At 52.2% G+C, this 57,671-nt stretch carries 54 protein-coding genes, 1 tRNA gene and 1 pseudogene (2 of these 56 cut by a window edge); 41 read left to right on the top strand and 15 right to left on the bottom strand.

From position 1 onward, the window contains the following. Window positions 1-54 carry the 3' end of an aminomethyl-transferring glycine dehydrogenase gene (gene gcvP / locus ACLJRE_RS01720; RefSeq protein ID WP_023212712.1) on the top strand. Its footprint begins 2,820 nt before the window's first position, so 54 of the gene's 2,874 nt are visible here — the last part of the coding sequence; its start codon lies beyond the left edge, outside the window; it ends in the stop codon at window positions 52-54. A gap of 455 nt (window positions 55-509) precedes the next feature. Beyond that, a complete protein-coding gene (locus tag ACLJRE_RS01715; protein ID WP_000819373.1) occupies window positions 510-1,403 on the top strand; it encodes a transporter in 894 nt (297 codons plus the stop codon). A 47-nt stretch (window positions 1,404-1,450) separates the two neighbouring features. On the opposite strand, the gene bglA is transcribed toward ACLJRE_RS01715, so the two are convergent. Then, the gene (gene bglA, locus ACLJRE_RS01710; protein WP_001230152.1) at window positions 1,451-2,884 is read right to left on the bottom strand and encodes a 6-phospho-beta-glucosidase BglA; all 1,434 of its coding nucleotides are present in this window, start codon (window positions 2,882-2,884) and stop codon (window positions 1,451-1,453) included. 157 nt (window positions 2,885-3,041) lie between these two features. On the opposite strand from bglA, the gene yqfB reads away from it, so the two are divergent. Both yqfB and trhA read left to right on the top strand, forming a co-directional pair. Continuing rightward, window positions 3,042-3,353: a N(4)-acetylcytidine aminohydrolase gene (gene yqfB, locus ACLJRE_RS01705; RefSeq protein ID WP_001182972.1), complete on the top strand. Its 312-nt coding sequence runs from the start codon at window positions 3,042-3,044 to the stop codon at window positions 3,351-3,353. 163 nt (window positions 3,354-3,516) lie between these two features. Then, on the top strand, window positions 3,517-4,176 hold the full coding sequence (trhA, locus tag ACLJRE_RS01700) for a PAQR family membrane homeostasis protein TrhA (protein WP_000250289.1): 660 nt from the start codon (window positions 3,517-3,519) through the stop codon (window positions 4,174-4,176). Between the two features lie 115 nt (window positions 4,177-4,291). Here the strand turns inward: trhA and ygfZ are convergent, their stop codons facing one another. Further along, on the bottom strand, window positions 4,292-5,272 hold the full coding sequence (gene ygfZ, locus ACLJRE_RS01695) for a tRNA-modifying protein YgfZ (protein ID WP_000874169.1): 981 nt from the start codon (window positions 5,270-5,272) through the stop codon (window positions 4,292-4,294). 249 nt (window positions 5,273-5,521) lie between these two features. Between ygfZ and sdhE the strand changes: the two genes are divergently transcribed. Together sdhE and ACLJRE_RS01685 are read left to right on the top strand one after the other, a co-directional pair. After that, entirely contained in the window at window positions 5,522-5,788 is a 267-nt protein-coding gene (gene sdhE, locus ACLJRE_RS01690; RefSeq protein ID WP_000351186.1) for an FAD assembly factor SdhE, read from the top strand. Then, complete coding sequence (locus ACLJRE_RS01685) at window positions 5,769-6,182, top strand: protein YgfX (protein WP_000244756.1); 414 nt, start codon at window positions 5,769-5,771, stop codon at window positions 6,180-6,182. Before sdhE ends, ACLJRE_RS01685 begins: the two co-directional genes overlap by 20 nt. Before the next feature lie 52 nt (window positions 6,183-6,234). On the opposite strand, the gene fldB is transcribed toward ACLJRE_RS01685, so the two are convergent. Next, window positions 6,235-6,756: a flavodoxin FldB gene (gene fldB / locus ACLJRE_RS01680; protein WP_023212713.1), complete on the bottom strand. Its 522-nt coding sequence runs from the start codon at window positions 6,754-6,756 to the stop codon at window positions 6,235-6,237. A 112-nt stretch (window positions 6,757-6,868) separates the two neighbouring features. Here fldB and xerD point away from each other — a divergent pair, with 112 nt between their 5' ends. From xerD to lysS, 5 genes are all read left to right on the top strand, one after another. Next, a complete protein-coding gene (gene xerD, locus ACLJRE_RS01675; RefSeq protein ID WP_000434302.1) occupies window positions 6,869-7,765 on the top strand; it encodes a site-specific tyrosine recombinase XerD in 897 nt (298 codons plus the stop codon). 23 nt (window positions 7,766-7,788) lie between these two features. Beyond that, a complete protein-coding gene (gene dsbC, locus ACLJRE_RS01670; RefSeq protein ID WP_000745614.1) occupies window positions 7,789-8,502 on the top strand; it encodes a bifunctional protein-disulfide isomerase/oxidoreductase DsbC in 714 nt (237 codons plus the stop codon). A gap of 5 nt (window positions 8,503-8,507) precedes the next feature. Further along, window positions 8,508-10,241: a single-stranded-DNA-specific exonuclease RecJ gene (recJ, locus tag ACLJRE_RS01665; RefSeq protein ID WP_000813394.1), complete on the top strand. Its 1,734-nt coding sequence runs from the start codon at window positions 8,508-8,510 to the stop codon at window positions 10,239-10,241. A gap of 104 nt (window positions 10,242-10,345) precedes the next feature. Beyond that, window positions 10,346-11,444 (top strand): peptide chain release factor 2 gene (gene prfB, locus ACLJRE_RS01660; protein WP_010989230.1). Its coding sequence is split into 2 segments (ribosomal slippage): window positions 10,346-10,420 and window positions 10,422-11,444, totalling 1,098 coding nucleotides; the frame shifts between segments, so codons are not numbered across the junction. Between the two features lie 9 nt (window positions 11,445-11,453). Then, window positions 11,454-12,971, top strand: coding sequence for a lysine--tRNA ligase (lysS, locus tag ACLJRE_RS01655; protein WP_000003339.1), 1,518 nt, complete (start codon window positions 11,454-11,456; stop codon window positions 12,969-12,971). A gap of 75 nt (window positions 12,972-13,046) precedes the next feature. Here the strand turns inward: lysS and idi are convergent, their stop codons facing one another. Further along, window positions 13,047-13,592: an isopentenyl-diphosphate Delta-isomerase gene (idi, locus tag ACLJRE_RS01650; RefSeq protein ID WP_000133994.1), complete on the bottom strand. Its 546-nt coding sequence runs from the start codon at window positions 13,590-13,592 to the stop codon at window positions 13,047-13,049. Between the two features lie 264 nt (window positions 13,593-13,856). On the opposite strand from idi, the gene actS reads away from it, so the two are divergent. Further along, window positions 13,857-14,615 (top strand): amidase activator ActS, encoded by a 759-nt coding sequence (gene actS / locus ACLJRE_RS01645; RefSeq protein ID WP_000244328.1) that lies wholly within the window; start codon window positions 13,857-13,859, stop codon window positions 14,613-14,615. Window positions 14,616-14,694: 79 nt separating this feature from the next. Continuing rightward, window positions 14,695-14,768, top strand: a tRNA-Gly gene (locus ACLJRE_RS01640). 124 nt (window positions 14,769-14,892) lie between these two features. Here the strand turns inward: ACLJRE_RS01640 and ACLJRE_RS01635 are convergent. Continuing rightward, the gene (locus ACLJRE_RS01635; protein ID WP_001635492.1) at window positions 14,893-15,699 is read right to left on the bottom strand and encodes a DUF1460 domain-containing protein; all 807 of its coding nucleotides are present in this window, start codon (window positions 15,697-15,699) and stop codon (window positions 14,893-14,895) included. A gap of 183 nt (window positions 15,700-15,882) precedes the next feature. On the opposite strand from ACLJRE_RS01635, the pseudogene vapC reads away from it, so the two are divergent. The 9 genes and pseudogenes from vapC to ACLJRE_RS01590 form a co-directional block, all read left to right on the top strand. Beyond that, a pseudogene (gene vapC / locus ACLJRE_RS01630) lies at window positions 15,883-16,059 on the top strand (tRNA(fMet)-specific endonuclease VapC); the annotation flags it as partial. A gap of 803 nt (window positions 16,060-16,862) precedes the next feature. Beyond that, a complete protein-coding gene (locus ACLJRE_RS01625; protein ID WP_001038499.1) occupies window positions 16,863-17,399 on the top strand; it encodes an STM3031 family outer membrane protein in 537 nt (178 codons plus the stop codon). 46 nt (window positions 17,400-17,445) lie between these two features. Continuing rightward, entirely contained in the window at window positions 17,446-18,078 is a 633-nt protein-coding gene (locus tag ACLJRE_RS01620) for a YfdX family protein (RefSeq protein ID WP_000835269.1), read from the top strand. Between the two features lie 718 nt (window positions 18,079-18,796). Continuing rightward, window positions 18,797-19,384 carry a fimbrial protein gene (locus tag ACLJRE_RS01615; protein ID WP_410957298.1) on the top strand — a complete coding sequence of 196 codons (588 nt, stop codon included), beginning with the start codon at window positions 18,797-18,799 and terminating at the stop codon, window positions 19,382-19,384. Between the two features lie 119 nt (window positions 19,385-19,503). Further along, the gene (gene stdB / locus ACLJRE_RS01610; protein ID WP_023212714.1) at window positions 19,504-21,993 is read left to right on the top strand and encodes a fimbrial outer membrane usher protein StdB; all 2,490 of its coding nucleotides are present in this window, start codon (window positions 19,504-19,506) and stop codon (window positions 21,991-21,993) included. Between the two features lie 40 nt (window positions 21,994-22,033). Continuing rightward, on the top strand, window positions 22,034-22,777 hold the full coding sequence (gene stdC / locus ACLJRE_RS01605; RefSeq protein ID WP_000798491.1) for a fimbrial biogenesis chaperone StdC: 744 nt from the start codon (window positions 22,034-22,036) through the stop codon (window positions 22,775-22,777). Next, complete coding sequence (locus ACLJRE_RS01600) at window positions 22,774-23,856, top strand: adhesion protein (RefSeq protein ID WP_410957297.1); 1,083 nt, start codon at window positions 22,774-22,776, stop codon at window positions 23,854-23,856. The genes stdC and ACLJRE_RS01600 overlap by 4 nt, the downstream gene beginning before the upstream one ends. 108 nt (window positions 23,857-23,964) lie before the next feature. Continuing rightward, window positions 23,965-24,471: a CaiF/GrlA family transcriptional regulator gene (locus ACLJRE_RS01595; RefSeq protein ID WP_000093333.1), complete on the top strand. Its 507-nt coding sequence runs from the start codon at window positions 23,965-23,967 to the stop codon at window positions 24,469-24,471. Beyond that, window positions 24,458-25,216 (top strand): hypothetical protein, encoded by a 759-nt coding sequence (locus ACLJRE_RS01590; RefSeq protein WP_023212715.1) that lies wholly within the window; start codon window positions 24,458-24,460, stop codon window positions 25,214-25,216. The genes ACLJRE_RS01595 and ACLJRE_RS01590 overlap by 14 nt, the downstream gene beginning before the upstream one ends. A gap of 209 nt (window positions 25,217-25,425) precedes the next feature. On the opposite strand, the gene ACLJRE_RS01585 is transcribed toward ACLJRE_RS01590, so the two are convergent. Continuing rightward, window positions 25,426-26,268, bottom strand: a complete 843-nt coding sequence (locus ACLJRE_RS01585) for a nickel/cobalt efflux protein RcnA (protein WP_143550158.1) — start codon at window positions 26,266-26,268, stop codon at window positions 25,426-25,428. A gap of 121 nt (window positions 26,269-26,389) precedes the next feature. On the opposite strand from ACLJRE_RS01585, the gene rcnR reads away from it, so the two are divergent. Next, window positions 26,390-26,662, top strand: a complete 273-nt coding sequence (gene rcnR, locus ACLJRE_RS01580; RefSeq protein ID WP_000019954.1) for a Ni(II)/Co(II)-binding transcriptional repressor RcnR — start codon at window positions 26,390-26,392, stop codon at window positions 26,660-26,662. A 30-nt stretch (window positions 26,663-26,692) separates the two neighbouring features. On the opposite strand, the gene ACLJRE_RS01575 is transcribed toward rcnR, so the two are convergent. Both ACLJRE_RS01575 and ACLJRE_RS01570 read right to left on the bottom strand, forming a co-directional pair. Continuing rightward, a complete protein-coding gene (locus ACLJRE_RS01575) occupies window positions 26,693-27,922 on the bottom strand; it encodes an amino acid permease (RefSeq protein ID WP_000036837.1) in 1,230 nt (409 codons plus the stop codon). Window positions 27,923-28,063: 141 nt separating this feature from the next. Further along, entirely contained in the window at window positions 28,064-28,519 is a 456-nt protein-coding gene (locus ACLJRE_RS01570; RefSeq protein WP_001519547.1) for a multidrug/biocide efflux PACE transporter, read from the bottom strand. 103 nt (window positions 28,520-28,622) lie between these two features. On the opposite strand from ACLJRE_RS01570, the gene ACLJRE_RS01565 reads away from it, so the two are divergent. The 6 genes from ACLJRE_RS01565 to ACLJRE_RS01540 all read left to right on the top strand — a co-directional run bounded on the left by ACLJRE_RS01565 (window position 28,623) and on the right by ACLJRE_RS01540 (window position 35,459). Further along, window positions 28,623-29,486: a LysR family transcriptional regulator gene (locus ACLJRE_RS01565; protein ID WP_023212717.1), complete on the top strand. Its 864-nt coding sequence runs from the start codon at window positions 28,623-28,625 to the stop codon at window positions 29,484-29,486. A 122-nt stretch (window positions 29,487-29,608) separates the two neighbouring features. Next, window positions 29,609-30,787, top strand: a complete 1,179-nt coding sequence (locus ACLJRE_RS01560) for an acetyl-CoA C-acetyltransferase (RefSeq protein WP_023212718.1) — start codon at window positions 29,609-29,611, stop codon at window positions 30,785-30,787. A 429-nt stretch (window positions 30,788-31,216) separates the two neighbouring features. Next, entirely contained in the window at window positions 31,217-32,053 is an 837-nt protein-coding gene (kduI, locus tag ACLJRE_RS01555; protein WP_000383273.1) for a 5-dehydro-4-deoxy-D-glucuronate isomerase, read from the top strand. Window positions 32,054-32,109: 56 nt separating this feature from the next. Further along, on the top strand, window positions 32,110-32,871 hold the full coding sequence (gene kduD, locus ACLJRE_RS01550) for a 2-dehydro-3-deoxy-D-gluconate 5-dehydrogenase KduD (RefSeq protein WP_000602495.1): 762 nt from the start codon (window positions 32,110-32,112) through the stop codon (window positions 32,869-32,871). A 352-nt stretch (window positions 32,872-33,223) separates the two neighbouring features. Continuing rightward, entirely contained in the window at window positions 33,224-34,639 is a 1,416-nt protein-coding gene (araE, locus tag ACLJRE_RS01545; protein WP_000253635.1) for an arabinose-proton symporter AraE, read from the top strand. 112 nt (window positions 34,640-34,751) lie between these two features. Further along, complete coding sequence (locus tag ACLJRE_RS01540; protein WP_023212719.1) at window positions 34,752-35,459, top strand: aspartate/glutamate racemase; 708 nt, start codon at window positions 34,752-34,754, stop codon at window positions 35,457-35,459. Here ACLJRE_RS01540 and ACLJRE_RS01535 read toward each other — a convergent pair. Then, complete coding sequence (locus ACLJRE_RS01535) at window positions 35,431-36,366, bottom strand: LysR family transcriptional regulator (protein ID WP_000741798.1); 936 nt, start codon at window positions 36,364-36,366, stop codon at window positions 35,431-35,433. The genes ACLJRE_RS01540 and ACLJRE_RS01535 overlap by 29 nt on opposite strands. 117 nt (window positions 36,367-36,483) lie before the next feature. Between ACLJRE_RS01535 and lysA the strand changes: the two genes are divergently transcribed. Then, window positions 36,484-37,746 (top strand): diaminopimelate decarboxylase, encoded by a 1,263-nt coding sequence (lysA, locus tag ACLJRE_RS01530; RefSeq protein WP_001657232.1) that lies wholly within the window; start codon window positions 36,484-36,486, stop codon window positions 37,744-37,746. A 9-nt stretch (window positions 37,747-37,755) separates the two neighbouring features. Here the strand turns inward: lysA and ACLJRE_RS01525 are convergent, their stop codons facing one another. After that, window positions 37,756-38,778 (bottom strand): LacI family DNA-binding transcriptional regulator, encoded by a 1,023-nt coding sequence (locus ACLJRE_RS01525; RefSeq protein WP_000968338.1) that lies wholly within the window; start codon window positions 38,776-38,778, stop codon window positions 37,756-37,758. 10 nt (window positions 38,779-38,788) lie between these two features. Continuing rightward, window positions 38,789-39,817, bottom strand: a complete 1,029-nt coding sequence (gene galR / locus ACLJRE_RS01520; protein ID WP_000201030.1) for an HTH-type transcriptional regulator GalR — start codon at window positions 39,815-39,817, stop codon at window positions 38,789-38,791. 592 nt (window positions 39,818-40,409) lie between these two features. Between galR and aas the strand changes: the two genes are divergently transcribed. Beyond that, window positions 40,410-42,569 carry a bifunctional acyl-ACP--phospholipid O-acyltransferase/long-chain-fatty-acid--ACP ligase gene (gene aas / locus ACLJRE_RS01515; protein WP_023212720.1) on the top strand — a complete coding sequence of 720 codons (2,160 nt, stop codon included), beginning with the start codon at window positions 40,410-40,412 and terminating at the stop codon, window positions 42,567-42,569. Further along, window positions 42,562-43,764 carry a lysophospholipid transporter LplT gene (gene lplT, locus ACLJRE_RS01510; protein WP_023212721.1) on the top strand — a complete coding sequence of 401 codons (1,203 nt, stop codon included), beginning with the start codon at window positions 42,562-42,564 and terminating at the stop codon, window positions 43,762-43,764. The genes aas and lplT overlap by 8 nt, the downstream gene beginning before the upstream one ends. Window positions 43,765-43,850: 86 nt before the next feature. On the opposite strand, the gene ACLJRE_RS01505 is transcribed toward lplT, so the two are convergent. From ACLJRE_RS01505 to mutH, 4 genes are all read right to left on the bottom strand, one after another. After that, a complete protein-coding gene (locus tag ACLJRE_RS01505; protein ID WP_023212722.1) occupies window positions 43,851-44,891 on the bottom strand; it encodes an NADP(H)-dependent aldo-keto reductase in 1,041 nt (346 codons plus the stop codon). Between the two features lie 190 nt (window positions 44,892-45,081). Further along, window positions 45,082-45,300, bottom strand: a complete 219-nt coding sequence (locus ACLJRE_RS01500; protein WP_000758662.1) for a YgdI/YgdR family lipoprotein — start codon at window positions 45,298-45,300, stop codon at window positions 45,082-45,084. Between the two features lie 170 nt (window positions 45,301-45,470). Then, window positions 45,471-46,184 (bottom strand): TerC family protein, encoded by a 714-nt coding sequence (locus ACLJRE_RS01495; protein WP_000895635.1) that lies wholly within the window; start codon window positions 46,182-46,184, stop codon window positions 45,471-45,473. Window positions 46,185-46,365: 181 nt separating this feature from the next. Continuing rightward, window positions 46,366-47,061 carry a DNA mismatch repair endonuclease MutH gene (mutH, locus tag ACLJRE_RS01490; RefSeq protein WP_001726905.1) on the bottom strand — a complete coding sequence of 232 codons (696 nt, stop codon included), beginning with the start codon at window positions 47,059-47,061 and terminating at the stop codon, window positions 46,366-46,368. Between the two features lie 682 nt (window positions 47,062-47,743). Here mutH and rppH point away from each other — a divergent pair. The 9 genes from rppH to recC form a co-directional block, all read left to right on the top strand. Further along, on the top strand, window positions 47,744-48,274 hold the full coding sequence (gene rppH / locus ACLJRE_RS01485) for an RNA pyrophosphohydrolase (protein WP_000564481.1): 531 nt from the start codon (window positions 47,744-47,746) through the stop codon (window positions 48,272-48,274). A gap of 12 nt (window positions 48,275-48,286) precedes the next feature. Then, window positions 48,287-50,533 (top strand): phosphoenolpyruvate--protein phosphotransferase, encoded by a 2,247-nt coding sequence (gene ptsP, locus ACLJRE_RS01480; RefSeq protein ID WP_000957888.1) that lies wholly within the window; start codon window positions 48,287-48,289, stop codon window positions 50,531-50,533. A gap of 215 nt (window positions 50,534-50,748) precedes the next feature. After that, the gene (gene lgt / locus ACLJRE_RS01475) at window positions 50,749-51,624 is read left to right on the top strand and encodes a prolipoprotein diacylglyceryl transferase (RefSeq protein ID WP_000204645.1); all 876 of its coding nucleotides are present in this window, start codon (window positions 50,749-50,751) and stop codon (window positions 51,622-51,624) included. Window positions 51,625-51,630: 6 nt separating this feature from the next. Further along, on the top strand, window positions 51,631-52,425 hold the full coding sequence (gene thyA / locus ACLJRE_RS01470; RefSeq protein WP_000816247.1) for a thymidylate synthase: 795 nt from the start codon (window positions 51,631-51,633) through the stop codon (window positions 52,423-52,425). A 184-nt stretch (window positions 52,426-52,609) separates the two neighbouring features. Further along, the gene (locus ACLJRE_RS01465) at window positions 52,610-53,080 is read left to right on the top strand and encodes a prepilin peptidase-dependent protein (RefSeq protein WP_000744668.1); all 471 of its coding nucleotides are present in this window, start codon (window positions 52,610-52,612) and stop codon (window positions 53,078-53,080) included. Next, complete coding sequence (locus ACLJRE_RS01460) at window positions 53,071-53,634, top strand: prepilin peptidase-dependent protein (RefSeq protein WP_023212724.1); 564 nt, start codon at window positions 53,071-53,073, stop codon at window positions 53,632-53,634. The genes ACLJRE_RS01465 and ACLJRE_RS01460 overlap by 10 nt, the downstream gene beginning before the upstream one ends. Continuing rightward, complete coding sequence (locus ACLJRE_RS01455) at window positions 53,631-54,038, top strand: DUF2509 family protein (RefSeq protein WP_001078532.1); 408 nt, start codon at window positions 53,631-53,633, stop codon at window positions 54,036-54,038. Before ACLJRE_RS01460 ends, ACLJRE_RS01455 begins: the two co-directional genes overlap by 4 nt. Then, window positions 54,023-54,343, top strand: coding sequence for a prepilin-type N-terminal cleavage/methylation domain-containing protein (locus ACLJRE_RS01450; RefSeq protein ID WP_000019294.1), 321 nt, complete (start codon window positions 54,023-54,025; stop codon window positions 54,341-54,343). Before ACLJRE_RS01455 ends, ACLJRE_RS01450 begins: the two co-directional genes overlap by 16 nt. Window positions 54,344-54,358: 15 nt before the next feature. After that, window positions 54,359-57,671, top strand: partial view of an exodeoxyribonuclease V subunit gamma gene (gene recC / locus ACLJRE_RS01445; protein WP_023212725.1) — the 5' portion only. It continues 59 nt past the right edge of the window; the window shows 3,313 of its 3,372 coding nt (coding positions 1-3,313); its start codon is at window positions 54,359-54,361; its stop codon lies off the right edge, out of view.

Raw genomic sequence — 57,671 nt, 5'->3', positions numbered from 1 at the left:
TATGGCGACCGTAACCTGTTCTGCTCCTGCGTACCGATTAGCGACTACCAGTAATTTACTGATTCGACTGTTTTCTAAAGGCGCTTCGGCGCCTTTTCAGCTTGTTAATAAAGTGCGCTTTGTTTATGTCGGATGCAGTGTGAGTGCCTTATTCAGGCTACAAAGTGTTACTAATTCAATATATTACACTAAATCGTTGGCTCCTGTCAGGCAACCTGGCGTTTGTATCAGTGTATTAGCCAGAATTAAATTACCGCTTTTTTAGAGCCTAATGATTCATTGTGCATCATTTTTACCTTGCTGTTATTTAATCAAAACAACACAGTATATTTACATGTAGTTACAAATAGTTTCTCTCCGGAATCGTTATTTACCTCTCAATATAGTTACAAAAATTTCCGTATATTAAATTCATCAAGTTATTAATTTAAATTATAAATTATAAATAAACATAAATGACGTAAATATTTATTAACTTAGCGCTTTGTTTTTTATACCTGGAGGGAATAATGAAACGATTTATATTTCTGCCATTAATGACATATTTTCTATTAATGAATGCAATGGCAGCTAACGGAGAAAATAATCCCAGTAATCTATTAGGTGCACCAGTTAATACCGCTATTTCTGGTGGTTCAGTATTGCCGGAAGGAAAGTTATTAACCGCCGTGAATAGCTCATTTCGCGATAAAGATCATCAAATCGAGGGGCACGGAAGTCCGGATGTTTACTCCCAGATATGGTTATTGAAGATTCGTTACGGTTTGACCGACAGACTGGAATTATCAACTGTGGGGTCGTATATCAATAACAAACGAGACAATCTGTCTCCTGAGCACATAGAGGGAATGGGCGACCAATCGGTGGGGGTCAATTATGCTTTAATGAGCCAGCGAAGAGGTGATCCGTTTTGGGTTACGGTAGGTGGGGCATTATTACTACCCACCGGGCAAGATGGAGATAATCATTTGCCTGGGAATAGCGCCTGGGGAGGAAGAGTAACACTCACTTTAACAAAATTATTTACTCCTAACATTAAAGGGGATATGGGTTTTGTATATCAGGGACCATTTGAGCGCGGTAACCAGGACGTGAAACGAGGTAACGAATTCCAGTGGAATACCCAGGTGCGGTATATGTTTAGCGATTTACCGCTGGATCTTGGTCTGGAAAGTGCCTACAGCAATAATGCCTCTGGAACGAAAAAACTGTCTAATGGCAGCGTAATTAATAACCATTCTGGAACTACCGAATGGGTTGTTGGTCCGTCATTTAATATTGCCGTCGATTCACTGAAATTATGGTTTGGTGCCGGAGCCTTCTTCCCGGTAATGCAGGAAGCGAAGTCGCCAACCAAAATGGAAGATGTACGCTGGGAATTTAAAATAGGTAAGACCTGGTAAGACTCGTTCAAAGTGTTACCCGCCGACTGGCGGGTAACGTGCAGGAGTTAAAGCTTCTCGCCGTTGCTGGCAATCACCTCTTTGTACCAGTTGAAGCTCTTCTTACGCGAACGCGACATATCGCCCGTACCGTCATCGTGCTTGTTCACGTAGATGAAGCCGTAGCGCTTGCTGTACTGCCCGGTGGTGAACGACACGCAGTCGATGCAGCCCCACGGCGTGTAGCCCATCAGGTCGACACCATCGTAAGTCACCGCTTTTTTCATCTCTTCAATATGGGCGCGCAGGTAGTCAATGCGATAGTCGTCGTTGATGCTGCCATCTTCTTCTACTTTGTCGTAAGCACCAAAACCGTTTTCGACAATAAACAGCGGCTTTTGATAGCGTTCGTACAGTTCACACAATGAATAACGCAGGCCCACCGGGTCAATCTGCCAGCCCCAGTCAGAGGCTTTAACATAGGGGTTCGGTACGCTGCCTTCAAAACCGGAAATAGCATCGCCGCTACCGCCTTCGGCTTTGACCGCGTTGGTCATGTAATAACTGAAACCAAGATAGTCGCAGGTGCCTTCGCGCAGCACTTCAAGATCGCCATCTTCTATTTTGATGTTAAATCCGCGGCGCTCCCACTCGTTCAACACATAGGACGGGTAATAGCCGCGCAGCTGTACATCGGTAAAGACGTAGCGTTCACGCATCGATTCCTGAGCAAACATCACATCTTCTGGTTTGCAGGAGAAGGGATACAGCGCGACCATCGCCAGCATACAGCCAACTTTCATCTGTGGATTAATACGACGTGCCGCTTTCACCGCCAGGGCGCTGGCGACAAACTGATGATGTAAGACCTGATACATGGTTTCTTCTGGATTCTCATGCTCGGTATACACCACGCCGGAACAGCAGTAGCCAAACAGCGGCGCGCGCCAGTTTCGCTGGTTGTTAATTTCGTTGAAGGTCATCCAGTATTTGACCTTATGCTTGTAGCGTTCAAACACGACTTCAGCAAAACGGACAAAGAAATCAACGACTTTACGATTGGTCCAGCCGCCGTAGTGCTGGACCAGATGTAACGGCATTTCAAAGTGGGAAAGGGTGATGACCGGTTCGATGTTGTATTTGAGCAATTCATCAAACATGTCGTCGTAGAATTTCAGACCGGCCTCGTTTGGCTGGGATTCGTCGCCATTCGGGAAGATACGCGTCCAGGCAATAGAGGTACGGAAGCATTTGAACCCCATTTCGGCGAAAAGACGGATGTCTTCTTTGTAATGTCCGTAAAAATCCACCGCCTCGTGGTTCGGATAGTATTTGCCAGCAACGACATTCTGGGTAATTTCGCGTGGCACGCCGTGTGCGCCGCCGGTTAGCACGTCGCAGATGCTGGGGCCTTTACCGCCTTTATTCCAGCCGCCTTCAACCTGGTGTGCAGCAACCGCGCCGCCCCATAAAAAATCTTTTGGCAGGGTGAGTTTTCTCATTGTTGCATAATCTCAATTTATTTAGTCTGTTATCATTCATTCTGCACCAAATGACATGTAAAGCGTACGCAAAATTCCAGGGGGCTCGCGTGTCGGGGCAGGAACACATTCAGATCGTAACATCCACTTCAAGAGTTCATATTCAGGGGATAACCACATGCAGCCAAACGACATTACTTTCTTTCAACGTTTCCAGAATGACATTCTGGCAGGGCGTAAAACCATCACCATTCGTGATGCCTCCGAGTCCCACTTTAAAGCAGGCGATATGCTACGCGTGGGGCGGTTCGAAGATGATGGCTATTTTTGCACAATCGAAGTGACAGGAACGTCAACTGTGACGCTGGATACGCTGAACGAAAAACATGCGCAACAGGAAAATATGTCGCTTGATGAGCTGAAACGGGTCATTGCTGAAATCTATCCCAACCAGACGCAATTTTATGTGATTGATTTTAAATGCCTTTGATAAATATGAACGCGTGTTAGTTGAGTTTCTGTGGTTAAGTTATTGAATAAGAAAGAAAATTTAATTTTGCGAATTTATTTTAGCTAACATGTGTTCACTGGAACCATTCTCAGTTACGCTAGAGGCGCAGTTCATCGTTATGAACGTTTCTCCGGAGTAAGTTATGGTGCAAAAACCATTAATGACGCAGGGATATTCGCTGGCTGAGGAAATCGCCAACAGTATTAGCCACGGCATTGGATTGGTATTTGGTATTGTCGGCCTGGTGCTGTTGTTGGTTCAGGCGGTAGAGGCGAATGCTGGTATGACGGCTATTGCCAGCTACAGTTTATATGGCGGGAGCATGATCCTGCTTTTTCTTGCCTCAACGCTTTATCATGCCATTCCTCATCAGCGGGCAAAAATCTGGTTAAAGAAATTTGATCACTGCGCTATCTATCTGCTCATTGCCGGAACCTATACGCCATTTCTGCTGGTAGGTCTGGATTCGCCGCTGGCGCGCGGACTAATGATTGTGATCTGGAGCCTGGCGCTATTCGGTATCCTCTTCAAGTTGACGATTGCGCACCGATTTAAAGTGCTTTCACTGGTTACGTATCTGGCAATGGGCTGGCTGTCGTTGATAGTGGTTTATCAGTTGGCGATTAAGCTGGCGATAGGCGGCGTGACGCTGCTGGCGGTAGGTGGCGTCGTTTACTCGCTGGGCGTAATTTTCTATGTTTGCAAACGCATACCTTATAACCACGCCATCTGGCATGGCTTTGTGCTGGGCGGCAGCGTGTGCCACTTCCTGGCCATCTATTTGTATGTGGGACAGGCGTAGTTCCCGGATGCCCGTGCCGGATGGCGGCGCTGTCGCACCTTATCCGGCCTACGAGAATAGCACGTGCGAGCCTGATGGCGTTGCGCTATCAGGCTATCCGGCTTTTAACGTGATATCACTCTTCCAGCGAGTAAGGTAGCGGGACGATATGCAGGGTGTTGGCATCGTCGCGAACGCGGAAGACGCTTTCGGCTTCTAAATCGTTATTCATGACGGCCTGAACCAGTAACTGACCATCGTCCAACTGTGCCGCCGCCAGAATAGCGCCGGTACGACGCCAGTTCTCGCCCATCTGTAGCTCCAGATCTTCTCCTGCTTCCGGTACCCGGCTGGCTTTGCCCGCCAGCAACCAAAGCGCGCGTTTATTGGCGCCGCGGAATTTTGCCCGTGCGACCATCTCTTGCCCGGTGTAGCAGCCTTTCTTGAAGCTGATGCCGCCCAGCGCCTGTAGGTTAGTCGCCTGGGGGATAAACTGACCGCTGTTCGCCGCGTCAATCACCGGAATGCCTGCTTCAATATCCAATGCCAGCCACTGTTGACTGTTATTCAGTTCGGCTTCGCCATGCAACTTCTCCGTTAACATGTTGGCCGTCGCGACATCAGTGACAAGCAGGAATCGTTCCGCAGGATGTTCAAACCATAGCAGCGTGGAGGCGCCGTCTCTGACCACCTGATTTTCACTATTGGGCAGTTCGCTAAAGACATTAGCCAGCGCCGCGCGGGCCTGAAAACCTGCCACGCCAAGCAATACGCGTTCGTCATCTGGCGCGATGACCACTTTGGAAAATACGGCGTACTTTTTCAGCTCCGTTAATTGCGCTTCACGCACGCTACGGCGTTCAATCCAGGCGAAACCGTCGCGCTCACGGAACAGGCGCAGAGTGCTCCACATCTTACCTTTAGCATCGCAGTGGGCGGCGAGAAGGTGTTGCTGTTCAGTCATCTGGCTTACGTCAGCGGTGACCTGGCCCTGAATATACTTTTCACTGTCTACGCCGGTGATGGACGACAGCGCCCAGTCGTCAAGCGCGATCAGCGTCAGCGGCAGGCGGGCTGACGATGAAGGATGACGTGGCGGAAAGGAGATAAAAGCCATAAATAATGTCCTGGTTAGCTGCAACAATAATGGTTAATGGTAAAAGAGCCATCGGTCATTGCAAGTGCTTTAAATAGCCCATTGAGAGCGGATTGATCGTTTTGCGAGGCGGTATCCAAAACGGATGAACGTATTGATTCCCAGCCTTTTATTTCGCGATCGCGTTCCAGATTACTGAGATTCCCGTAAAACAACGCCAAAAACACGTTACAATAGCCCGGTACTTCATTTTCGCGAGGCAGGAAGAACATGGATATTCACAATAAAGCACGTATTCACTGGGCATGTCGTCGCGGTATGCGCGAACTTGATATTTCCATCATGCCGTTTTTTGAACATGAGTACGATAGTTTAAGTGATGAAGAAAAGCGTATTTTTGTCCGTTTGTTGCAGAGTGATGACCCGGATTTATTTAACTGGTTGATGAATCACGGTAAACCGGCTGACGCTGAACTGGAACAGATGGTCCGACTCATTCAGACACGGAATCGGGAACGTGGTCCTGTGGCAATCTGATTTACGCGTCTCATGGCGCGCTCAGTGGATCTCATTGCTCATTCATGGGCTGGTTGCCGCGGTGATTTTATTGATGCCCTGGCCGCTGAGTTATACCCCGTTATGGATGATACTACTGTCGCTGGTCGTGTTTGACTGTGTACGTAGCCAGCGCAGGATTAATACCTGTCAGGGAGAGATCAAGCTACTCATGGACGGGCGCTTACGCTGGCAGGGGCAGGACTGGACGCTCTTGCGTCCGCCCTGGTTACTGAAGAGCGGGATGGTGTTGCGTTTACGCGCAGAGTCTGGACGTCATCAGCATTTATGGCTGGCGGCGGATAGCATGGAAGAAGCGGAATGGCGTGAGTTGCGTCGGATACTGTTACAGCAGCCGATATCAGGCCAACACTGACGGAACGGCGCAAACGCGGTTCCGTCGAGAGGGAAATACAGCGAGTAAGGCTTCAGGCGTAGTGTTCGGCCATTTCGCCGAGAATTTGTTCACACCAGGTCTGTATACGCTCATCGCTGAGATCGTACTGGTTCGTTTCATCCAGCGCCAGGCCGACAAACAGTTGCCCATCCGCAATGACCGGTTTATTGCTGGTAAATTCGTAGCCTTCTGTGGGCCAGTAGCCGACAAATTTAACGCCTTTGAGGGCAAGTTTGTCATGCAACATCCCCAGCGCATCCAGGAACCACTCGCCGTAGCCGAGCTGGTCGCCCATACCGTAAAGCGCAACGATTTTGCCTTCCAGATTGAGATCGTCCAGTTGCTCCCAGACGGCTTCCCAGTCCTCCTGAATTTCACCAAAATCCCAGGTGGGGATGCCTAAAATGAGCACGTCGTACTGCTCCATTAAGGCGGGGGCGTCATCCTTGAGGTTATGTAATGTCACCAGCTCCGGGCCGAGGATATCGCGAATTTTCTCTGCGACCATCTCGGTGTAGCACGTGCTGGAACCGTAAAAAAGACCCATGTTCATTACGTTACATCTCGATTCTGCTATAGCGTTGCGGGTAGTGTAACAGAATCACTGCATTCACGGCACAATGAGGCATAATGCACCAAAAGTAAGCGTGAAGTAGGGAGCGCGAATGGAACAGGATTTAGCGCGTATTGAGCAGTTTCTGGATGCCCTGTGGCTGGAACGAAATCTGGCGGAAAATACATTAAGCGCGTATCGTCGCGATTTATCGATGGTCGTTGCGTGGTTGCATCATCGCGGAAAAACGCTTGCGACGGCGCAGGCTGATGATTTACAAACGCTGCTGGCTGAACGGGTGGAGGGCGGATACAAAGCGACCAGCTCCGCACGCCTGTTAAGCGCTATGCGGCGCTTTTTCCAGCATCTGTACCGTGAAAAGTATCGTGAGGATGATCCGAGCGCGCAGTTGGCCTCGCCTAAGCTTCCGCAGCGTTTACCGAAAGATCTTAGCGAGGCGCAGGTTGAGCGGCTCTTGCAGGCGCCGCTTATTGATCAACCTTTGGAGTTGCGCGATAAAGCTATGTTGGAAGTGCTGTATGCCACCGGTTTGCGCGTGTCGGAACTGGTGGGGCTGACAATGAGCGATATCAGTCTGCGGCAGGGCGTGGTGCGGGTTATCGGTAAAGGCAATAAAGAGCGGTTGGTGCCGTTAGGCGAAGAGGCGGTATATTGGCTGGAAACGTATCTGGAGCATGGGCGTCCCTGGTTACTCAATGGCGTATCGATTGACGTATTATTCCCCAGCCAGCGTGCGCAGCAGATGACGCGGCAGACCTTCTGGCACCGTATTAAACATTATGCGGTACTGGCTGGAATCGATAGCGAAAAACTATCGCCGCATGTTTTACGTCACGCTTTCGCCACGCATTTGCTGAATCACGGCGCCGACTTGCGCGTTGTACAAATGCTACTTGGGCATAGCGATCTTTCGACGACACAAATTTATACGCATGTCGCAACGGAGCGTTTGCGTCAACTTCATCAACAGCACCATCCGCGGGCATGAGTGCTGACAGGAAAGGATAGTTTATGAAAAAGCGTTTTATGATGTTCACTTTACTGGCGGCGGCGTTTTCAGGCGTGGCCCATGCGGATGATGCGGCTATCCGTCAGTCGCTGGCTAAGCTGGGCGTTCAGAGTACGGAAATTCAGGCCTCTCCAGTGGCAGGAATGAAAACCGTCCTCACTCACAGCGGCGTACTGTACGTCACTGACGACGGCAAACATATTATTCAAGGGCCGATGTATGACGTGAGCGGCGCGCATCCGGTAAACGTGACGAACAAACTGCTGATGAGCCAGCTAAATGCGCTGGAAAAAGAGATGATCGTCTATAAAGCGCCGGATGAGAAACATGTCATTACTGTTTTTACCGATATCACCTGCGGCTATTGTCATAAGCTACATGAAGAGATGAAAGATTATAACGCGCTGGGGATCACGGTACGTTATCTGGCCTTCCCGCGCCAGGGGCTGGAAAGCCAGGCGGAGCAGGATATGAAATCTATCTGGTGCGCCAAAGACAAAAACAAAGCGTTTGATGACGCCATGGCAGGTAAGGGCGTGAAACCGGCAAGCTGTGACGTGAACATTGCTGATCATTATGCATTGGGCGTGCAGTTGGGCGTTAGCGGTACGCCAGCCATTGTATTGAGTAACGGCTATGTGGTGCCTGGCTATCAGGGACCGAAAGAGATGAAAGCGTTTCTTGATGAGCATCAAAAACAGACCAGTGGTAAATAATACGCGTGAAACAACAGAGACAACTTCGTCGGCGTGAGGCTGATGAGACGGCGGAACTCCCCGCCGATCTTCCTCCATTACTACGGCGTTTATATGCCAGCCGGGGCGTTCGTAGCGCCCGCGAACTGGAGCGCAGCGTGAAAGGAATGCTGCCCTGGCAACAGCTTAGCGGCATAGATAACGCGGTGGAGATCCTCTACAACGCCTTTCGCGAAGGTACCCGCATTATTGTTGTTGGCGATTTTGACGCCGACGGCGCGACCAGTACTGCGCTAAGCGTATTGGGAATGCGTGCGTTGGGATGTGACAACATCAGTTATCTGGTGCCTAATCGCTTTGAAGATGGCTACGGTTTAAGCCCGGAAGTGGTCGATCAGGCGAAGGCGCGCGGCGCGCAGCTTATCGTCACCGTAGACAACGGCATTTCATCCCACGCCGGCGTAGCGCATGCAAAGACGTTGGGGATTCCGGTGATCGTGACCGATCACCACCTGCCTGGCGACACGTTGCCGGATGCCGAAGCGATTATTAATCCCAATCTGCGCGACTGCGAATTCCCGTCTAAGTCGCTGGCGGGCGTCGGCGTGGCGTTTTACCTGATGCTGGCGTTGCGAACATTTTTGCGCGACAAAGGATGGTTCGACGAGCGCAACATCGCGCCGCCGAATCTGGCGGAGCTGCTGGATTTAGTGGCGTTGGGAACGGTAGCAGACGTTGTGCCGCTGGACGCTAACAACCGTATTCTGACCTGGCAAGGGCTAAGTCGTATTCGTGCCGGGAAATGCCGTCCGGGAATTAAAGCGTTGCTGGAGATATCGAATCGCGATCCGCAGCAGCTTGCCGCCAGTGATTTAGGCTTCGCGTTGGGGCCTCGCCTGAATGCCGCCGGTAGGCTGGATGATATGTCCGTTGGCGTGGCGTTACTGTTGTGCGACAACCTCGGCGAAGCGCGTGTTCTGGCCAGCGAGCTGGATGCGCTTAACCAGACGCGCAAAGAAATAGAGCAGGGGATGCAGGCGGAAGCGCTTATCCTGTGCGAAAAGCTTGAGCGCAGTAGTGAAACGCTTCCGGGCGGTCTGGCGATGTATCATCCTGAATGGCATCAGGGCGTGGTCGGAATTCTGGCGTCGCGCATTAAAGAGCGTTTTCACCGCCCGGTGATCGCCTTTGCGCCTGCGGGCGACGGCACGCTAAAAGGCTCAGGCCGTTCGATTCAGGGGTTGCATATGCGCGATGCGCTGGAAAGGCTGGATACGCTTTACCCTGATCTGATGATCAAGTTCGGCGGTCATGCGATGGCGGCGGGATTGTCGCTGGAAGAGCATAAATTCGAGCAGTTTCAGCAACGTTTTGGCGAGCTGGTAACGGAATGGCTCGATCCTGCCCTGTTGCAAGGCGAGGTGATCTCCGATGGTCCATTAAGCGCGGCGGAGATGTCTATGGAAGTGGCGCAACTGTTGCGGGATGCCGGACCGTGGGGGCAAATGTTCCCGGAGCCGTTATTCGATGGTCGTTTCCGTCTGCTACAGCAGCGTCTGGTGGGCGAGCGCCACCTCAAGGTGATGGTGGAGCCCGTCGGCGGCGGCCCGCTGTTGGATGGCATCGCATTTAATATTGATACGACCTGTTGGCCGGATAACGGCGTGCGGGAGGTAGAACTGGCTTATAAACTGGACATTAACGAGTTTCGCGGCAACCGTAGTTTACAGATTATTATCGATGATATTTGGCCGCTATGATCGGGGCGATTTAACAACACTTTCGCTGTAATTAAGGGGCGAAATCCGCTAATATTTCGCCCTTATAACCGCATTTTGACAAGTCAAATAAAAGAAATCAGACCATGTTTGAAATTAACCCGGTGAATAACCGCATTCAGGACCTCACGGAACGCACCAACGTTCTTAGGGGGTATCTTTGACTACGATGCTAAGAAAGAGCGTCTGGAAGAAGTAAACGCCGAGCTGGAACAGCCGGATGTCTGGAACGAACCTGAGCGCGCGCAGGCGCTGGGAAAAGAGCGTTCATCGCTCGAAGCGATCGTCGATACGCTTGATCAAATGACTCAGGGGCTGGACGACGTTTCCGGGCTGCTGGAACTGGCGGTAGAAGCTGACGACGAAGAGACGTTTAACGAAGCCGTCGCGGAGCTGAATACGCTGGAAGAGAAACTGGCGCAGTTGGAATTCCGCCGGATGTTCTCCGGCGAGTACGATAGCGCCGATTGCTATCTCGATATTCAGGCCGGCTCTGGTGGTACTGAAGCGCAGGACTGGGCCAGCATGTTGCTGCGTATGTATCTGCGTTGGGCGGAAGCGCGCGGCTTCAAGACGGAAGTCATTGAAGAGTCGGAAGGGGAAGTCGCCGGCATTAAGTCCGCGACTATCAAAATCTCCGGCGAATATGCCTATGGCTGGCTGCGCACTGAAACCGGCGTACATCGTCTGGTGCGTAAAAGCCCGTTTGACTCCGGCGGTCGCCGTCATACCTCGTTTAGCTCCGCGTTTGTGTACCCGGAAGTGGACGACGATATCGATATCGACATTAACCCGGCGGATCTGCGTATCGACGTCTATCGCGCGTCTGGCGCAGGCGGTCAGCACGTTAACCGTACGGAATCCGCAGTGCGTATCACCCATATTCCCACCGGGATTGTGACGCAGTGCCAGAACGACCGTTCGCAGCACAAAAACAAAGACCAGGCCATGAAGCAGATGAAAGCGAAGCTTTATGAACTGGAGATGCAGAAAAAGAACGCTGAAAAACAGGCGATGGAAGACACTAAGTCCGATATCGGCTGGGGAAGCCAGATTCGTTCCTATGTCCTGGACGATTCCCGCATTAAAGACCTGCGTACTGGGGTGGAAACCCGCAATACACAGGCGGTACTGGACGGTAGTCTGGATCAATTTATCGAAGCAAGTTTGAAAGCAGGGCTATGAGGAATCAACATGTCTGAACAAAACGCACAGGGCGCTGACGAGGTAGTCGATCTTAACAATGAAATGAAGGCACGTCGCGAGAAGCTGGCTGCACTGCGTGAGCAGGGTATCCCGTTCCCGAACGATTTCCGTCGTGACCGTACCTCAGACCAACTGCACGCAGAGTTTGACGCGAAAGAAGCTGAAGAACTGGAAGCGCTGAATATTGAAGTGTCCGTCGCGGGCCGTATGATGACTCGCCGTATTATGGGTAAAGCCTCTTTTGTTACCCTGCAAGACGTAGGCGGCCGCATTCAGCTGTATGTGGCGCGCGATGATCTGCCGGAAGGCGTTTACAACGAGCAGTTCAAGAAGTGGGATCTTGGCGATATCCTCGGCGCGAAAGGTAAGCTGTTCAAAACCAAAACCGGCGAGCTGTCTATCCACTGCACCGAACTGCGCCTGCTGACGAAAGCGCTGCGTCCGTTGCCGGATAAATTCCACGGCCTGCAGGACCAGGAAGCGCGCTATCGCCAGCGTTATCTGGATCTCATCTCTAACGATGAATCCCGTAACACCTTCAAAACCCGTTCGAAGATCCTGGCCGGTATTCGCCAGTTTATGGTTGCTCGCGGCTTTATGGAAGTCGAAACGCCGATGATGCAGGTGATCCCAGGCGGCGCGTCTGCCCGTCCGTTTATCACCCATCACAACGCGCTGGATCTGGACATGTACCTGCGTATCGCGCCGGAACTGTACCTCAAGCGTCTGGTGGTTGGCGGCTTCGAACGCGTATTCGAAATTAACCGTAACTTCCGTAACGAAGGCATCTCCGTGCGCCATAATCCTGAGTTCACCATGATGGAACTCTATATGGCGTATGCGGACTACAAAGACCTGATCGAACTGACGGAGTCTCTGTTCCGTACGCTGGCGCAGGATGTTCTGGGCACCACCCAGGTTCCGTACGGTGATGAAGTGTTTGACTTCGGTAAGCCGTTCGAAAAACTGACCATGCGTGAAGCGATCAAGAAATATCGTCCGGAAACGGATATGGCTGATCTGGACAACTTCGATTCCGCGAAGGCGATTGCTGAAAGCATCGGCATTCACGTCGAGAAGAGCTGGGGTCTGGGCCGTATCGTCACCGAGATCTTTGACGAAGTCGCTGAAGCGCATCTGATTCAGCCGACCTTCATCACCGAATATCCGGCTGAAGTGTCTCCGCTGGCGCGTCGTAATGATGTGAACCCGGAAATCACTGACCGCTTCGAGTTCTTTATCGGCGGTCGTGAAATCGGTAATGGCTTTAGCGAGTTGAACGATGCGGAAGACCAGGCGCAGCGTTTCCTGGATCAGGTTAATGCAAAAGCGGCAGGCGATGACGAAGCCATGTTCTACGACGAAGACTACGTGACGGCGCTGGAACACGGTTTACCGCCGACAGCGGGTCTGGGAATTGGTATCGACCGTATGGTGATGCTGTTTACTAACAGCCACACGATTCGCGACGTTATTCTGTTCCCGGCGATGCGTCCGGTGAAATAAGATGTAAATTGCCGGATGGGGCATTAGCCGCCATCCGGCATCTCTTCGTTCAGACGTAGCGCCATCAGGCAATCTTTAACGCTGGCAGTAATTGAGCAGTCGTTCACGCGCTTGTTCGTCTGACGCTTGCATGACCATCCACGGGCTAAATGCCCACGGCGTAGCGAGAAGGCTTTTCCATACGCTTTTAAATTCGCTCCACTGATAGTCCATCACCTCTTCGCTGTTAACCTGCAACACACTGGTTGCCCGCGCGGCAAATACCGGACAGACTTCATTTTCCACAATACCGTTTGGATCTGTCGCCCGATAGCTGAAGTGCGGATAGACGGGGGTGAGATCGGTAATTTCCACGCCGAGTTCGAACCGACAACGGCGGATGATCGCCTCTTCGGTGGTTTCGCCTTGTTGCGGATGACCGCAAACCGAATTCGTCCACACGCCTGGCCAGGCTTTTTTGCTCAGCGACCGTCGTGTTACCAGCAACTGACCATCTTCGTTAAATAGCCAGCAGGAGAAAGCCAGATGCAAAGGCGTATTAAGCGTATGAGCCGCATACTTTTCCAGTGTGCCGGAAGGCTTATCCTGCTCATCCAATAAAACGACATGTTCCTCAGTCATGAAAGCTCCTGAAAATTAAAATGGCCCGGCAGCATGGCCTGGCCATATACTCAGACGATCAGCGTAGCGCATAACAGAAAGAAAGGCATTACCAAAACAGGCCCTGACAGAACGCAGACGAGCGCCATTGCGCCGTGAGTCGATATTATGCTGGCATATCGGATATTCGCGGCATCATCATCCGCGCGGACCCTTTCCGGCGTCAATGGATTGGGCATACGGCATTTGGCTGCTATCATAAGGCGTCTGTCAATAGAGTGAGGAATGGTTTTGAGCGCAGGACGCCTGAACAAAAATAGCCTGGGTATTGCGGTGCTGTTATGCACAGGGCTGCTGCTGGCGGGGTGTTCCAGTAATTCCGGCTCAGGAACGTATTCCGGCTCCGTCTATACCGTTAAGCGCGGCGATACGTTGTATCGTATATCGCGCGCCACGGGAACCAGCGTGAAAGAACTGGCCCGACTGAATGGCATTTCTCCGCCTTATACTATTGAGGTGGGGCAGCGAATTAAAGTGCGCGGCAGTGCAAAGAGTAGCAGTTCAACACGCAAAACCAGCAATAAAACAGCAACAAAAACTGCCGCGGTCAGACCGTCATCTTCGGTGCCAAAATCCTCCTGGCCGCCGGTGGGGCAGCGCTGTTGGGTATGGCCTGCCAACGGTAAAGTGATTTTACCTTATTCCACCGCAGAGGGCGGAAATAAGGGCATCGATATTGCGGGCGCGCGCGGAACGCCTGTTTATGCGGCGGGAGCGGGTAAAGTTGTCTATGTCGGGAACCAGCTGCGCGGTTACGGCAATCTCATCATGATTAAGCACAATGAAGATTACATTACGGCTTACGCTCATAATGACACCATGCTGGTTAATAATGGGCAAAGCGTTAAAGCGGGGCAAAAAATCGCTACGATGGGCAGCACGGATGCCGCATCCGTAAGACTACACTTCCAGATTCGCTACCGGGCGACGGCCATCGATCCGCTGCGTTATCTGCCGCCGCAGGGGAGTAAACCGAAGTGCTGACGGTGAATTAATCGCCAGTCAGCCAGTAAGTCTCTTGCCAACCAGAACTTAAGGTTTATAATGCCTTACGCATCTCAAAGCGGGCGTAGTTCAATGGTAGAACGAGAGCTTCCCAAGCTCTATACGAGGGTTCGATTCCCTTCGCCCGCTCCAGACAAATATCTTCTAATATTTACTAACCCCCCCGAATTTACAGCAATTTTTCCTGTCGGCCCCACAGTGAACAGGGTTTCAATGCCTATGTCGGACGGCTCTGGCGACTCTGGTAATGACTTTATCATTCAGCCCGCAGCACAACGATGCCTGGTCTGGAATGCATGTATTCCATAAACGGTGTGTCCACCACTTTTCTGTTTGCGGCCAATGAGGAGGCGTTCCGAAACCACACCTGTTCATCATGGCGAACTACGATACCCACATGTGAAACGTCCAGCCCGTCAAGCGGGGAGTAGACACCGATATAGTCCCCATTTTTTAGGTGGTTCATGACCTGCTGGTTGATGGCTCTTCCGGGAATATAATTTATTTTACGAGGATGGATGCCCAGACCAGGAATGTACTCGCCGCCATCAGGTTTATGGTTAAGCTGCTTGTCAACAACGATATAATCAGGGCTGATATACGGCGTTACATCCCGTGCATTACGCGGTACTGCGGCGAACCAGTCAGAGAAGAAGTGCCGGCGGCTGAGATAAGCAACTTTGCCTGCGGCGTAGCGAGTCCTGGCAAGATTATGCAGAAACGATTTCTGATTATCGCTGCGGGCCAGGGCCTCAACGTAATCAGCCAGGGTAAAGCAGTCCACGCCGTTGAAATTCGCTACAAGGACTTCGGGTGTGCCGGGCCCACCGATGAGCGTATTTGCCTGATAAGGTGTTCCGAGAAAAGCAGACGATACGCGGCTGATAACTTCTCCATGGTTTTCGCCTTTATAAGGAATGACATCCGACTGGATAATCCGACTTACTTTTTCTGCCGTAACGCTGTCCATGCTGGTCTGATATTTTTCTGTGCCAGGGACGGTACAGGCCGTCAGATGCGCCGACATAAGCAAAATTGTCCATGTATTTACCTTCATTATCATCTCCGGAAAGGTTCAAATCCCTTTTTTACCTTTACCGGAAATGGTTGTGATGGATACAGAAAAACGCCAGAGGTTGATTACAGGTTGAGTAATATGAACGCTGATGATGATAAATGTGAAGATCATCATACGACTTTATTCGCAGTTGTTTTTTGCCTGATCGTCAAAGCCAACATGCCCCTTCAGGCAGCGATACATACCGGTCAAATCCGTGCCGAACTGGCCCGCAAGGGAACACCTGTCGGGCCTTATGACCAGATGATTGCTGGCCATGTCCGTAGCCGCGGACTGGTCGTCGTCACAAACAATCTCCGCGAGTTTGAACGCATTCCGGGTATCCGAATCGAAGACTGGTGCTAATTTCTGCATCAGATGTTATCCCCGGATTCAAACTCTTTTCCGGATTTAGTGGCACAGTCAGTTTGGTTACCTGCTTAATGGTGGTTTGCATCACATTTTTAGCTGGTGGTATTTTTTTATGTTGACTGGAGATACCTGCCAACAGCATAACTTTTACGGCCAGATAATAAATAAAAGAGTACCAAAATGTCGTATTCTGACATGTTTACGAAGGGAGTACCGCTCCCTTCTTTTTTTGTTTCCTGGATACTCACTGAACAATGCCGTTACTGCCCGATAACTGCCGCATCCCCTCTCCATAGCCGTTTCCTGCAACTAAGTCACAGACGTTGGTTTACCAGGCCGATATGACTTCTTTCCCGTTATATACCCTTCATACTTCAAGTGGCTTATGTGTTGACTACGGATTACTCGGCCCATCATGGGCCTCGCCCTGACGGGCCGTCGCACGCGACGTTCAAATCTGCTCCCGGCAGATTTGTCGCTCACCCCAGTCACAGAGTTATCTATGCTCCTGGGGACTCACTCCCTTGCCGCCTTTAAGCAACTCAAATTATTTTGGGTATATATCAGTGAACTTCTATTTTTGTCAGTTTTTATTTTTCAGTTTATTTATTATTAAATGCTGTTTCTGGCCTGGATATATTTTCGTGAATAGCCTCCCGACAGCCGCAGACAAAGATATTTGCTGGCGTAACAGCGCTCATAATTTAAAAGATTTATTTATAGTTTGTTATCACGGAAAGATTTTAACTTAATACATGCCAGTAAGGCATCAGGTAAAAATAACCGGAGAGAAGAAGATGAACAAAATGCTATTAGCCGGAAGTGCCGGTATTGTTCTGCTGTCTGCTGCAGCCAGTCCGGTATGGGCAGACGATAATGCCAGTACATTTTCACTTGGATACGCCCAGTCCCATACTAATCACGCCGGGACGTTGCGTGGGGTTCGGCTGGCAAACAACTATGAAATGTCACCGGACTGGGGGCTGACAACCTCATTTGCCTGGCTAAATGGAAGCCAGCGCTATTCCGATGAAAGCAGTAATGGTCGTGTAACAACCCGTTATTACTCCCTGCTTGCAGGCCCTTCATGGAAAATAAATAACCAGTTAAGCCTGTATAGTCAAGTGGGCCCCGTATTATTGCATCAGCGTGATCACGGAATAAATGAGTCTGACAGTAAGGTCGGATATGGTTATTCTGCAGGCGTGGCTTATACCCCGGTCAGTAATGTCGCTATAAATCTGGGTTATGAGGGTGCGGATTTTGATGCTACCCATAACAGCGGAAGCCTTAATAGCAACGGCTTTAATCTTGGCGTGGGTTACCGGTTCTGAATAGGATAATTCGATAAAAAATGTTACTTTGTGGAGATGATGGATTATGAAAAGCCATATTATGCCAGGCGTTGCGCTGATGGTTATCCTGTTTTCAGGAAATGTTATGGCCGCAACAAACATGACTGATAATGTTACTCTGAATAATGACAAGATATCCGGACAGGCCTGGCAGGCCATGCGTGATATCGGAATGTCGCGATTCGAGTTGTTTAATGGTCGAACCCAAAAGGCGGAACAACTGGCTGCGCAAGCAGAAAAACTCCTGAACGATGACAGCACTGACTGGAATCTGTATGTCAAATCAGATAAAAAAGCCCCAGTTGAAGGAGACCGCTATATTCGGATAAATTCATCGATTACGGTAGCCGAAGATTATCTCCCTGCGGGGCAGAAAAATGATGCTATTAATAAAGCAAACCAGAAAATGAAAGAAGGAGATAAAAAAGGGACTATAGAGGCCCTGAAACTAGCAGGCGTCAGTATGATTGAAAATCAGGAACTCATTCCTCTTCAGCAAACCCGTAAGGATGTGACCACAGCGCTTTCCTTGATGAACGAAGGAAAATACTATCAGGCAGGTCTGATACTAAAATCAGCTCAGGATGGCATAATTGTGGATTCTCAGTCAGTTCAGGAATTACCCACGGCCCCCGTGCAGCACGATTCCGCGCATTAATATCCCCCAGCCTGCTGTATATATTACAGCAGGCAGCATTATGTCTGACAGCTATTACCAGTTTGTTCTGTGCTGTCGGCATTGTTTTTAAATTTCATCCGTGAAGTTCAGTAATGTCAGGGTACCTGCATTCATATCTATTGTGATGCTCATCACAAATACAGAAGAATATCATTTCATTTATTATTTTTTATCCCTTCCGCTTATGATGGTTCATAATGATTTATTAAGTTAATGTTTTGGAATTAAATGCCTTTTACTTGCGTTATATCTAGTTTTTTATGCTACCAGTAGTTTCATTGTTATATATGGTTAGTATTATGTTTTGTAAATATCCAGTGTGATGGAAAAGCAAAACATACATTCCCGATAACATATTACAAAATATTTCATGTCCGCTGCGAATATCTGTCTGTTAGGTATTCATCCGCTTATAATTACATTAAAAAGTATTTCTTTGATGATTATTCTTAAATTACGATCATAATCATCGATCGTATCGATCTATTTTTATTGTTTTAATTTGAATAAGAATTTTCTTACAACTGATTAGGCATTAGCTGAAATCAATATTTTTCGATGGAAAGTTCAGGTGCTTCGTTTAACACCCGGCGTTTATTATTCATACGAATCTTTTCTGAACGCTTTCATTAATACCCTCAGATTTTTTTTCAGCCTTTGCAAAATAATTCTCATTCACCCAAAGGACATATTATCTATGCGTAATAAAATAATACTTGCCATGGCGGCTGCCGGTATGATGTATGGCGCTTCTGTATATGCAGTCGATCCACCAACAGCAGGCCCGTTCGGCTCAGGTAAAATTACCTTTACTGGCACCATCACCAACTCCCCCTGTGATATCGCACCGGGCGACGATGCGATCACCGTTCCGTTTGGACAGATTTCTTACCGTAAACTGAATACCGCCGACGCAACCACGGACTCAAAACCGTTCACCATTCATCTGCAGAACTGTGCTTTCGATCCGAATGATGCAGGTTCAAATCCTGCTGGCTCCGCAGGGAAAATGTCTAAAGTAACCGTCTCTTTCAGTGGCACAGCTGATACCTCAGGTAAAGCTTACGTCAGCACCGGCAGTGCCCAGCATGTTGGTGTGCAGCTTCTGAAAAGTGACAATACCTCACTGATTACACCCAATACCCCGATGCCGGATGGCGAAGCTCAGCAACTGCAAGCCGGGAATAACGAACTTAACTTCTTTGCCCGCCTGATAGCCCTGACAAATGCCACAACTCCTGGCGATGTTAACGCATCTGTCACCTACACCCTGAAATACCTGTGATTTTACGCGGTAAATAACGACAGGGAGAAGCCGTCCACGGAGGGGTTCGGACGGCTTTTATATCTGACCATGCCTGCGGGCTGTCTGTTACACGGACGACAACACGAAAGCGCCATGCCATGAAAATTACCCGGCTTGCCATTCTGATTACCCTGACATTTTCCGTCCTGAAGTCGCAGGCCACGGAGTTCAATGCCAGCCTGCTGGACAGCGGGAACCTGTCTAACGTGGACCTCACGGCCTTCAGCCGCGAGGGGTATGTGGCGCCCGGTAACTATATTCTCGATATCTGGCTCAATGACCAGCCGGTACGGGAACAGTATCCGGTCAGAGTTGTACCGGTTGCCGGACGCGACGCGGCCGTCATCTGTGTGACAACAGACATGGTGGCCATGCTGGGTCTTAAGGATAAGATTATTCATGGCCTGAAACCCGTTACCGGTATCCCGGACGGGCAATGCCTTGAGCTGCGCTCCGCTGACAGTCAGGTACGGTACAGCGCTGAAAATCAGCGTCTGACCTTCATTATTCCCCAGGCCTGGATGCGATATCAGGACCCGGACTGGGTCCCCCCTTCACGCTGGAGCGACGGCGTCACCGCCGGCCTGCTCGATTACAACCTGATGGTCAACCGCTATATGCCGCAGCAGGGGGAAACCTCTACCAGCTACAGCCTCTACGGCACCGCCGGGTTTAATCTCGGCGCCTGGCGGTTGCGGAGCGATTACCAGTACAGCCGTTTTGACAGTGGGCAGGGCGCATCACAGTCCGATTTTTATCTGCCGCAGACGTATCTGTTCCGTGCCCTGCCAGCACTGCGCTCAAAACTGACGCTCGGACAGACGTACCTCAGCTCCGCTATTTTTGACTCCTTCCGCTTTGCCGGGCTCACTTTGGCCAGCGATGAGCGCATGCTGCCGCCCTCTCTTCAGGGGTATGCCCCGAAAATCAGCGGCATTGCGAACAGTAATGCACAGGTTACCGTCAGCCAGAATGGCCGCATTCTGTACCAGACCCGGGTGTCGCCGGGGCCTTTTGAGCTTCCCGACCTGAGCCAGAATATCAGCGGCAACCTGGATGTCAGCGTCCGGGAAAGCGACGGTAGCGTCCGGACCTGGCAGGTCAACACGGCCAGCGTCCCCTTTATGGCACGCCAGGGACAGGTTCGCTATAAGGTGGCCGCCGGACGTCCGCTGTACGGCGGGACGCATAACAACAGCACGGTCAGCCCTGACTTTCTGCTCGGGGAGGCCACCTGGGGAGCATTTAACAACACGTCGCTGTATGGCGGCCTCATTGCCTCCACCGGCGACTACCAGTCCGCGGCGCTCGGGATCGGCCAGAATATGGGGCTGCTGGGCGCTCTGTCTGCGGACGTCACCCGCTCAGATGCGCGGTTGCCACATGGGCAGAAGCAGTCCGGTTACAGCTACCGTATCAACTATGCCAAAACGTTTGATAAGACCGGCAGTACCCTGGCGTTCGTCGGATACCGCTTCTCGGACCGCCATTTTCTGTCCATGCCGGAGTACCTGCAGCGTCGGGACACCGACGGCGGCGATGCATGGCATGAAAAACAAAGCTACACCGTGACTTACAGCCAGTCCGTTCCGGTACTCAATATGAGCGCGGCCCTCTCGGTAAGCCGGCTCAATTACTGGAATGCGCAGTCCAACAATAACTACATGCTCAGCTTCAACAAAGTGTTCAGTCTCGGCGAGCTTCAGGGGCTCTCGGCCTCGGTGTCGTTTGCCCGTAACCAGTACACCGGCGGGGGGAGCCAGAACCAGGTCTACGCCACCATCAGTATCCCGTGGGGCGACAGCCGCCAGGTGAGCTACAGCGTGCAGAAGGATAACCGGGGTGGCCTGCAGCAGACCGTGAATTACAGCGATTTCCATAACCCGGACACCACATGGAACATCAGCGCTGGTCATAACCGCTATGACACCGGCAGTAACAGCAGCTTTAGCGGCAGCGTGCAGAGCCGTCTACCGTGGGGCCAGGCGGCAGCGGACGCCACCCTGCAGCCCGGACAGTACCGCAGCCTGGGCCTGAGCTGGTACGGCTCGGTGACCGCCACCGCCCACGGCGCCGCTTTCAGCCAGTCGATGGCCGGGAATGAGCCCCGCATGATGATAGATACCGGAGACGTGGCCGGTGTGCCGGTGAACGGCAACAGCGGGGTGACCAACCGCTTCGGGGTGGGCGTGGTGAGCGCCGGCAGCAGCTATCGGCGCAGCGATATTTCGGTTGATGTGGCCGCCCTGCCGGAGGACGTGGACGTCAGCAGCTCCGTCATCAGCCAGGTGCTGACGGAGGGCGCGGTGGGCTACCGGAAGATTGACGCCAGCCAGGGGGAGCAGGTGCTCGGTCATATCCGGCTGGCTGATGGCGCCAGTCCACCGTTTGGCGCTCTGGTAGTGTCCGGGAAAAGCGGCAGAACCGCGGGGATGGTCGGAGATGACGGTCTGGCCTACCTGACAGGCCTCAGCGGGGAAGACCGCCGGATCCTGAACGTGTCCTGGGATGGCCGGGTGCAGTGCAGACTCACCCTGCCGGAAACGGTGACACTCAGTCGGGGGCCGCTGTTACTGCCCTGCAGATAAAAATATCCCTGTCACAGAGCAGGACTAACGGAGAAAACAGGTGAAAAACAGCAGAAGAAGCCGTGTGATTTTACTCGCGCTGGCGGCAGCATGGAGCCAGTGCAGCCCGGCGGCCGTCAATGTCGACCGGACCCGTATTATCATGGATGCGCCGCAGAAAACGGTGGCCATCACGCTGAATAACGATGACAAAACCACGCCGTTCCTGGCGCAGTCCTGGGTGACGGATGCTGACGGGGTGAGAACGGATGCGCTGATGGCGCTGCCGCCGCTGCAGCGTATTGATGCCGGACAGAAATCCCAGGTCCGCATCACCCAGGTTCGTGGGCTGACAGATAAGCTCCCTCAGGACAGGGAAACGCTGTTCTGGTTTAACGTGCGGGGCGTTCCCCCGAAGCCGGAAGACGACAACGTCCTGCAGCTGGCCATGCAGAGCCAGCTGAAACTGTTTTACCGTCCGAAAGCCATTATCAGAAGCAGCAATGACCAGCCGGAAAGAAAGCTGACCGCTGAGCGGAATGCGGGACACCTGACCCTCAGAAACCCGACGCCGTACTACATCACTGTGGCGTGGCTGGGAGCAGACCGTAGCCACAGGCTCAGCGGTTTCCGCGAGGGCGTGATGGTGCCGCCCCTGGGGAGCCTGCCTTTAAAGGCTGTTCTGCCGGCAGAAACCCGGACGCTGTGGGTGGGGTATATTGATGATTACGGTGGACTGCAGATGAACCGCTACGCCTGCGATGCCCTGAACTGCGCGTTTAAGGACGCAGGGGCGACATCATGACAGGACGATTATTCAATATGAAATCACTGATACTGTCAGGTGTGTTTCTTTTCTTTGCTGTCTGTGATTCTGCGAGGGCAAACTATGACTGGTCAAAATGTGATGCCAATGGAAATGTAAATATTCAGAATATCAGTCTGAAGGGAGGACAATATTTACAAGGGCAGGAACTGCAGAAGATTACCGTTCCCATAAGTTATACCTGTACTACAACATGGAGCAGTTTTAATTCACTTGTTTACTCTACAGCAGTTTCGCTTTCCGATATGAGACAGGTAGCCACTGCGCTAAAAGATCGCGGTCTTGGAATGGATATCGTTGTTCAGGAAGGGAGCTTGACTCCCGTGACATTTACGTGGAGGGATATACAGGCAGGGTTTTCAGGCTGGTCCAGTTCAAAAACATTCGGGCAACGTATGGAAGCGCAAAAAACATATAACCGGAGCGGAACGATTACAGTACATATTTTTGTCGAACAGGTTTTCAATAATAATTTTTTGGACATAAACATTCCGGGAAGTAAAATTAATATATATCCCTATAGCCCGTCACAACCCGGACTGTCTGTTGAACCACCGACTGTTCCATTCAGACCTTTAACTGTTTCTGCGTTTAATCTCAGGTTTATTCCTGACAACTCAGGCAAGGTTATTATCTCTCCTTCTAATACTATCAATATGGGGCGTTTTTATACGGAATATAAGGAAACCCTGGTGCCCAGGGAAGTACCTTTCACCGTTACAGCACAACAGAATGTCGGAACGCAGATCTCATTCGTCGCCCCACTGGCTATAGAGTTCAGGACCAACGGTCTGACACTGGCAGATGCTGACAGCACCGTGATTCTTAAGAATAATAAACAAGAAAACAATGGTTTCAGACTGTCGGTAATGGATGTGGATAATAACACACCAGTTAAATTTAATGTGAAAACAGATATGGGATCTATCCATCTTGATAACGGTGCCGGTGGCAGAATTATAAAACAGTATAAAGCAAAGGTCGAAGCTATACCCGGTGCGGTAATTAAAACAGGTGCTTTTTCAGCCGCAATGACAGTGATTGTTACTTACAATTAGCAGGATTAAATACCATTTCCTGATAGTTAATTAAAAAATAGCTATAAATTTATCTTTATGATTATTTTTTCTTCTCGGTCTTTTTCACTAAAAAAACGGAGAGTTTGCATGTCTTCTGATAAATCAAAAGGGAAGATAGTTTTTTCAGGTAACGATATTCATTATCCCGGACAGACCAACCATGATGCCTGTTTTATTCCGGTAAGTGTCCGCCAGTATGCCGGCGAGCCCCTGTATATCATCGTGGCACACTGGTGCCTGTTGCAGCAGAACTGGGTTCAGCGTAACCAGATAGCAGAGGCGTTTCACATCACGGCCAGACGGGCCAGCTACCTGATTGCCTATCTGCGAAGCAAAACATCGCGGGTGGTCAGCATCTGCCGTCACCAGACCCTGCCCAATAAAGCACGACGCTATGAGATTTATGTTATCCGGGTTCTTGACAGTCCCACCCCGTCCACGCGCCGTGAAAAAGCCGGACCGCCGCCGGTATCAAAACGCCGGGTCGGTAATGGTGACAGGTCGATGGCAAATGAACTGTGGAACCGGCTGTGCAGTAACAGAAATGCGGGGAAGATCCTGAAAAAGAAGGAGGATGAGGATGACGGAACATAACCGGATACCGGCCCGGCAGATTATCGTTTACGGTGACTGCTGGCCGGTGACGATCGCCGTGGCACACCTGATCCGGAGATTTCTGCCGGGCTGCAACTGTGAAACCGCATACAGTCTGCCTGTTCTGTTGCAGCAATTACGTCGGAAACCGGAGGCCATACTGATACTGTGTCTGCGTCCCCGTGAACATCTCTTTTTGTTCTATTCCCTGAGACAGATACTGCCGGACTACCCGGTTATGATTATCAGCGATGAGCTGTTTTTCAGCGACCGGGTGGTACTGAAGGTATACGGCGGCATCCCGGCGCTGCTGGAGCAGGAACTGGCGGAGATACTTATCCGGGGGCGGCGGGGTGAACAGTGGGCCGGGGGCGCACGCCTGCGCAGGACAGGAGAGCTGGACGCCTTTTTGTTATCTCCGGCTCCGGTGACGGGCTTTCTGGAAGTGCCACCGATATTTAACAATCCGAAGCGGTTGATGAACTATATGGACCAGTTGATGCACCGGGAGATACTGGCATGCGGAGTGAGCCTGGCCCAGTTACGCTTGCTTCAGGAAGTTTACCGTGGACGGGGAAGGTTGTCAGCGTTGTGTGGAAGGCTGAATACGCAGGAGAAGCAAATCTGGCAGGACAAATACCGGTTACTGGTGAAGCTGGGAATGCGGAACCGATTACGGGAACTGCTGTTTGGTACCCGGTTTTGTAAATCACTGCAGCGAACTCCGTTTATCGCTCCGCAATAACCCGCCTCCGGCGACCCTATCCAGAAACACTGACACTCCGGCTACACCCGGTGGCGGTGGGGCATGTTTTGCCTGTGGTGTAGTGGAGTAAAATACAGAATTCAGGCGGGACGCTGAATGTATGGCCTTTCATACCGTTTGATAAGTAAAAACGCTTCTGGAATGAAACCCGAAGTGAATGATACGGCCTGAGCAGAAGCGTTACATATTTACTGCATGATCCCGGTATAGCCATGAATTCCCATATACACGCCGACCAGACCAATCAGAATGCTCGAAAAATAGGGCGCCCGCCGGGCAAGCGCCGAAAAACCACTCCAGCGCTTTGCTGCCTGTTGAACGCTTATCGCCGCGCCCACGCCTACCGTCACCAGCGTTAATGCCAGGCCAAGACTAAAGCTCAGCACCATCGTGGCGCCCAGCGTAAACGCTTTAAGCTGGATACAAATCAGTAAAACGGTGATCGCAGCCGGACAGGGGATAAGCCCTCCGGTCAGGCCGAACAGCAGGATCTGTCCATTAGTCACTGTTTGACCATCAAAACGGCGTTGAATATCGGCAGCATGGGCGCGTTCATGGGCATCCTGATACGCTTTTGACGTTGCGCCTTCCGGATGTATGTGACCATGATGGTCGTGGTCGTGGTCGTGGTCGTGGTCGTGGTCGTGGTCGTGGTCGTGGTCGTGATGGTGGTTTCCCGCCAGCCACTGCTGCTCGCCTCGCCATGTCCGCCAGAACATCCAGCACGCGGTGCTCAGAATAATAATCGCAGAAATTAACTGCAGCCATGGTTCCACTGATTGTGCGGTGAATGCCCGGCTAAGATACATCCCACCCAGCGCGATTAACCAGACGATCGCGGTATGAGAAAGCGTTGCTGCCAGACCGAGCATGACGGCCTGTTTAACCGTACCTTTAATGGCAATAATAAAAGCCGCCATCATAGTTTTGGAGTGCCCTGGTTCAAGCCCGTGCAAAATACCTAATAAAATGGCGCTGGGAATGAAGAACCAGCCGTTTCCTTGCTGAAGAAGTGTCGAAAATTCACCCATGAGAATGATTCTTAGTTGTTTTATGTGGGCGTTATTCTACTCCCCCCCAGTATGGAATACTACCCCCCAGTAGCATCGTAATGCTATAATTTGTATTCGTTAATGTAAGTGAGGTGTTGCAATGTCACATACCATCCGGGACAAACAAAAGCTTAAAGCCAGAACCAGCAAGATTCAGGGACAGGTGATAGCGCTAAAAAAAATGCTGGATGAACCGCATGAATGCGCGGCCGTGTTACAACAGATCGCGGCGATTCGCGGCGCGGTAAATGGCTTAATGCGCGAGGTGATTAAAGGGCATCTGACCGAGCATATCGTTCATCAGAGTGATGAAGTCAGACGTGAAGAAGATCTGGACGTAATATTAAAGGTGCTGGATTCTTATATAAAATAGCCGGGAGTTATATCCCGGCTATCTTTTACTTTAGCCGAAAAACATCACCGATACGCAAAGTAAACCGACGACCAACGTAATGAAATTACCTACTGAACGGTAGGGTTTCAATGCCGGTATCAGGTACGTTGACAACGTGGGCATAATAAACAGAATCATCGCAATGAGCGGGCCGCTAATGGCATAAATCATAGAGATGGCATTCGGGTTAATACAGCAAATAATAAACGTAATCCCGGAAACCAGCATGATAGACAGCGCGCGATTGAACGCCCGGCTTTTTTTCACGCCAACCTGCTGTAGGGTGGTTCTTACCATTTCGGTTGCGCCCTCAATGACGCCGAAATAGGTGCCGAGGAAAGATTTCGACATGGCCACGACGGCAACGATTATACCGGAAATAGAGAGCCAGGCCGGCGCATTGGGCATCATCGAGAGCGCGGAAAGGATGGTAACGCCTTCGTTGCGCGCGTCTTCAATGTATGACGGTGGAATGGAGAGCAGGCAGCTAAAGACAAAGAACAGCACGCTCAGGCAGATAATCAGATAGGCGACCTTCATGATCTTTTTGCATTTATCCATGGCCTGATCGCCAAAATTTTCCCGTCTGTCGATGGCAAACGTCGAAATAATGGGCGTATGGCTAAAAGCAAAAACCATCACCGGAATAGAAATCCATACCTGGTGCAACGTGTGACTATCCAAAGACATCTGCCCGGTCAGTAACGAGGGTTGCCAGCTTCCGGTTAAGTAGAGCGAAAGGAACAAGAAGTAAGCGATAAGTGGAAAGACTAAAAAGCCCATTACGCGAAGAGTGGCATGTCTTCCCATTAAGAAAATCATATTCAGGATAAGTACTACGCCGAAGCTAACTGCCATCCGGATGCGAATATCTATCTGAATATGCTTCGCTAATTGCTCTGTCAGGGAATTGGTAATCGCCACAGCATAAATTAATACCACGACAAAAAACGCAATGAAATAAAGCGTGGTAATAATACTGCCGATTTTCTTGCCGTAATAATGAGTAACGGCGCCAGTAATTCCCTCACCGGCAGAAGTCTTTGAGGAAAGAATAAACTGACACAGCGCCTTATGCGGCCAGTATGTCAGCGGCCAGGCGACCAGCGCGGTAATAAATAGCACGATTGCGCCTGCCGATCCCAACTGGATGGGAAGGAAAAGAGTGCCTGCGCCTACAGCCGTTCCGTATAATGCAAAACTCCAGAGAGTCTCATCTTTTGACCAAATTTTAGACATTATTTGAATTTATCAACTATAAAACACACAAAAAGAAGCGCAATTTACCATAAATAGCGTCAGTTGGGGGCGTTTTAAGCAGATGGATGTCGTGGAGGAGGAGGGCCGGGAGCTTTGCGATCCCGGCAAAAAAGAGCAATATCATGCACTAACGCGCTGTTGGCGGCGGGTCACTATTCGCTGGCGTAAAACATCGTACGCCCAGTTGTACAGCATCGTGTACGGCAAAAAGAACAGGAAGAAACCAATTTCCAGGGTGAATGCTTGTAGCAGGCTGACATTCAGTACCCAGGCGACAATACTCACGCCAATGACAATAAACCCACTTTCAAATCCTAACGCATGGAGTGCGCGCACTTTGGCGGTTCGTCTCACCTGATGCGCGGGCCACAGTCGATCAAACAGAGCGTTATAAATGATATTCCAGATCATGGCCGTCGTTGCCAGCAATATCGTCAGGCCGCCCATCTCCAGCACCGAGCGCTGCATTAGCCAGGCGGTCGTTGGCGCCAGTATCGCAGTCGCAATACCTTCAAAACAGACAGCATGGAAAATACGCTCCGGCAGCGAGCGACGTTGTATGGCGTCATGTTGCATAAACGAAAAAACCTTACTCTTAATCAAGCTAAAGAAATTTCCGCTATTTTATCGTTTAATGTGATACCTAAAAGATAACATCCATCGATAAAGTAGATAGGTTATGCGTTACTCACCTGAAGCGTTAATGGCATTTGTTGAGACCGTCTCTTGCGGTTCGTTTTCTGCGGCGGCGCGCCGCCTGCGTAAAAGCCAGTCCACCATTAGTACCGCCATTGCGCATCTGGAGGCGGATCTGGGATTTTCATTATTTGATCGATCTTCGCGCCAGCCCGTTCTGACCGAAGAAGGAAAACGGGTGCTTAGCTATGTTCAGGCTATTTTATCGGCGAGCGATCGTCTGGATGAGGTGGCGCTGACGTTATCCGGCGAGACGGAGGCAAGACTCACGTTCGTCCTCTCTGATACCCTGCACCCTGACAGTCTGGAAGAGTTAATGGCGCAGTTTGATCGTCAATTTCCGCATACCGAGTTTGAATGCTTGATCGGAGAAAATGATGATGTCATCGACCTGCTGCAAAAAGGGCGCGCCCAGATAGGCCTGATTGAAGCGCGTGATAACTATCCCACAGACATTGGCGCGACGCGTCTGCCTGTTCAAAGCTGGATGGGGGTTTATGTGGCGACCACGCATCCGTTGGCGTCGCAGACGAACCTGCGATGGGAGCAACTGCATACCTGGCGCGAGCTGCGTCTGAATACCTACCTTGAATCTAACGCCAACATTACGCGCGGCCCGGCCTGGTCAGCGCCAAACTATTTATTGCTGTTGAGCATGGCGGTTCAGGGATTTGGCTGGTGCGTATTGCCCTGCGCGCTGGTGGAAGAGTTTGCGGCGGAAAAACCGCTGGCGCAGCTGGATGTTCCTGGCTGGCCGAGGGCGATTGCTATTGATTTGCTGTGGAACAAGAAGACGCCGCCCGGAACGGCGGGGAACTGGCTTCGCTACCATTTGCAGCAGAAATAAGCTGCGTCACCGTCAAATCAGCGTCATTTCCTTTGTGATAAAACTCACTTTTTTTAAACAATCAAGATAACTAATTTTAACAATGCTCTACTATGGCGGTGTCATTTTGCGCTGAGGTGGTAATGAAAGAGGTTGTGATAGTGGGGGCTTTACGGACACCCATCGGCTGTTTTCAGGGAACGCTGGCCCGTCATTCCGCCGTCGAGCTGGGGAGCATGGTCGTAAAAGCGTTAATTGAGCGCACCGGCGTGGACGCTAACGCTATCGATGAGGTCATCCTCGGTCAGGTACTGACGGCTGGCGCCGGGCAGAATCCGGCGCGCCAGTCAGCCATCAAAGGAGGGCTGCCGACAACCGTTTCCGCCATTACCATTAATGACGTTTGTGGTTCCGGTTTAAAAGCGTTGCACCTGGCGACGCAGGCTATTCAGTGCGGCGAAGCGGACATTGTTATCGCGGGCGGGCAGGAGAATATGAGCCGTGCGCCGCATGTCCTCAATGATAGCCGTACCGGCGCGTTGCCTGATGCCGACAATCTGGTGGATAGTCTGGTACATGATGGCTTATGGGATGCCTTCAACGATTATCACATTGGCGTGACGGCAGAAAACCTGGCGCGGGAATATGGCATCAGCCGCGAGTTACAGGATGCTTATGCGCTCAGTTCGCAGCAAAAAGCCAGGGCTGCGATTGATACCGGGCGTTTTAAAGATGAGATTGTCCCCATCGTCACGCAACGTAATGGGCAGACCGCAATTGTCGATACGGATGAACAACCGCGGGCCGACGCCAGTGCGGAGGGGTTAGCCCTGCTGCATCCGGCGTTTGATAGTTTAGGTTCGGTGACGGCGGGTAATGCCTCCTCAATCAACGATGGCGCAGCCGCGGTGATGATGATGAGCGAGACGAAAGCCCAGGCGCTGGGGCTGCCGGTGCTGGCGCGCATCCGCGCGTTTGCCAGCGTCGGCGTCGATCCTGCGCTAATGGGGATTGCGCCGGTATATGCTACCCGGCGCTGTCTGGAGCGTGCCGGTTGGCAACTGGCGGAGGTCGACCTTATCGAAGCCAACGAAGCGTTTGCCGCCCAGGCGTTGTCGGTAGGAAAAATGCTGGAATGGGATGAGCGACGGGTAAACGTTAATGGCGGCGCGATTGCGCTGGGGCATCCTATTGGCGCGTCCGGCTGTCGAATTCTGGTTTCACTGGTGCACGAAATGGTTAAACGCGACGCGCGTAAAGGCCTGGCGACGCTGTGTATCGGTGGCGGCCAGGGCGTTGCTTTAACCATTGAACGCGATTGATTCTGCGCCAGCCATCCTTTTCCTGCTTCAATATTCCGTTATAAAAAGCCCTCTATCACGAGGGCAAAGCCAGTGACAGAACCCCCTTTTTCGTTATAGCGCAGAACGTCTTGCCGCGTCGGGCATTGCAGACGCATACCGCTTTTAATTCAATTTGCACATCAGACCTCGTTCTAAAACAAGCTTCAATTTTTATCTGAGTAACCGCATACAGCATCTGGCGCACATGTCTGAAAATCAGACATGTGTGTAAGTTTTAGCGCCGTTCGTGATCGCTACAGCAGTTTTAAAAATAACCAACCATATAAATGAAACGTTGTTTTATTTATTGTTGAAAACCTTCATCCAGGCGACTATGATGCCGTTAAATAAATCAAAACAGTGTTTTGATTTTATGCCGTTGCGATCGATTTATCATTGGAGGGAAAAGTGGACGTAAGGCAAAGCATCCATAGCGAGCACGCTAAAACGCTGGACACCCAGGCGCTGCGACGCGAGTTTTTAATAGAAAATATTTTTGTCGCTGATGAATATACGATGGTCTACAGCCATATCGACCGTATTATTGTCGGCGGCATTATGCCCGTCAGCCATTCTGTTGAAATCGGCGGAGAGGTGGGTAAACAGCTTGGCGTTTCCCGGTTACTGGACCGCCGCGAGCTGGGCGTCATTAATATTGGCGGCGCGGGCGCCATTATCGTTGACGGGCAGCGCCATGACATTTGTCATCGTGATGCTCTGTATATTGGTAAAGGGGCGAAAGAGCTGGTCTTCGTCAGCAATGAGGCGAGCAGACCGGCGAAGTTTTATTACAACTGCGCGCCAGCGCATACCGCTTATCCGACGAAAAAAGTGTCGCCTGCCGACGTTGCGCCCGTCACCTTAGGCGATAACCTCACCAGTAACCGTCGCACCATCAATAAATACTTCGTACCGGATGTACTGGAAACCTGTCAGCTCAGTATGGGACTCACCGAACTGGCGCCCGGCAATCTATGGAACACCATGCCATGCCATACCCATGAGCGCCGTATGGAAGTTTACCTCTATTTCAATATGGAAGAAGACAGTTGCGTTTTCCATATGATGGGGCAGCCTCAGGAAACCCGTCATATTGTGATGCGTAATGAACAGGCGGTTATTTCCCCAAGCTGGTCAATACATTCCGGCGTTGGCACCAAAGCCTATACGTTTATTTGGGGCATGGTGGGAGAAAATCAGGTCTTCGATGACATGGATCACGTTGCGGTACAAGATCTGCGCTAGTCGCGACCGGTGATAACGCCTGTGCGTGACAGGCATGACAAAAATAAGGATTAACAATGATTTTGAATGCATTTTCTCTTGAGGGTAAAGTCGCGGTTGTGACGGGGTGCGATACCGGATTGGGGCAGGGGATGGCGTTAGGGCTGGCGGAAGCGGGCTGTGACATTGTCGGTATTAACATTGTTGAACCGACGGAAACTATTGCGCGCGTCACCGCTCTGGGACGTCGTTTTTTAAGCCTGACAGCCGATCTGCGTCAAATCGATGGTATTCCGGCATTACTGGAACGGGCGGTGGCGGAATACGGTCATATTGATATTCTGGTGAATAACGCGGGTTTGATCCGTCGTGAAGATGCGATTGATTTCACGGAAAAAGACTGGGATGACGTCATGAACCTGAACATCAAGAGCGTGTTCTTTATGTCTCAGGCGGCGGCAAAATATTTTATTGCCCAGGGCAACGGCGGCAAAATTATTAATATCGCGTCTATGCTCTCCTTCCAGGGCGGCATTCGCGTTCCGTCTTATACCGCGTCGAAAAGCGGCGTAATGGGAATAACGCGTCTGATGGCGAACGAGTGGGCGAAACACAATATCAATGTAAACGCCATCGCGCCGGGCTATATGTCCACGAATAATACCCAGCAATTGCGCGCTGATGCACAACGTAGCGCCGAAATTCTCGACCGTATTCCGGCTGGACGTTGGGGGCTACCGGGCGATTTAATGGGCCCGGTAGTCTTCCTGGCATCCAGCGCCGCTGATTATATTAACGGCTATACCATAGCGGTAGATGGCGGTTGGCTGGCGCGTTAATCCGCTACTGACAAATGCGTTTCTGGGAAAATCGACTCTTTGGCCGAAAAACTGATAAAGCCCTGTCCTGGTACAGGGTTTTTTTATGATCTCATTAGCATAGTCCATATTGTGGGTTTAACTTAATCCATATATTGTTAAATAATAGCTATGATCAATGCTTTAATTTATTGAAATATTGGTAGTTTAAAAAAATACCCGGCAACGGCGTTAAATTTAAAAAGTGTAATATCCATCACATATCGCTATAGCGTAGCCATTTAATCCATATTTATGCCGTTTCCAGCCTGACACTTGGGGAAGAGTATCCCGTACTTTCAGGCTATGTCTTACTCTGTTGTGGCAGGAAAATATGGTCTCTATTAATGACTCTGCTTTAACGCCGCGTTCGCTTCGCGACACACGACGTATGAATATGTTTGTTTCGGTTTCTGCAGCGGTAGCGGGACTGTTATTTGGTCTGGATATCGGCGTTATCGCCGGGGCGCTGCCTTTTATTACCGACCATTTCGTACTGACCAGCCGGCTGCAGGAATGGGTCGTCAGCAGTATGATGCTTGGCGCGGCAATTGGCGCATTATTTAACGGCTGGCTTTCATTCCGGCTGGGGCGTAAGTATAGCCTGATGGCCGGCGCGATTTTGTTTGTGCTCGGCTCGCTGGGGTCGGCGTTTGCTTCCAGCGTGGAAGTATTGATTGGCGCCCGCGTGATACTGGGCGTAGCAGTAGGGATTGCCTCCTATACCGCGCCGCTTTATCTCTCTGAAATGGCAAGTGAAAATGTTCGCGGCAAAATGATCAGTATGTATCAACTGATGGTGACGTTAGGCATTGTGCTGGCTTTTTTATCCGATACGGCATTCAGCTACAGCGGCAACTGGCGCGCGATGTTGGGCGTGCTGGCGCTGCCTGCGGTGTTGCTCATTATTCTGGTGGTATTCCTGCCGAATAGTCCGCGCTGGCTGGCGCAAAAAGGTCGCCATATCGAAGCGGAAGAGGTGCTGCGTATGCTGCGCGATACCTCGGAAAAAGCCCGTGATGAACTGAATGAGATTCGGGAAAGCCTCAAACTCAAGCAGGGCGGGTGGGCATTATTTAAAGCTAACCGCAATGTTCGCCGCGCCGTGTTCCTCGGTATGCTGCTACAGGCAATGCAGCAGTTCACCGGCATGAACATCATTATGTACTATGCGCCGCGCATTTTTAAAATGGCCGGCTTTACCACCACGGAACAGCAAATGATCGCCACGCTGGTGGTCGGGCTGACCTTTATGTTCGCGACGTTTATCGCCGTCTTTACGGTCGATAAGGCCGGGCGTAAACCGGCGTTAAAAATCGGTTTCAGCGTAATGGCGTTAGGGACATTGGTGTTGGGCTACTGCCTGATGCAGTTTGATAACGGTACGGCATCAAGCGGTCTCTCCTGGCTTTCCGTTGGGATGACGATGATGTGTATCGCCGGTTACGCGATGAGCGCCGCTCCGGTGGTGTGGATACTGTGTTCGGAAATCCAGCCGCTGAAATGCCGTGATTTTGGCATTACCTGTTCAACCACGACAAACTGGGTATCGAACATGATCATCGGCGCGACATTCCTGACACTGTTGGACAGCATTGGCGCGGCAGGTACATTCTGGCTTTACACCGCGCTGAATATCGCTTTTATCGGCATCACTTTCTGGCTGATTCCGGAAACCAAAAATGTCACCCTGGAGCACATCGAACGCAAGCTGATGGCGGGCGAGAAGCTAAGAAATATTGGCGTGTAATCCCCCCTCCCATGCCGGATAACGCCTGTTATCCGGCATGATGAAAAATAGACTGGAAACGGATGTGTAAGTTTGCTTCACTGCCATAATGCTTTACAAAAAGGAGAGCGCAGTGAAAACGATCGGACTGTTGGGTGGTATGAGCTGGGAATCGACTATCCCTTATTACCGTTTAATCAATGAAGGCATTAAACAGCAGTTGGGAGGCCTGCACTCGGCGAGATTACTGCTGCATAGCGTAGATTTCCACGATATTGAAGTATGTCAACGCCGCGGCGAGTGGGATAAAGCGGGCGATATCCTGGCGCAGGCCGCGCAGGGGTTACAGCAGGCGGGTGCAGAAGGCATTGTGCTGTGTACCAACACCATGCATAAAATCGCGCACATTATTGAATCTCGTTGTTCGCTGCCTTTCCTACACATCGCGGATGCTACCGGGCGAGCCATCGCCCGTCAGGGGTTGCATCGCGTGGCGCTATTAGGGACTCGCTATACGATGGAGCAGGATTTTTATCGCGGGCGGCTGGAACAGCAATTTGCGATTGAGACCATCGTGCCGGAGGCGGACGATCGGGCGCGTATCAATCAGGTCATTTTTGACGAGCTCTGCCAGGGGACATTCACTGACGCGTCGCGCCACTATTATTTACAGGTTATCGAACAACTGGCTGCGCAAGGCGCGCAGGGCGTTATTTTTGGCTGCACTGAAATAGGTTTGCTTGTTCCCCAGACGCAAAGCGCGCTACCGGTTTTCGATACCACGGCAATTCATGCCGCAGATGCCGTGAGCTTTATGCTTTCGTCATCGGCCCCAGAATAACCTCCAGCGGTTCGACCAGGCGCGAAAGGTGCGTTTGTAAATGCTTACTGAAGGCGTCAACCAGCGCGGAGGCGGGGCGGTGTAGCGGGCGAATCAGGCTGACGGTAAAGGGCACGTCAATGCTGAAGCGGCGAACGGTGACGCCGCTGGCGGCATAGTCCAGCGCGGTTAGCGGGTTAACGATCGAAACGCCCGCCCCGGCGCGCACCATCGCGCAGACGGAGGCCGCGCTATGCGTTTCCACCACCATTCTGCGCTTCACCTGATGTTCGGCAAATAACGTATCCAACAACTGTCGATAGCTGTCCAGGCGGGAGAGGCTGATAAAGTTTTCCCCCTGAAAATCGTCTGGCGTCAGTACCGTTTTGGCGGCAAGCGGATGGTCGCAGGGCAGTACGCACACTTCATTTAGCGTTAGTAACTCGGTACGGGTTGTTCCTGCCGGGGCATGAAGCGTCTCCGTCAGCCCTAAGTCGTGGCGCTGGGCGGAGAGCCACTCTTCCAGCAACGGCGACTCCTGCGGCACAATATTCAGGCTGACATCCGGATAACGCGCCAGAAAAGGCGGTAGTAACGGCGGCAAAAAGGATTGTGAAAAGACCGGCAGGCAGGCGATAGAGAGCTCGCCCTGACGGAACTCGCGCAGGCTTTCCGCCGCGCTGACGATGCGATCCAACCCATACCAGGAGCGTTGTACCTCTTCGAACAGGCGTAGCCCTTGCACCGTCGGATGTAAACGCCCGCGTGTGCGCTCAAACAGCGTTAATCCCAGCACTTTCTCAAAACGCGCCAGCTCGCGACTGACGGTAGGCTGCGAGGTATGCAGCAGCCGCGCCGCTTCGGTGAGATTTCCGGCAGTCATTACGGCGTGAAAAATTTCAATGTGACGTAAATTAACGGCAGCCATACGTTTCCCTGAATCATTTATCCCATATCATTTTTGCATAGGCTGACAATAAAACGATATTTTTTATTCTTTCTAAGGTATGGCGTAATCGTTAAAAAGCCTGTTCCGGAGTTTGTTATGTCATTGCCGCATTATCACGCTGAAACTGACCTTAACGCTGAAAATTTGCTCAGATTGCCTGCTGAATTTGGCTGTCCGGTCTGGGTCTATGACGCGCACATTATTCGCCGTCAGATAGCCGCCCTGCAGCAGTTTGACGTCGTGCGTTTTGCGCAAAAAGCCTGTTCGAACATTCATATCCTGCGCTTAATGCGCGCGCAGGGTGTCAAGGTGGATTCTGTTTCATTGGGAGAGATCGAACGTGCGCTGGCGGCGGGCTACGATCCGCAAACGTGCCCTGATGATATCGTTTTTACCGCCGATGTGATTGATGCCGCCACGCTGGCGCGCGTCAGTGAACTGCATATTCCGGTCAATGCCGGCTCGGTAGATATGCTGACGCAGCTTGGTCAGGTTTCGCCTGGGCATCGCGTCTGGTTGCGCGTGAATCCTGGCTTTGGTCACGGCCACAGCCAGAAAACCAACACCGGGGGCGAAAACAGCAAACACGGCATCTGGCATAGCGATCTTCCAGCGGCGCTGGCGGTAATGCAGAAATACCGACTGAAACTTGTCGGTATCCATATGCACATTGGTTCCGGCGTCGATTATGGCCATCTGGAGCAGGTTTGCGGCGCGATGGTACGCCAGGTGCTGGAATGTGGTCAGGATGTGGAGGCGATTTCGGCAGGCGGCGGACTCTCGATACCTTATCGTGAGGGAGAAGAGCCCGTTGATACGCGCCATTACTATGGCCTGTGGAACGCAGCGCGCGAGCAAATCGCCCGCCATCTGGGACATGCGGTCAAACTTGAGATCGAACCCGGACGTTTTCTGGTGGCGCAATCGGGCGTGCTGGTAACGCAGGTGCGTAGCGTAAAACAGATGGGAAGCCGCCATTTCGTGCTGGTAGATGCGGGTTTTAACGATCTGATGCGCCCGGCGATGTACGGTAGCTATCACCGTATTTCGGCGCTGGCGGCGGATGGTCGCGCGCTTGAAAATGGCCCGTGGGTCGAGACGGTGGTCGCCGGGCCGCTATGCGAATCAGGCGATGTTTTTACGCAGCAGGAAGGGGGAATGGTTGAAACACGCGCCTTACCTGCGGTCATCCCCGGCGATTACCTCGTATTGCACGATACCGGCGCGTACGGCGCGTCTATGTCATCGAATTACAACAGCCGCCCGCTCCTGCCGGAAGTGCTGTTTGACAATGGACAGGCGCGGCTGATCCGCCGTCGTCAGACCATTGAAGAGCTGTTAGCGCTGGAGATGTTCTGAAGCGCATCATTAGGCCGGACGTTGAAAAAACGGGCCCGCGGCGACGGACTCGCGCAGAATCAGCGTGCCGGTAAAGGGCGGGATCGGGGCGACCGGCTCGCTGTTCGCCAGACGAACGGCCTGATCGATTGCGGTGGCTATCATATCCTCGATGGGTAAATAGACTGTTGAAAGCCCCGGTTCAAGCCAGGTTGCGCCCGGCGCATCGTCAAAACCAAACAGCGACACATCCTGCGGGATGCGTAATCCGGCCTGGCGCAGCGCTTTTGCCGCGCCCAGCGCCGTGTCATCATTACAGGCGAATAGCGCGCTAAACGTGACGCCTTCCTCCAGTAATTCCCGGCAGGCGTCATAGCCGCGCGTCAGCGTGTAATCGCCGTATTTCACTTTTGCCGGTTGCCAGGGAATGCCATATTTTTCCAGCGCCTTGCGATAACCCGCTACGCGTGATGTGCCGGTGGGAGTATGAACAGGCAGCGTAATACAGGCGATATCGCGATGGCCCTGCGTAATCAGATATTCCACCGCCTGGAATGCCGCCGTCTCCTGCTCAAAGAAAATAGCGCGATCGCGGGCCTGAGTGACGTTGCGATTAATAATCACCAGCGGCATTTCCGTGGCGTCAATCAACGACAAAATCGCCGGCTCATCCATATAGCGAGTGTAAAGAATAATAGCGTCGCACTGTCTGTCGGCCAACATTTGTACGGCTTTCTGCTCTCGTTCCGGCGTATCGTGACCATCGGTGACGATCAACTGCTTGTTATGAAACTCCGCCTGGCGCGACGCCCGGCGCAACAAACTGCCAAAATAGAAGCCGTCAAACGTAGAGACGACCAGACCGATGCTGTTGCTGGTGCGATTCGCCAGCGAGCGTGCCAGCAGGTTGGGGCGATAGTCCAGAGCCTGCATCGCCGTAAACACTTTCTGGCGCGTGCTTTCTTTTACCTGCCCCGTCCCATTCAGCACTCGTGAGACGGTGGCCTTTGATACGCCCGCATGGCGGGAAACATCCAGCATTGTCGCCATCATGCTACCCTGATTAATCGGTTGTCGACAGGTGTCCGGTATCCGTCGGCGTGGATACCGAATGTCGGCGTACCAGTGTCGGACTAAATACATGAGTTACTTCTGGCGTAGGGCATTTCCCCGCCAACGCTAACGCCAGCTCCGCCGCCTGTGTCGCCATGGTGACGATCGGATACCGAATGGTGGTCAGTCGGGGACGCACATAGCGTGAGACCAGTACATCATCAAAACCGATGAGCGATACTTCGCCCGGCACCCCCACGCCATTATCATTTAATACTCCCATCGCGCCAGCCGCCATCGAGTCGTTATAGCAGGCCACCGCGGTAAAATTTCTGCCGCGGCCTAATAACTCAGTCATCGCCTGCTCGCCGCCGCTTTCATCCGGTTCGCCGAACGTCACCAGCCGATCGTTAGCCGGAATATGGCTTTCCGCCAGCGCATCGTAATAGCCCCTCAGGCGATCTTCGGCATCAGAGATGGTGTGGTTGGAACAGATATACCCAATACGCGTATGACCTTGCTGGATCAGATGTCGGGTCGCCAGCCATGCCCCGTAACGGTCATCCAGCGCGACACAGCGGTGTTCTAACCCCGGTAAAATGCGGTTAATCAGCACCATGCCGGGGATTTGCTTCATTAATGAGGCCAGGTCCGCATCCGGAATCATTTTGGCGTGTACCACTAACGCTGCGCAACGATGACGAATCAACTGTTCAATAGCCTGACGCTCTTTTTGTTCGTTATGATACCCGTTGCCAATCAGTAAAAAATTTCCGGTGTGATACGCCACCTGTTCAACGGCTTTCACCATCGCGCCGAAAAAAGGATCGGAAACGTCGCCGACCACCAGACCGAGGGTTTCCGTTGCCTGCTGTGCCAGCGCGCGCGCGTTGGCGTTAGGGTGATAGCTCAGGGACTCCATTGCGCTGGTCACCGCCAGCCGGGACGCTTCGCTGGCTTTTGGCGAATCGTTAATAACGCGAGAAACGGTGGCGACTGAAACACCGGCCAGTCGGGCTACATCTTTTATGGTCGCCATGATAATACCTATAGTGGGTAAACGCTTACATTACGCCAGTTTTACGGAAAATGAACGTCTGTTCAAGCCTCTTGCCCCGCCGTGTCGGGCAAATGTGACCTGCACGGGAGAAATGCGTCTGTAAAGTGACAATACAAATCTTTCGTTACAGTTTGCGAAGCGCTGTTGCGATTGTCTGCTGGCAGGCCAGCGAGTCAGGTTGATAGAGTGGTGATCCCAGAGGTATTGATAGGTGGAATCAACGTCATTGTTGATCACACGAATTACACCAACCTGCGTAGAGATGCGCAGGTTTTTTTTTGTTTCGCCTGAACCTGTAACAGTAACGGATAATTTACACAACTCGTTGCATTTCCGTTTATTCCTTTGCGTTTTCGGACTGGCGATGCAGACGCGCGAAGCCCACAATCAAGATCCCAGAGGTATTGATTGGTGAGATTATTCGGTACGCTCTTCGTACCTGTCTCTTGCACCAACCTGCGCGGATGCGCAGGTTTTTTTTCGAACCTATTTTGCTATCGCTCCTGTTACGCAACTCGTGTAATCTGCCACAATTCATGTTTTAGCGAATTGTCGGCCAAAGGGAGTTGAAATGCTGTTTGGATTTTTCCGTAACCTGTTTCGCGTGCTTTATCGTGTGCGCGTCACTGGCGATGTCCGGGCGCTACAGGGGAACCGGGTCTTAATTACCCCCAATCACGTTTCATTTATCGATGGTATGCTACTGGCGCTGTTTTTGCCGGTACGGCCTGTCTTTGCGGTATATACCTCCATCAGCCAGCAATGGTATATGCGCTGGTTAACGCCGCTGATCGATTTTGTGCCGCTCGATCCCACTAAACCCATGTCCATTAAACACCTGGTGCGTCTGGTGGAGCTGGGGCGTCCAGTGGTGATTTTCCCGGAAGGGCGGATTTCCGTGACCGGCTCGCTGATGAAAATTTATGACGGCGCAGGCTTTGTGGCGGCAAAATCGGGCGCAACCGTCATTCCGCTCCGCATTGACGGCGCGGAGCTTACGCCTTTCAGTCGCCTTAAAGGTCTGGTTAAACGGCGCTTATTCCCCCGCATTCAGCTTCATATTTTACCGCCGACGCAAATACCGATGCCGGAAGCGCCGCGCGCGCGCGACAGACGTAAGATAGCGGGTGAGATGCTGCACCAGATCATGATGGAAGCGCGTATGGCGGTGCGCCCGCGCGAGACGTTATACGAATCGTTGCTGGCGGCGCAATATCGTTACGGCGCAGGTAAAAACTGTATTGAGGACATTAACTTTACGCCGGATACGTATCGTAAGTTACTGACCAAGACGCTTTTTGTTGGCCGGATTCTGGAAAAGTACAGCGTTGAGGGCGAGAAAATCGGTTTAATGCTGCCGAATGCCGCCATCAGCGCGGCGGTGATTTTCGGCGCGGTTTCTCGTCGCCGCATTCCGGCCATGATGAACTACACAGCGGGGGTAAAAGGGCTGACCAGCGCGATTACCGCGGCGGAAATTAAAACGATTTTTACCTCCCGCCAGTTCCTCGATAAAGGTAAATTATGGCACCTGCCGGAACAGCTAACGCAGGTTCGCTGGGTTTACCTGGAAGATTTAAAAGCGGACGTCACACCCGCCGACAAGCTGTGGATTTTTGCCCACCTCCTGGTGCCGCGACTGGCACAGGTAAAACAGCAGCCGGAAGACGCGGCGATCATTCTTTTTACCTCCGGCTCGGAAGGGCACCCGAAAGGGGTGGTGCACAGCCATAAAAGCATTCTGGCGAACGTCGAGCAGATAAAAACGATTGCGGATTTCACCGCCAATGACCGTTTTATGTCGGCGCTGCCGCTCTTTCACTCGTTCGGTTTGACGGTGGGCCTGTTTACGCCGTTGTTGACCGGCGCGGAAGTGTTTCTTTATCCAAGCCCGCTGCACTATCGCATTGTGCCGGAACTGGTCTATGACCGTAACTGTACCGTGCTGTTTGGTACATCAACCTTCCTCGGCAACTATGCGCGCTTTGCCAATCCGTATGATTTTTATCGCCTGCGCTATGTGGTGGCCGGTGCGGAAAAACTTCAGGAGAGCACTAAACAACTGTGGCAGGATAAATTCGGTCTGCGCATTCTTGAGGGCTACGGGGTAACGGAATGCGCGCCAGTAGTCTCGATTAACGTGCCGATGGCGGCTAAGCCGGGCACTGTTGGCCGCATTCTGCCTGGCATGGACGCGCGTCTGCTGGCGGTGCCCGGTATTGAAAACGGCGGTCGGCTACAGCTGAAAGGGCCGAATATCATGAATGGCTATCTGCGCGTGGAAAAACCGGGCGTGCTGGAGGTGCCGTCAGCGGAAAACGCCAGAGGCGAAACCGAGCGCGGGTGGTACGACACGGGCGATATTGTACGCTTCGATGAAAATGGTTTTGTGCAGATTCAGGGGCGCGCGAAACGCTTTGCGAAAATTGCTGGCGAAATGGTCTCGCTGGAGATGGTCGAGCAACTGGCGCTTGGCGTTTCGGCGGACAAAATGCACGCTACCGCCATTAAAAGCGATGCCAGCAAAGGTGAAGCGCTGGTACTGTTTACGACTGACAGCGAACTCACCCGAGAAAAGTTACAGCACTATGCCCGTGAACACGGTATTCCGGAACTGGCCGTCCCGCGTGATATTCGTTATCTGAAACAGCTTCCCTTGCTTGGCAGCGGGAAACCCGATTTTGTGACGCTGAAAAGTTGGGTGGATGCGCCGGAACAACATCATGAGTGAGTCAGTACGTACTAACACTTCCATCTGGTCGAAAGGGATGCTGTCGGTGATTGTCGCGCAGTTTCTCTCGGCTTTTGGCGATAATGCGCTGCTGTTCGCGACGCTGGCACTGCTGAAAGCTCAGTTTTACCCGGACTGGAGCCAGCCTGTTTTGCAAATGGTGTTTGTGGGCGCTTACATTCTTTTTGCGCCGTTTGTCGGCCAGATAGCGGACAGCTTTGCCAAAGGCCAGGTGATGATGGTCGCCAATGGTCTTAAACTGGCGGGAGCGGCAGGTATCTGCCTCGGCGTGAATCCTTTTGTCGGTTATACGTTGGTCGGGATTGGCGCGGCGGCTTATTCTCCGGCGAAATACGGTATTCTGGGCGAACTGACGACGGGCGATAAGCTGGTGAAAGCCAATGGCCTGATGGAAGCCTCTACGATTGCGGCGATTTTGCTCGGTTCCGTCGCGGGCGGCGTATTGGCCGACTGGCATGTCATCGCCGCGCTGGTTGCCTGCGCGTTGGCCTACGCTGGCGCAGTGGCGGCGAACCTGTTTATCCCGAAGCTTGTGGCGGCGCGTCCAGGACAATCCTGGCGGTTGTCGGCGATGACGCGTAGCTTCTTCTGCGCTTGCGTTGTCCTTTGGCGTAACGGTGAAACGCGTTTTTCGCTGGTGGGGACCGGGCTATTCTGGGGCGCAGGCGTGACGCTGCGTTTTCTGCTGGTGCTGTGGGTGCCGGTGGCGCTGGGCATTACGGATAACGCCACGCCAACTTACCTGAACGCCATGGTGGCGGTAGGCATTGTGGTCGGCGCGGGTGCGGCGGCAAAACTGGTGATGCTGGAGACCGTATCGCGCTGTATGCCCGCCGGGATTTTGATTGGCGTTGTGGTTGCGATCTTCTCATTACAGCACGCATTGCTGCCTGCTTATGCCTTGTTGCTGTTGATAGGTATGCTGGGCGGCTTTTTTGTGGTGCCGCTCAACGCCTTGCTCCAGGAGCGCGGTAAGAAGAGCGTTGGCGCCGGGAATGCCATTGCCGTACAAAATCTGGGCGAGAATAGCGCCATGCTATTAATGCTGGGACTGTACTCGCTCGCGGTGCTGGTTGGCGTTCCGGCAGTGGCGATAGGTATCGGCTTTGGCGTGCTGTTCGCGCTGGCGATCGCGGCGCTGTGGATCTGGCAGCGCCGGCAGGCATCATACTGAGTGAATATGCCGGGCGGCGAGTGCGCGTTATCCGGCTTACATTGTCTCTGTAAGCCCGGAAGCGTAGCGCCACCGGGCACTGACCATCACGGCGCCGGGTAGGTATAAACCTGATGCGCCGCCTCAATCTCCGCCAGAACCTCTTCGCTTAACGTCAGATGCAGACTTTCCACATTCGTCTTGAGCTGCGCCATCGTGGTTGCGCCCAGTAACGTACTGGCGACAAACGGCTGGCGGCGAACAAAGGCCAGCGCCATCTGCGCCGGATCAAGATTGTGACGCTTCGCGATATCGACGTAGGCGGCAACGGCTTTTTGCGCCTGTTCGCCGCTGTAACGTGTGAAGCGGCTGAACAAGGTATTCCGCGCGCCTGCGGGTTTGGCCTCGTTCAGGTATTTACCGGTTAATGTGCCAAACGCCAGACAGGAATAGGCGAGCAATTCAACACCTTCATACTGGCTGACTTCCGCCAGTCCGACCTCGTAACTGCGGTTTAACAGGCTATAGGGGTTCTGGATAGTGACAATACGCGGCAGGTCATGTTTTTCCGCCAGATGCAGATAGCGCATAACGCCAAACGCTGTCTCATTTGAAACGCCAATATAACGAATCTTACCCGCTCGCTGAAACTCACTTAGCGCGTCTAACGTCTCTAGTAGACTTACTACTGGCGTGGAGTCTGTCCAGTTATAGCCGAGTTTACCGAAGCTGTTAGTGGGGCGCTGCGGCCAGTGCACCTGATACAAATCCAGATAGTCGGTCTGCAATCGGGTCAAGCTGCCGTGTAGCGCTTCGCGAATATTTTTACGATCCAGCGCCTGATGAGGCCGGATGCCTTGATCATTATTACGTGCCGGTCCGCTAACTTTGCTGGCGATGATCAGTTTTTCACGGTTGCCGCGTTTGGCGAGCCAGTTACCGATATAGGATTCCGTCAGCCCTTGTGTTTCCGGGCGCGGAGGTACCGGATACATCTCGGCGGCATCGATAAGGTTAATGCCATTTGCGATGGCATAGTCGAGCTGTGCGTGAGCGTCGGCTTCGCTGTTTTGTTCACCAAATGTCATTGTGCCCAGCCCTAGCGTACTTACTTCGAGCGAGCTGTGGGGTATACGGTGATAGTGCATAGCCGTTTCCTTTTTATTATGAAGTCAGAAATTCCCGACAAAGGACAATAAAAATGGCAGAGGGAAGGCAAAAGGGAAAGTAAAATTGCAGGCTGCGCGGCGTAATGGTTACCGGGCGTGGTCGCCACGCACCGTTACAGGACGCAGCCTGAAGGTTTGCAGAACGCTGACCTCGATCACAGGCCACCGCTTAACGTTCGATGATTTGAGACACTTCGTCACGGTTGATTTGCATCTCGTTTCCCTGTGCATCGGTATAGCTGACCAGACCGGTATCATCGTCAACTTGTGGTTTTCCATCGGTCAGGATCATACGACCATCTTTCGTTGCCATTACATAATCGCTGCTGCATCCGGATACCGCAAAAGCCAACCCTACTGCGGAAATTACAACTGCCCACTTTTTCATCCGTTTGTCCTCACGTAGCCTGCATCTGATAATAGTCTGTTAATCATATGTCTGATAATAGTCTAGTAATAACGCGCAGCTCTGCATGTCGGAAGCAGCAAAATCTTAATCTGTGAGAAGAAAGGAAATAAAGTGAGTATTCGCTCCCCCGGCGGGGGAGCGAGACAGGATTACAGCGGATTCTTTTTATTACGCAACAGGTTCAGGCTCTCTACTGCGATAGAGAAGAACATGGCGAAATAGATATACCCTTTCGGAACGTGAACGTCGAAACTTTCCAGAATCAGGGTAAAGCCAACCAGGATCAGAAAGGAGAGCGCCAGCATTTTTACCGACGGATGGCGATCGACAAACTCGCCGATGGGCCGTGCCGCAAACATCATGACGCCCACGGCAATAACGACTGCCGCCATCATAATAAACAGATGATCGGAGAGGCCAACCGCTGTGATAACTGAATCAAGGCTGAAAATAATATCCAGCAGCATAATCTGCACTATTGCGCCCAGGAAAGAAGAAACCCGGGTTTTTAACCCTTCTTCTTCGCCTTCGATGGACTCATGGATCTCCTTGCTGGCTTTCCAGATTAAAAATAACCCGCCCAGTAGAAGAATGAGATCGCGGGCGGAAATCGCTTCGCCGAAAAGCTCAAACAGCGGATTAGTCAGCCGAGTGACCCAGGCGATTGACGCCAGCAGCGCCAGGCGCATGACCATCGCCGCCGCCAACCCAAGCCGCCGTGCGTGGTTCCGTTGCGCCGTAGGAAGTTTTGCTACCACCAGAGAAAGAAAAATAATGTTGTCGATCCCAAGTACAATCTCCAGCAGCGTCAGCGTACCGAGCGCCAGCCAGGCATTAGGATCGGTTATCCATGCAAATAACATCGAACAAAGTCCTGCCAAAAAAAGAAGCGGTAATTATAGGCCCGTCGAGTGACGGGCGAAAGCCCAGGCTGAATTTGCGCAACCAGGAACGGTGTAAAATAGCGGCGACAATACGCTTACGTTTATCCGGCATCGGCCCGATGCGTAGCCATAGCGGAGGCGCATTTGCGTGTAATGGACGTTACGGATTCTGCAATAAAAAATGGCGAGCCAGCAGCGCCTGCGTAAAATTTTTTTTCAGATAAAATCCACGCGGTAGCGTCAAAATAGGTTCCCCGCGCGCGCCGATAGCCTCGGTGAGCGCCCTGGCATTGGCGGCTTTGGGTCGCAGTTGCAAGACTTCGCCATGGCGGGCGGTAATGCGTTCCACCTGGCCCAGCACTATCATGTCCATCAGCTCTTCCCAGTCGAGGCGTAGCTGCCTGTCCTCTTCTTCACTCGGACTCCAGAGTAGCGGCGAACCTACGCGGCGTTCGGCTAACGGTATGCTGCGATCGCCTTCGACCGGTACCCATAGCACGCGCTTCAATTTATGCCGTACGTGACTTGTCTCCCAGGTCACGCCGCTGTTACCGGTTAACGGCGCCACGCAAACAAAGGTTGTTTCCAGAGGACGACCCAGACTATCCACCGGGATGGTTTTCAGTTCTACGCCTAACGCGGCGAAATCCTGCTCCGGCTTGCTCCCGGCGCTGGCGCCGAGCCAGATCTCCAGCAAGACGCCGATCCAGCCTTTGTCTCGCTTCAAATCTTTAGGCGTGGTAATGCCGGCCATCGCCGCCAGCTCGCCTAACGTATAGCCGGAAAGCTGCCGCGCCTGGGCTAACAGCAATGCTTCCGAAGCAGGCGGAGTCGGTAGCGGACAAAGAGCGGACATGACTATTACCTTAGGTTAAAAAGTGAACAGTGATTTTATACCGTATGGGCAGAGTTTATCTTTTTCTGTGTCTTATATTCAATAGACTGATTTTTATTGCCTTTTTTGTGTTGTTTCTTCGTGTTGCGCAACGCTGAAGCGGGTTTTCCAATTCTGGTCACTGACAATAAACAGGATCTTACACTATGTTATCCACAGAAAGTTGGGATAACTGTGTAAAACCACCACTACTGTTTCCATTTACAGCCTTGACGTGCGACGAAAATCGAAAATTCAGACAAATAGTGCGTAAGTTATTGGCACAATCTGTGGATAAAACCGACGCTGGTTGATCTTTCATCAGCATAAGGATCTTAGATGTGATACTGGTCACGCTTTATGAAGGCGGCATGTAGGATTTGTCTATAACACAATGAATATAAGGCACTATTTTTACTGTTTTCCGCATGAGGAATTCAGACTGTTCTGGGTTTTCCCGTGGTAATTCCATACTTCTTCACAACTATATCCACAGAAAAGGTGAATAAAATGGCGCAAGGGCGTCATCATCTGTTTATAACTCGGCTATTTACTGTGAGTTATTCAATTGTTATTAGGCTGTGTCACTATTACAGAGTGGTTTACCGCCTCACTGGAGTATGAAACAATCGTTCATATATAAGGTTTATGTTGAGGTAGTCCGGTGATTGATGACGATGGCTACCGCCCAAATGTAGGTATCGTAATTTGTAATCGTCAGGGGCAGGTGATGTGGGCCCGGCGATTTGGTCAGCACTCCTGGCAGTTCCCGCAGGGCGGGATAAATCCAGGGGAGTCGGCAGAACAGGCGATGTACCGGGAACTGTTTGAAGAAGTTGGGTTAAGCCGTAAAGATGTGCGGATCCTTGCTTCTACTCGCAACTGGTTGCGTTACAAGTTACCAAAACGTTTGGTGCGTTGGGACACAAAGCCGGTATGTATCGGCCAGAAACAAAAGTGGTTTCTTTTGCAGTTAATGAGCGCCGACGCCGAAATCAATATGCAAACCAGCAGTACGCCGGAGTTTGACGGCTGGCGCTGGGTAAGTTACTGGTATCCGGTTCGACAAGTGGTGTCATTTAAACGCGATGTCTACCGCAGGGTAATGAAAGAGTTTGCAAGTGTTGTCATGGCGCTTCAGGATAATCCCCCTAAGCTACAAAGCGCGCCTGCTTATCGACGTAAAAGAGGTTAAGCCACGCAAATTATGCTCACTCGCCTGCGCGAAATAGTCGAAAAAGTGGCCAGTGCGCCGCGTCTGAACGAGGCGCTGAATATTCTGGTCACGGATATCTGTCTTGCGATGGATACAGAGGTTTGCTCGGTTTACCTGGCCGATCATGACCGACGTTGTTATTACCTGATGGCGACGCGGGGGTTGAAAAAACCGCGTGGTCGAACCGTTGCGCTTGCGTTTGATGAGGGGATCGTCGGTCTGGTGGGCAGACTGGCGGAGCCCATTAACCTTGCCGATGCGCAAAAACATCCCAGCTTTAAATACATTCCTTCGGTAAAAGAGGAGCGTTTTCGCGCGTTTCTCGGCGTGCCGATCATTCAGCGTCGCCAACTTCTCGGCGTGCTGGTCGTACAGCAGCGCGAATTGCGCCAGTACGATGAAAGCGAAGAGTCTTTCCTCGTCACGCTCGCTACGCAGATGGCGGCTATCCTGTCACAGTCGCAGGTCACAGCGCTGTTCGGGCAATACCGGCAGACGCGAATCCGCGCGCTTCCTGCGGCGCCGGGCGTGGCTATCGCAACGGGCTGGCAAGACGCGACCATGCCGCTGATGGAACAGGTTTACGAAGCGTCTACGCTGGATACCTCTCTTGAACGCGAACGACTGACCGGCGCGCTGGAAGAGGCGGCGAACGAATTCCGACGATACAGCAAACGCTTTGCCGCCGGCGCGCAAAAAGAGACGGCGGCCATTTTCGATCTGTACTCACACCTGCTTTCAGATGCCAGACTGCGTCGCGAACTCTTCGCCGAGGTCGACAAAGGCGCTGTTGCGGAGTGGGCCGTTAAAAAAATCATCGAAAAATTTGCCGAGCAATTTGCGGCGCTAACCGATAACTACCTCAAAGAACGTGCGGGAGACTTACGCACGCTGGGGCAGCGGCTGTTATTCCACCTTGATGATTCAGTTCAGGGGCCAAACGCCTGGCCGGAACGTTTTATTCTGGTCGCGGATGAGCTGTCGGCGACCACCCTGGCGGAGCTGCCGCAGGACAGGCTGGCGGGCGTTGTAGTGCGCGACGGCGCGGCAAACTCGCATGCGGCGATTATGGTGCGCGCGCTCGGTATCCCGACCGTCATGGGCGCGGATATCCAGCCTTCGGTGCTACATCGCCGTACGTTGGTGGTGGATGGCTATCGCGGTGAATTACTGGTCGATCCTGAACCCGTGCTTATTCAGGAATATCAGCGACTCATTAGTGAAGAGATAGAACTCAGTCGTCTGGCGGAGGACGACGTCAATCTTCCCGCCCAACTGAAAAGCGGCGAGCGAGTCAAAGTGATGCTGAATGCCGGGCTCAGCCCCGAGCATGAGGAAAAGTTAGGCAGTCGGATCGACGGTATCGGCCTGTACCGTACTGAAATTCCCTTTATGCTGCAAAGCGGGTTTCCCTCGGAAGAAGAGCAGGTGGCGCAGTATCAAGGGATGCTGCAAATGTTTAACGATAAACCGGTGACGCTGCGGACCCTGGATGTGGGAGCGGATAAACAACTGCCCTATATGCCGATCAGCGAGGAGAACCCGTGCCTGGGCTGGCGCGGGATCCGCATTACGCTGGATCAGCCGGAGATATTTTTGATCCAGGTCCGCGCGATGCTGCGCGCCAATGCGGCGACTGGCAACCTCAGCATTTTGTTGCCGATGGTCACCAGTATTGATGAAGTCGATGAAGCGCGGCGTCTGATCGAACGCGCCGGGCGCGAGGTCGAGGAGATGATCGGCTATGCGATCCCGAAACCGCGTATCGGCATTATGCTGGAAGTGCCGTCCATGGTATTTATGCTGCCGCATCTGGCTAACCGGATCGACTTTATCTCGGTCGGCACCAACGATTTAACGCAATATATCCTGGCGGTAGATCGCAACAATACTCGCGTGGCCAGTATTTACGACAGTCTGCATCCGGCTATGCTGCGCGCACTGTCCATGATTGCGCAGGAAGCCGAAAAAAATGGCCTCGATCTTCGCTTGTGCGGCGAGATGGCGGGCGATCCGATGTGCGTGGCGATTCTTATCGGTCTGGGATATCGCCATCTTTCGATGAATGGCCGTTCGGTAGCGCGTGTGAAATATCTGCTGCGGCATATCGATTTTGAAGACGCGCAAACCCTTGCCAGACGCAGCCTTGAGGCGCAGATGGCGACCGAAGTGCGTCATCAGGTGGCGGCGTTTATGGAGCGCCGCGGGATGGGGGGATTGATTCGCGGAGGGTTGTAACGACTGGAGCGGGAAAAGAGAGTGACTGTGGATTCACGGCGCAGACAACACGCCTGCAAGATGAAAGACAATGCGTATACATATCTTTTAACGGTAATCGGCATCTCGCTTTTAACCCTTGTGCTATTATTCGCACCTTTGGAGCGTCTGCAACGCGCAGGCGCGCTTATCAATCGCTATCTCTTCAGCGAAATAACAAGAAATTGTGGTGACAGATGACCAGTAGCTATCTGCATTTTCCGGACTTTGATCCGGTCATTTTCTCAATTGGGCCCGTCGCGCTTCACTGGTATGGCTTGATGTATCTGGTGGGGTTCGTTTTCGCGATGTGGTTGGCGGTGCGTCGTGCTAACCGTCCGGGAAGCGGTTGGACCAAAAACGAAGTTGAAAATTTACTCTATGCAGGTTTCCTGGGGGTGTTCCTGGGGGGGCGTATTGGCTATGTCCTGTTTTATAACTTCCCTCTGTTTCTGGATAACCCGCTCTATTTATTCCGCGTCTGGGACGGCGGTATGTCCTTCCACGGCGGGCTTATCGGCGTGATACTGGTGATGATTATCTTCGCCAGGCGCACGAAGCGCTCGTTCTTTCAGGTGTCTGATTTTATTGCGCCGTTAATTCCGTTCGGCCTGGGCGCCGGGCGTCTGGGCAACTTTATCAACGGTGAATTGTGGGGGCGCGTCGATCCTGACTTCCGGTTTGCCATGCTCTTTCCTGGCTCACGCGCGGAAGATATTGCGCTGCTGCCGTCACATCCGCAATGGCAGCCTATTTTTGATACCTACGGCGTATTGCCGCGCCACCCTTCCCAGTTGTATGAGCTGGCATTAGAAGGCGTGGTGCTGTTTATCATTCTTAATCTCTTTATTCGCAAACCGCGTCCGATGGGCGCAGTCTCCGGATTATTCCTGATTGGCTATGGCGCGTTTCGTATCATTGTTGAATTCTTCCGCCAGCCGGACGCGCAATTTACCGGCGCGTGGGTACAGTACATCAGCATGGGGCAGATTCTCTCTATCCCGATGATTATCGCTGGCGCGATCATGATGGTTTGGGCATATCGCCGCCGCCCGCAGCAACACGTTTCCTGAGGAACCATGAAACAGTATTTAGAACTGATGCAAAAAGTGCTGGATGAAGGCACACAGAAAAACGACCGTACCGGCACCGGCACGCTTTCCATTTTTGGCCATCAGATGCGTTTTAACCTGCAGGAAGGCTTTCCTCTGGTGACGACAAAACGCTGCCATTTACGTTCAATTATTCACGAACTGCTATGGTTTTTGCAGGGCGATACCAACATCGCTTACCTGCACGAAAATAATGTCACCATCTGGGACGAATGGGCCGATGAGAACGGCGATTTAGGCCCGGTTTATGGTAAGCAGTGGCGGGCATGGCCAACACCGGATGGCCGCCATATCGATCAGATCGCCACGGTTTTAAGCCAGCTTAAAAACGACCCGGACTCTCGTCGTATTATCGTTTCTGCGTGGAACGTCGGCGAGCTGGATAAGATGGCGCTGGCGCCGTGTCACGCCTTTTTCCAGTTTTATGTCGCAGATGGAAAACTCTCCTGCCAGCTTTATCAACGCTCCTGCGATGTGTTCCTCGGTCTGCCGTTCAACATTGCCAGCTACGCGTTACTGGTGCATATGATGGCGCAACAGTGCGACCTGGACGTCGGCGATTTTGTCTGGACCGGCGGCGACACGCACCTGTACAGCAACCATATGGAGCAGACGCACCTGCAATTAAGCCGTGAACCGCGCGCGCTGCCGAAGCTGGTCATTAAGCGTAAACCTGATTCGCTTTTTGACTACCGGTTCGATGATTTCGAAATTGAAGGCTATGATCCGCACCCCGGTATTAAAGCGCCGGTCGCTATCTAAGCGTTGACGATCCTGCCATAACCGACGTCATTGCGCGTCGGTTTTTTTTACCCTTCGTCTCAATCTTCGGCGCGCATTCCTGAAATTTTGCAACGCGCTGCAAGACATGAACTTTTTTCCGTAACGCGCCGAACAATCTGTATTTGGCGCTCGTTATTTTTCTTCCGCCCGCCATACTGCCGACATGAAAAAACAACAGGGCTATACGCTCATTGAAACGGTGGTCGCGATGTCGCTCATTATCATTCTCAGCGCCACAGGACTTTATGGCTGGCAACGCTGGCAGCAGCAACAGCGCCTGTGGCAAACCGCATGTCAGGTGCGGGATTACCTGCTGCAACTTCGTGAGGACGCTCACTGGCATAACCGCGATCACATTCTTCGCGTGGTCAGCGAAGGTGGTTCATGGTGCTTTGTCAGCTCTGTTGCTACGCAAACATCGTGTACGCCATCTTCCCCCTTTGTGTTTACGCCCGACTGGCGTGATGTCGTCCTTGCCGATATCACGCCATCGTTAGCCTTCTTTGGCTTGCGCAATACGGCATGGGCAGGGCACATCGTACTGAAAAACGCTGCCGGAGAGTGGCGTCTGGTCGTCTCCTCCTGGGGGCGAATCAGGCTATGCGAGCGTAACGAGGCCGCCACGTGTCAATAACCACGCGGGGGTTCTCGCTACTGGAGGTTGTGCTGGCGATGGTGATAGGTTCCATTTTACTGCTTGGATCCGCACGATTTTTACCGGCGCTACAGCGTGAGATCTGGCACAACACGCGACAGTTATCGCTGGAAGATGAAATCTGGCAGCGAACCTATACCGTAGCGAAGCATCTTCAACGTGCGGGTTACTGTCATGGCCACTGTATTGGCGAAGGGTTACATCTTGCTGAACAGGGGCAATGCGTCATCGTTCAGTGGGACGGGAATAATAACGGTGTCTGGGATACCATACCGGCGAAAGAGGCCGACCAGACCGGGTTCCGTATGAAGGATAACGTTCTGGAAACATTACGCGGAGCAACATCTTGCCAGGGGAAGGGATGGGAAAAAATGACCGATCCCAATACGGTACTCATCACGGCTTTTACCGTTGAGCGACGGGATATAACGGGATTCTCGCCAGTGCTCATGCTGCATCTGCGCGGCGCCAGCAAAGCCGAGCCTCAGACGGTTATTGACGCGCAATACAGCGTAACGGGATTTAATCTGTGAATCGGGAACGTGGCGCTTCTTCGCTAATACTGGCGCTTTTAATACTGATTCTGGGTAGTCTGCTACTGCAAGGCGTAAATCAGCAGCAGGCCAGCTATGCCGCCCGCGTGACGACGCAGAGCCTGGCGATACAACGCCAGGCGCTCGTACAGTCGGCGCTGGAATGGGGGCGGGGGCAGCTATGGTCAGGCGTAACCGAAATGGAATGTCGGCGCTATTCCTCTTCAGGAGCAAGAGTCTGTTTGCGGAGATTATCGGGGGATGAGGTGGTGATGGCGGCGCAAGATGACGGCATGACGTTATGGCGTTTGGGCAACGTCATTCAGGGAAGTATTGTCTTTTCTCCCCACGGCTGGAGTGATTTTTGTCCGTTAAAAGAGGTGGCGTTATGTCGCATCCCCTGAATTTACAACGCGGGTTTAGCCTCCCGGAAGTTTTAGTGGCGATGGTTCTAATGGTAATGATCGTCACCGCGCTGTCAGGCTATCAGCGGGTATTAATGCACAGTTTTGCATTACGACACCAGTATCTCCAGATCTGGCGGCAGGCGTGGCAGCAAACGGCGCTGTATCCATTTTCGCCTGCTGAAGGCTGGAAGGCCAACCGGATGCAGACAACGCAATCGGGATGTGTCAGCATCAGCGTCACGATGGTTTCACCCTCTGGCAGGCAGGGGCAGATGACGCGCTTGCATTGTCCAAATCGTTAATCGTCAGGAGTAATTATGTTAAGGGTCTACCACTCCAATCGTCTGGATGTGCTGGAAGCGTTGATGGAGTTCATCGTCGAACGCGAGCGGCTGGATGATCCCTTTGAACCAGAAATGATTCTGGTTCAAAGCACGGGTATGGCGCAGTGGCTGCAGATGACCCTTTCACAAAAGTTTGGTATTGCGGCGAATATCGCTTTTCCGTTACCGGCGAGTTTTATCTGGGAGATGTTTGTCCGCGTGTTGCCGGATATCCCCAAAGAAAGCGCTTTCAGCAAACAAAGCATGAGCTGGAAACTGATGACCTTGCTGCCGCAGTTGCTGGATAAGGATGAGTTTGTACTGCTGCGCCATTATCTGACCGACGACACTGATAAACGCAAACTCTTTCAGCTTTCCGCGCGCGCCGCCGACCTGTTCGATCAGTATCTGGTTTATCGGCCTGACTGGCTTACGCAGTGGGAGGCGGGAGAAACCGTGGAAGGTCTGGGGGAGGCGCAAAACTGGCAGGCGCCGCTGTGGAAAGCATTGGTGGAATATACCGCCGCGCTGGGGCAGCCGCGCTGGCATCGCGCCAATCTCTACCAACGCTTTATTCAAACGCTGGAAAGCGCGACCGCCTGCCCGCCAGGGTTGCCGTCCCGCGTTTTTATTTGCGGCATTTCCGCGTTACCGCCAGTGTATCTCAGAGCGTTGCAGGCGCTGGGCAAACATATTGAAATTCATCTCCTTTTTACTAATCCGTGTCGGTATTACTGGGGGGACATTAAAGACCCAGCCTGGCTGGCAAAACTCATGGCTCGCCAGCGTCGTCACAGTTTTGAAGACCGTCATTTACCGTTGTTCCGTGAAAACCAGAATCCGGAAGCCTTATTTAACAGCGACGGTGAACAGGATATCGGTAATCCGCTACTGGCCTCATGGGGAAAACTGGGGCGGGATTATATCTACCTGCTATCTGAACTGGAAAACAGCCAGGAGCTGGATGCGTTTGTTGATATTACGCCAGATAATCTTTTGCATCGGATTCAGGCGGATATTCTTGAACTGGAAAGCCATGCGGTGGCGGGCGTAAACCTTGAGGAGTATTCGCGCAGCGACAATAAGCGTCTGCTCGATCCCGAAGATAACAGCCTCTCTTTTCACGTTTGTCACAGCCCGCAGCGCGAGGTGGAGATACTGCACGATCGCCTTCTGGCGATGCTGGAAGCCGATCCGACGCTAACGCCGCGCGACATTATCGTTATGGTGGCTGATATTGACAGCTATAGCCCGTTTATCCAGGCGGTATTTGGTAGCGCGCCAACGGAGCGCTATCTGCCTTATGCCATTTCCGATCGGCGGGCGCGTCAGTCACATCCGGTGTTACAGGCATTTATCAGCCTACTTTCGTTACCGGACAGCCGCTTCGTCTCCGAGGATGTTCTGGCGTTGTTAGACGTACCGGTATTGGCTGCCCGCTTTACGATCAACGAAGAAGGGCTGCGTTATTTGCGCTTGTGGGTCAATGAGTCAGGCATTCGCTGGGGAATTGACGATGACAACGTACGCGAGCTGGAACTTCCTGCCACGGGACAGCATACATGGCAATTTGGCCTGACGCGTATGCTGCTGGGGTATGCGATGGAAAGCGCCCAAGGCGAGTGGCAGTCGGTTCTGCCTTATGACGAATCCAGCGGTCTGATTGCTGAGCTGGTCGGGCATCTGGCTTCGCTGCTGATGCAGCTTAATATCTGGCGGCGCGGTCTGGCGCAGGAGCGACCGCTGGAAGAGTGGTTGCCCGTTTGTCGCGACATGCTCAATGATTTCTTCCTGCCCGATGCGGACACGGAAGCGGCAATGACATTGATTGAACAGCAGTGGCAGGCCATTATCGCCGAAGGCGTCGCGGCGGAATATGGCGACGCGGTACCGATTTCGCTACTGCGGGATGAACTGGCGCAGCGTCTGGATCAGGAACGTATTAGCCAGCGCTTCCTGGCGGGCCCCATCAATATTTGTACGCTGATGCCGATGCGTTCCATTCCGTTCAGAGTCGTTTGCCTGCTGGGAATGAACGACGGCGTATACCCGCGCCAGCTTGCGCCGTTGGGCTTTGACCTGATGAGCCAAAAACCCATGCGCGGGGATCGAAGCCGTCGCGACGATGACCGCTATCTGTTTCTGGAAGCGTTAATCTCGGCGCAGCAAACGCTGTATATCAGCTACATCGGTCGCTCCATCCAGGATAATAGCGAACGCTTTCCCTCTGTACTGGTGCAAGAATTGGTGGATTACATCGGGCAAAGCCACTATTTGCCGGGCGACGAAATGCTGACCTGTGATGAGAGCGAAGCACGAGTCAAAGCGCATATTACGCGTCTGCATACCCGTATGCCTTTTGATGCGCAAAATTACCAACCCGGCGAACAGCAAAGTTATGCCAGAGAGTGGTTGCCTGCGGCGAGTCAGTCGGGAAAAGCGCATTCTGACTTTGTGCAGCCGCTTCCTTTTACGATGCCGGAAACATTGACTCTGGAAAGTCTGCAGCGTTTTTGGGCCCATCCGGTACGCGCATTTTTTCAGATGCGGCTTCAGGTTAATTTCCGCTCGGAAGAGAGTGAGATTCCTGATGCGGAACCGTTTGAATTAGAGGGGTTGACGCGATATCAACTTAACCAACAGTTGCTCAATACGCTGGTTGAAGAGGACGACGTCGAACGCTTGTTCCGCCGTTTCCGGGCAGCGGGAGAGCTGCCTTACGGCGCGTTTGGCGAAATATTCTGGGATGCGCAATGTCAGGAGATGCAGCAACTGGCAAGCCGGGTCATCGCCTGCCGTAAGCCGAGCCAAAGCCTGGAAGTGGATCTGCTTTGCAATGGCGTTCAGCTAACCGGCTGGCTACCGCAGGTACAGGAGGATGGATTATTGCGCTGGCGTCCCGCTTTAATCAGCGTTGCGCAAGGTGTGCAACTTTGGCTGGAACACCTTGTCTATTGTGCCAGCGGCGGTAGTGGCGAAAGTCGCCTGTTTTTGCGCAAAGAGGGAGAATGGCGATTTCCGCCTCTTGATAAAACGCAGGCAATGGCTTACCTGGCGCAACTGATTGAAGGCTACCGGGAAGGCATGTCTTCTCCGCTATTGGTACTGCCGGAAAGCGGCGGCGCATGGATAAAAGCCTGTTATGACGCTGAAAATGATGTCATGTTAGACGACGATGATACCTTACAGAAGGCCAGGACAAAGTTTTTACAGGCTTATGAAGGCAACATGATGGTGAGCGGCGAAGGCGAAGATATCTGGTATCAACGTCTTTGGCGTCAGCTGGAATCTGAAACGTTGCAGGCTA

It is taken from the genome of Salmonella sp. SAL04157 (assembly GCF_046551635.1).
In the GTDB taxonomy this organism is placed as follows: Bacteria; Pseudomonadota; Gammaproteobacteria; order Enterobacterales; family Enterobacteriaceae; genus Salmonella; species Salmonella enterica.
The sequence above is the reverse complement of the archived record's forward strand: the minus strand, read 5'-3'. Positions and strand labels throughout refer to the sequence as shown.

Excerpts from the sequence above, each read along its gene's own strand:
- ACLJRE_RS01590 (WP_023212715.1), top strand. The coding sequence starts at position 24,458 with ATGACGGAACATAACCGGATACCGGCCCGGCAGATTATCGTTTACGGT.
- idi (WP_000133994.1), bottom strand. The coding sequence starts at position 13,592 with ATGACTGAGGAACATGTCGTTTTATTGGATGAGCAGGATAAGCCTTCC.
- lysA (WP_001657232.1), top strand. The coding sequence starts at position 36,484 with ATGTCATTGCCGCATTATCACGCTGAAACTGACCTTAACGCTGAAAAT.
- ACLJRE_RS01600 (WP_410957297.1), top strand. The coding sequence starts at position 22,774 with ATGACAGGACGATTATTCAATATGAAATCACTGATACTGTCAGGTGTG.
- ACLJRE_RS01585 (WP_143550158.1), bottom strand. The coding sequence starts at position 26,268 with ATGGGTGAATTTTCGACACTTCTTCAGCAAGGAAACGGCTGGTTCTTC.
- actS (WP_000244328.1), top strand. The coding sequence starts at position 13,857 with ATGGTTTTGAGCGCAGGACGCCTGAACAAAAATAGCCTGGGTATTGCG.
- ACLJRE_RS01625 (WP_001038499.1), top strand. The coding sequence starts at position 16,863 with ATGAACAAAATGCTATTAGCCGGAAGTGCCGGTATTGTTCTGCTGTCT.
- yqfB (WP_001182972.1), top strand. The coding sequence starts at position 3,042 with ATGCAGCCAAACGACATTACTTTCTTTCAACGTTTCCAGAATGACATT.
- ACLJRE_RS01450 (WP_000019294.1), top strand. The coding sequence starts at position 54,023 with ATGTCGCATCCCCTGAATTTACAACGCGGGTTTAGCCTCCCGGAAGTT.
- ACLJRE_RS01465 (WP_000744668.1), top strand. The coding sequence starts at position 52,610 with ATGAAAAAACAACAGGGCTATACGCTCATTGAAACGGTGGTCGCGATG.
- ACLJRE_RS01615 (WP_410957298.1), top strand. The coding sequence starts at position 18,797 with ATGCGTAATAAAATAATACTTGCCATGGCGGCTGCCGGTATGATGTAT.
- ACLJRE_RS01535 (WP_000741798.1), bottom strand. The coding sequence starts at position 36,366 with ATGGCTGCCGTTAATTTACGTCACATTGAAATTTTTCACGCCGTAATG.
- ACLJRE_RS01715 (WP_000819373.1), top strand. The coding sequence starts at position 510 with ATGAAACGATTTATATTTCTGCCATTAATGACATATTTTCTATTAATG.
- kduD (WP_000602495.1), top strand. The coding sequence starts at position 32,110 with ATGATTTTGAATGCATTTTCTCTTGAGGGTAAAGTCGCGGTTGTGACG.
- fldB (WP_023212713.1), bottom strand. The coding sequence starts at position 6,756 with ATGAACATGGGTCTTTTTTACGGTTCCAGCACGTGCTACACCGAGATG.
- ptsP (WP_000957888.1), top strand. The coding sequence starts at position 48,287 with ATGCTCACTCGCCTGCGCGAAATAGTCGAAAAAGTGGCCAGTGCGCCG.
- xerD (WP_000434302.1), top strand. The coding sequence starts at position 6,869 with ATGGAACAGGATTTAGCGCGTATTGAGCAGTTTCTGGATGCCCTGTGG.
- bglA (WP_001230152.1), bottom strand. The coding sequence starts at position 2,884 with ATGAGAAAACTCACCCTGCCAAAAGATTTTTTATGGGGCGGCGCGGTT.
- mutH (WP_001726905.1), bottom strand. The coding sequence starts at position 47,061 with ATGTCCGCTCTTTGTCCGCTACCGACTCCGCCTGCTTCGGAAGCATTG.
- ACLJRE_RS01525 (WP_000968338.1), bottom strand. The coding sequence starts at position 38,778 with ATGATGGCGACAATGCTGGATGTTTCCCGCCATGCGGGCGTATCAAAG.
- stdB (WP_023212714.1), top strand. The coding sequence starts at position 19,504 with ATGAAAATTACCCGGCTTGCCATTCTGATTACCCTGACATTTTCCGTC.
- ACLJRE_RS01505 (WP_023212722.1), bottom strand. The coding sequence starts at position 44,891 with ATGCACTATCACCGTATACCCCACAGCTCGCTCGAAGTAAGTACGCTA.
- dsbC (WP_000745614.1), top strand. The coding sequence starts at position 7,789 with ATGAAAAAGCGTTTTATGATGTTCACTTTACTGGCGGCGGCGTTTTCA.
- aas (WP_023212720.1), top strand. The coding sequence starts at position 40,410 with ATGCTGTTTGGATTTTTCCGTAACCTGTTTCGCGTGCTTTATCGTGTG.
- thyA (WP_000816247.1), top strand. The coding sequence starts at position 51,631 with ATGAAACAGTATTTAGAACTGATGCAAAAAGTGCTGGATGAAGGCACA.
- ACLJRE_RS01595 (WP_000093333.1), top strand. The coding sequence starts at position 23,965 with ATGTCTTCTGATAAATCAAAAGGGAAGATAGTTTTTTCAGGTAACGAT.
- ACLJRE_RS01570 (WP_001519547.1), bottom strand. The coding sequence starts at position 28,519 with ATGCAACATGACGCCATACAACGTCGCTCGCTGCCGGAGCGTATTTTC.
- sdhE (WP_000351186.1), top strand. The coding sequence starts at position 5,522 with ATGGATATTCACAATAAAGCACGTATTCACTGGGCATGTCGTCGCGGT.
- lgt (WP_000204645.1), top strand. The coding sequence starts at position 50,749 with ATGACCAGTAGCTATCTGCATTTTCCGGACTTTGATCCGGTCATTTTC.
- araE (WP_000253635.1), top strand. The coding sequence starts at position 33,224 with ATGGTCTCTATTAATGACTCTGCTTTAACGCCGCGTTCGCTTCGCGAC.
- ACLJRE_RS01620 (WP_000835269.1), top strand. The coding sequence starts at position 17,446 with ATGAAAAGCCATATTATGCCAGGCGTTGCGCTGATGGTTATCCTGTTT.
- lysS (WP_000003339.1), top strand. The coding sequence starts at position 11,454 with ATGTCTGAACAAAACGCACAGGGCGCTGACGAGGTAGTCGATCTTAAC.
- rcnR (WP_000019954.1), top strand. The coding sequence starts at position 26,390 with ATGTCACATACCATCCGGGACAAACAAAAGCTTAAAGCCAGAACCAGC.
- ACLJRE_RS01500 (WP_000758662.1), bottom strand. The coding sequence starts at position 45,300 with ATGAAAAAGTGGGCAGTTGTAATTTCCGCAGTAGGGTTGGCTTTTGCG.
- ACLJRE_RS01635 (WP_001635492.1), bottom strand. The coding sequence starts at position 15,699 with ATGATAATGAAGGTAAATACATGGACAATTTTGCTTATGTCGGCGCAT.
- lplT (WP_023212721.1), top strand. The coding sequence starts at position 42,562 with ATGAGTGAGTCAGTACGTACTAACACTTCCATCTGGTCGAAAGGGATG.
- ACLJRE_RS01495 (WP_000895635.1), bottom strand. The coding sequence starts at position 46,184 with ATGTTATTTGCATGGATAACCGATCCTAATGCCTGGCTGGCGCTCGGT.
- ACLJRE_RS01565 (WP_023212717.1), top strand. The coding sequence starts at position 28,623 with ATGCGTTACTCACCTGAAGCGTTAATGGCATTTGTTGAGACCGTCTCT.
- ygfZ (WP_000874169.1), bottom strand. The coding sequence starts at position 5,272 with ATGGCTTTTATCTCCTTTCCGCCACGTCATCCTTCATCGTCAGCCCGC.
- ACLJRE_RS01560 (WP_023212718.1), top strand. The coding sequence starts at position 29,609 with ATGAAAGAGGTTGTGATAGTGGGGGCTTTACGGACACCCATCGGCTGT.
- galR (WP_000201030.1), bottom strand. The coding sequence starts at position 39,817 with ATGGCGACCATAAAAGATGTAGCCCGACTGGCCGGTGTTTCAGTCGCC.
- trhA (WP_000250289.1), top strand. The coding sequence starts at position 3,517 with ATGGTGCAAAAACCATTAATGACGCAGGGATATTCGCTGGCTGAGGAA.
- ACLJRE_RS01575 (WP_000036837.1), bottom strand. The coding sequence starts at position 27,922 with ATGTCTAAAATTTGGTCAAAAGATGAGACTCTCTGGAGTTTTGCATTA.